The following is a 57,671-nucleotide window of genomic DNA, read 5'->3' on the forward strand; positions in this document are numbered from 1 at the left end:
TAAGGAAGTCCGGTATTGGTGGCGTTATTGGTCGGGTCAACGTTGACCCATTCGTCGCCGATCTTCACCTTGTTCCAGGCGTGATTCACGCCGCTCATGGTTCCTGTGACGACCATCGAAGGGACCTGGACGAGATCCGAGAGCAGCTGGAAGGTATGGGCATAGCTCATGCATACGCCGACTTTTTTAACCAGTATGCCATAGGTATTGAAAGAATCGTTATACTTCGCATCTACTGTCTTGAACTCCTGCTCCATGGCATTCTCCAGAGCAGCATCGTCATAGGCGGTATTATCATTCAGATAATCGTAGATTGCCATCTGTTTCTCATCCGCGCTCATGCCTTCCTTGATCACAGCAGCGATTACTTTATCTGCCTCGGCAAGGATCTCCTTCTGCTTGGAGCGGATGGTCTCGGCAGAATCATCGTACTTCACAATCAGCGTCAGCTTCTCATAATCGTAGCCATAGCCGCGGAAGCCGAGAATGAGCGGGTTCTGGTAGACTACCTTCTCAATTACATCGACCAGGGTACGGGCATTCTGCGCCTCCGGGAAGGCTTGCAGCGAGATTTCGGTGTCGCCGTTCATCAGGGTCAATGCGAGATATTCCTCCAGCGCAGAGTCGGCATGAATCAGGTCTGCCCGTATCGTGGTGCCCGGTACCGCCTGTTTGTTGCCTTCCTCTACCTTGCTCTTCGTATTCTCTTTTTGCTGGTCGATGACATTATCTCCAGGTTCACTGGCGTTCCCGTTATCGTTGTCGATGATGGTCGGTACGTCCGGTGCAGGCACATAATCCGTGTTATTCTGCGGCTCCACATACCCGGGATTCGCTTTGTTGCTCTGGGTGGCGGCAAGACTGGAAATATCCGCTTCGGTCAACTGCGTAACCTGGACATATCCCTTAAGTGCAGTGCCTTGAATTGTGTATGGGACATCGGTTGGGCCGGAAGCCTTAAGAGTCACAGCTCCGGTGTCGTACATCACTGTTACTGAGGCTTTGGAGCCGTCAATGAACTGGACCGGAACGGTCTTGGGCAGCTCTTTGGCATTCTTGTACAATTTCAGGTTGATGTTATCCTCAGGAGCCACAGTGCGCGGCAGACGTTTGGATAACGCTACGGTATCTGCCGAACGGCTGAACCGGGATTCTTTGTCCCCCTGAACGGCAGTGACGTAATATTCCCCTTGGACATTATTATTCTGTACGCTCGTAATCATCTCATCTACTACACCGAGCGCACCGCGTCCGTCCTTCATGAAATCGTTATACGAAGTGCCCTTCACGGTTGCAATCAGCAGCGGACGCTGATCCGCATAGCCCTGCTCGGCGCCGCTGAGCGGCTCATTGATGTTCTCCATTGTAATATGGGAGGCGCTGTAAATATTGTAGCTCTCCGCGCCCGGAACTTCATTCCACACCAGAGTCAGTCTTCCGTCAGGACTGATGTCGGCTTGCAGCGTCGGCGTGGGCAGATCCGATTTCACCGTAAACGGAATAATCACCGGCTGCTTCAGCAGAGTAGGCGACTTAGCATCCAGGTCATAGTTGAGCCGGATGTAGTAGACAGGCGCGTTCCCCCAGGAGCTGGCTCCGGTAGCGCGCAGGGAATCGGAGGGAAGGACGCCGAAGCCGAGCGGCTTGATGGAGTATACGCTTTTGCCGTCAACAAGCTGTGAATCCTCAAGGGTCCCGACCTTACTCTCCGGCAGTGCCTTGATATCGGTATGTACGGATAACGTCTTGCCAATGGCTTCGGAGCCAAGATCGGTATTGAATCTGAAGATGAATTCCATATCCTGCTCCACATTATACATAGGCATGATGCCCGGACTGTGATCTGCTTCATCTGAATCATACTTCTGCTTCAGATCGTACACGGTCTGTGAAGCGTCCGGCGGAGGGTTCCCCGAAGTGTTCTTCGTCTCGGCAGTTGCCGTGGCGGCCGGGCTGGATGAAGGCGCTGGACTTCCTTCTTTGCTGCCCCCCATGCAGCCTGTCAGAATCACACACATGATGAGCAGCAGTATTGCCATTTGTTTCACTTTCACTAACGTCCTCTCCCGTCTGGTTTCTGTATGAGAGTAATCATGGACCATCCAGAATTACCCATTATAAATCACAGGAGATATATAACCCATTGGGATACTATTAAAACAAAATTGGGATAATTTATATTTAAGTATTTTTTGCAGCAGGGGATATGGGGGATGGGGCGCTGAGTATTGGCGGTGATTCATGTTATAATTCACTTACACGTAATCCGCTAGGAAGCGAAGGAGGCAGATCCAAGTGTCGAATCCGGATGAGCAGAGGCAGCATTCGTATCAGGATTGGTTGTCATGGGACGGTGTATGGGAATTAATTAACGGCAAAGCCTATAATATGTCTCCAACGCCTACAGCCCTGCACCAGTATGTTATAGGAGAGCTATATTTTGCATTGCGTACGCACCTGGAAAATAAGAGCTGTCATGTGTTTGTCGCTCCGTTCGATGTGTTCTTCAGCGAGGATGATTCTGCTGCAATGCCCGATCATGTCGTCCAGCCCGATCTGTCGGTGGTCTGCTCTAAGGATCAGATTACGAAGAATGGCTGTCACGGCGCGCCCACAATGATTATCGAAGTGTTATCTCCGTCAACGGCACTCAAGGACTTCAATGAGAAGTTCAATCTGTACCAGAAGTATGGCGTCCAGGAATATTGGATCGTCGATCCCGGCAACCGCACGGTTCATGTATATGCGCTGCAGGATGGCGTGTATCAGGTGAGGGACTTATTTTCGGAGCAGGATAGTGTGCGGTCGAATGTGTTTAAGGATTTTCAGCTGCCGCTGGGCAAATTGTTTGACCTCCAAATCTAATACAACAAGTAGAAACGGCTTCGCCGTCCTCTTAAAGGACGGTACCGTTTCAGTGAGAAATAGAAGGATAAGTTATCATGTGCAACGTATAAATTCTTATATTTTCAAAAACAAGCCGCAGCGTAATTGCACATAGCAACTACACTGCGGCTTATTGTGCGAAACCATACGTTTCTTTACATAAACTTCCGCTGCACCTTCTTGCCGTCATAGGTGAACATGGCGTTTTTGTCTTCCACAACGGTCTGCAGATGCACGGTCCGGCCCCAGAGGGCGTAGATATGCGGGAGCGTGCGCTCCAGATATTTCAGATCCAGCTCGATACTCTCATAGCGGTGGGCAATCAAGAGTTCGCCGTTCCGCTCATAATCGGCATCCTGGATGACGAGGTACGGGGAGCCGCCGTTCACCCGGGCCAGCACCAGCTGGTCGCGCACATTCTCCCACGCTTTATCGGTAATTTTCCATTCCGGTCCCTTTTTCTCGAATACATAGAGGTCCAGGTCGTTCACCAGCTCCTTCGACAGATAGCTGCGGATGAAGGAAATGTCGGAATCGAGCTCGCGCACCTCGAACATTTTGTCCCGGTCCCAGCGATTTTCGATGTCCTCGAAGATCTTCAGCCCCAGGTAGTACGGATTCAGGCTCTGGCGGGAAGGCTGCACCACCGATGAATTTAGCTTGGCGTATTCGACAGTCTCTTCGGCAGTCAGGTCCAGCTCGCGCATAATCCGCTGATGCCAGTAGGAGGCCCAGCCTTCGTTCATGATCTTGGTCTCCATCTGCGGCCAGAAATAGAGCATCTCGTCATGCAGCATCGTCATGATGTCGCGCTGCCAGTCCTCCAGAGCAGTAGAGTATTGCTGGATGAACCAGACGATATCTTTTTCCGGCTCCGGGGGGAAGGTGCGTTTGCCGGCGGTTTCCGGCACTGGCGGGACGTCATCACTCTTTTCCAAATCCCACAGCTCACTGTAAGCATTAGCCGGTCCAGGCCCGCCGGGAGGGGAGTCCTTGCGCTCCTTCATCTTGGCTTCGAGCAGATGGGTCTTGCCCAGCTTGCGCGGCTGGATCAGGCTGGGATCGATATGCTCCTGGATCGCCAGCACGGAATCAATGAAGCTCTCTACGGTGTCTGTGCCATAGGTGACGGAGTAATCATTGATGCGGTCAGCGGTGGCGGACATGCTCTCGACCATATCCCGGTTAGACATGGAGAAGCGCATATTGTTCTTGAAGAAGTCGCAGTGCGCCAGCACATGCGCGACAATCAGCTTGTTCTGCACCAGGGAGTTGCCGTCCAGCAGGAAGGCGTAGCACGGGTTAGAGTTGATGACCAGCTCATAAATTTTGCTCAGGCCAAAATCGTATTGAGCCTTCATTTTATGAAAAGTCTTGCCAAAGCTCCAGTGCCCGAACCGGGTAGGCATCCCGTACGCACCGAAGGTATAAATAATATCCGCCGGACATATCTCATAACGCATCGGATAAAAATCGAGCCCAAACCCGGAAGCAATCTCCGTGATCTCGGCAATCGACCGCTCCAGCGCTTTAATCTCATCATCACCGGGCATGCATCCATCTCTCCTTCCAGCTTGTGAACCGTTCTTCCTATGTATATGGGGGGAGGGGTGGGAGTATGATGGGCATGCCCAGCCCAAATATCCCTTATTCCGCTTCCGTATAGAACAGCTTAAGCAGAATATTCTGCGGATAATTTCCAAAGTGCTCCCCGAAGATGGTAAGTCCGCCTTTGTTTGTAGAATTCCCATCAATCCCAATCCTCAGCTTGATGAAGGGAGAGTCTTCGATCTTTAGCTCAGCGAGGGTGACCGATGATATTTTTTGACCATCTATTCCAGTATCCTTCTTGGTGACTCTTAAATGCTTCAAAAGTCCATACTGGCTTAGTTCGTTATCCCACCAGTTTGGTGTTAATTTCCCGCGCACATCTGAAAAATTACCCGGAGCCGTCCAGGTGCCTAAAAAAACATCGTTGATATAAAAGGCGATATCACTTGGCCAATTATTGTTGGACCCAGGAAACTCTGAAGATAGCTCCAAGGATAGCTCTAATAATTCTGCAGTAAAATTTCGGTTAAAATCATTCGGAATCATATATTCAACGAAGCCCTCCGCAAACCAAACTAAAGAAGCATCGATCCGGTCATTGGAGACGAAGGTCCGTTGATCATCTAACTTTCCGATTACTTTAGTCTGGCTGGCTAATCCACAGGTAGGGGTGACTGAAAAGTTAGAATAGTATCCCAGCTTGATTTCATTCGTAATGACTTTAAAAGGAAGATGGAGCTTTTGGGGGAGGTTGAGGGCAATATGATCAACGGCAAGCACAAAACTCTTCTTTCTGTTATCGGTACCCTCCAGGTTGTCCTGGAGCTTAATGATCTTGGCGTCCTCCAGTAACCGGATATGGCGTGACACGATAGCTTTGCTTAAGTTTAGCTTTTTGGCGAGCTCACTGACAGTAAGCGGTGTATGTAACAGTAGTTTGAGAATCGAAGCTCTTGTGTCAGATGCCAGTGCCTTTAGAACAGAAATACCATGATCATCGAGTTCTAAGAACATATGGACCTCCAATTGTTAACTTTTTGGTTTACAATAAACGATCTGGTTAAGCGCTGGTTTTATTTAGTATACCACAAAGTTGAAAATCAGGAATAACGCTGATAGAGCCTTGAAAGAACGCTTTCATCATGATAGTATTTGCTTGCTTGCGGGGGAGATTTATTGCGATAACCACAAAGAAGTTAACTTTTATTGTTGTGGACTACTAAGATAGGAGCTGAAGCTAGATGACACACAGGATGGAATATCCGCGTCCGCAGTTCGTCAGAGACGCATGGCTTAACTTAAATGGAACCTGGCAATTTGAATTTGATGACAGCAATGAGGGAGCAACGCAGCGATGGTTTGATCCAGGTGAGAGCTTCAGTCAGACCATTCAAGTTCCCTTTGCGTTTCAGACCCCTGCCAGCGGAATACACGATACCACTTTTCATGACTATGTATGGTATAAGCGCAATTTCACACTCGAGCCAGACTGGTATCAGAAGCGTGTGATATTACATTTTGGAGCGGTAGATTATCGGGCTTGGGTGTATGTGAATGGTCATTATATCGGCGTGCATGAGGGCGGACACACTTCATTTTCTTTTGATATTACGCATGCCTTAACCGGTCAGGAGGAGCAGGTCACGGTTCATGTGGAGGACCCTTCAACGGATGAGACTATTCCCCGGGGCAAACAGTTCTGGTTAGAGCAGCCCGAAAGCATCTGGTATACGCGCACGAGCGGAATTTGGCAGACCGTGTGGCTGGAAGCAGTCAACCCTGTTCATATTCAGCAGGTGAAATTTACGCCCGATCTGGATCAAGGAAGTATTGGAATTGAAGTGAAGTCTGAGGGGCATGGATCAGAAGAATTAGATTTGGAACTTCGTATTTCTTTTGGCGGAGAACTGGTTATTCAGGACCGGGTACGATTGTTACAGCCTATAACACGAAGAATGGTAGATCTGTTTGGTCTGAAAATATTCCGCACAAACTTTCACCGCGCCGGCTGGACATGGAGCCCGGAAGCTCCTAATTTGTTCGATGTGGAAATGAAGCTGTACGATCACGGGGTTGAGGTGGACTCTATAGAGTCGTATTTCGGCATGCGGAAGGTTCATACAGAGGATGGTATGGTCTATCTGAATAACAAACCGTATTATCAAAAGCTTGTACTGGATCAGGGGTATTGGCAGGAAGGATTACTTACGGCGCCAACGGACGACCATCTGAAGAAGGATATTGAATTAGCCAAAGAATTAGGGTTCAACGGTTGCCGTAAGCATCAGAAGGTCGAGGACCCGCGCTTTTTATACTGGGCAGATCAGATAGGGTTCCTTGTATGGGGAGAATGTGCGGCGAACGCCTCTTACAATAATGATGCTGTAGCCCGGTTAACCAAAGAATGGATTGAGATTATTGACCGTGATTTCAATCATCCCTCGATTGTGGCCTGGGTTCCGCTTAACGAAAGCTGGGGCATTCCTATGGTGAAATCGAATAAGCAGCAGCAGTATCACAGCTTAGCTATGTATAGTCTGATTCATTCCTTGGATGATACCCGGTTAGTGATATCGAATGACGGATGGGAAATGACACGAACTGACATTTGTGCGATGCACAATTATCAGCATGGCAGAGCAGATGAGCCCGATAAGTATGAAGAGTTCAAGCGGATTCTTTCTACAAAAGATACCATGCTTGCATCCAATCCATCAGCCCGCAGTGTGTATGCAGACGGTTATGAGCATCGGGGAGAGCCCATCTTGTTAACTGAATTCGGCGGGATAAGCTATAAGGCTGGCGCTGACGACGGCTGGGGTTATACCAGTGCACAATCTGCAGAGGATCTTGTTCTGGAATACGGAAGAATTATGAAAGCGGTATACGCGTCGAAGATTATTTACGGATATTGTTATACACAGTTAACGGATGTAGAGCAGGAGATTAACGGCCTGGTAGCCTATGACCGGACACCCAAATGCAACCTGTCGTTAATTAAAGAAATTAACGATCAATGGCATCTGCGGACCATTTAACCGGGCTTATTTAATAATAAGGAGCTGATGGAATGATGACAAACGAACTATTGCTTCAAAAGATCGGTCTGGTCGTAGACAGGCTTATGAACCTGGGCGGCAGCGACTATGAAAAGGATAAAACCGTGGTTCAGGCCGATACCAGGGTAGGGATTGTGCAACGTGATTTCGGCATTGAAGAATGGGATTGGCCTCAGGGCGTAGGTCTTTATGGTCTTTATAAGCTGCAGAACTACTACGGCGATACGCGTTATATGGAATTTTTTCAGAATTGGGTTTCCCGTAATCTGGAGGCGGGACTGCCTTCTAAAAATATCAATACGACAGCTCCCTATTTGCCTTTGGTGCTGCTCCTGGATCAGCTTGAGCCTTCCAGCGAACTGGAAGAGCTATGCCGGGAGCATGCGGATTGGCTCATTCATGAGCTGCCCAAAACCAAAGAAGGCGGCTTCCAGCATACGGTCACTGCCATCGGCAACCGGGATGGCATTCACCTGCACAATGGACAGTTATGGATTGATACGCTCTTTATGGCGGTTCTGTTCCTGAACCAGGCCGGGCGCAAGTTCAACCGGCCAGAGTGGGGGCATGAGGCTGAACACCAGATTCTGCTCCATATCAAGTATTTGTTCGACAAGCATACCGGCTTGTTCTTCCACGGCTGGAGCTTCGAACGCAATGATAATTTCGGCAGTATCTTCTGGTGCCGCGGCAACTCCTGGTTCACGTATGGGATCGTCGATTACCTGGAAGCTTGCCAGGATTCGATTAGTCCGGGTTTCCGGCAGTTTCTGGTTGATACGTATACTGCTCAGGTCAATGCCCTGGTATCCCTCCAGGCCGCTTCCGGTCTGTGGCATACCGTCCTGCAGGACCCGTCCAGCTATGAAGAGGTATCGGGATCGGCCGCAATCGCCGCAGGGATTATCAAAGGGATTAAAGCCGGTATTCTGGATGCCTCCTATCAGGCTGCGGCAGACAAGGCCATTCAGTCGGTATGTCAAAATATTAGCGCAGACGGCACCGTGCTGAATGTGTCGGCCGGAACCGGCATGGGGATGGATAAGGAGCATTACAAGAACATTGCCCTCCGGCCTATGGCGTACGGACAGTCCTTGGCTCTTATCGCTTTATATGAAGCGTTAAATTAAACAGCAGAAAGCCTGATCCTTGAGCATTTACGCCAGAGGATTAGGCTTTTTTTCACAATAAATTATGTTAAGATTACGTTAATTAACACTTGGAAATCGACGAACGGGGAGAGAGAAGTAATGACTGACTTCACAGCGATTCGGGACCTGTTCCACATTACGGAACCGTGCGGATTCGATAATGAATCGTTAACACCGTGGCTGGAACGCTACGGGCATATTCCTCAGGTGTTGCGGGCGTATTATACTGAGCTTGGGGCCCACTCTGCATTGAACGCAACTCAGGATTTTCTGGTTCCGCCTCACAAATTTCCGCGTTATATGGAAGAAGACTACTGCATCTTTTATACCGAAAATCAGGAAGCCTGCGTCTGGGGAATCCGTGCAGCGGATATGAAGCTTGATAATCCTCCCGTCTATGTGCGCAGCGGAGCCGAATGGGAGCGCCTGCGTTCTTCTGTCGAGGAATTTTTGCTGGCCATGGCCCATTTGCAGGCAGTGCTGGCGATGGAGTATAGCAGCGAAGAATATTGGGAGATCGATGAGGATGTTGCGGAGCGGATTGAGCAGAATTTTCCATCCCGCCAAGCGGATTCAGATTTATACACGGGGGTTCGTTTTTTTGGCCGGCCGGGTGAATTGATTATGATTATGAACAACAACGGTGGCCATCTGCTAATGTTCGCGGCCGAAGACGAGGAACGCCTTGATGAATTGTACAACCTCTTTGAGCAGTGGACGGATCAATAGCTCTTTCCGCGTCAAAAGGCCTGACCGCAGTCAGGCCCCGCTCAACATACATCAAACAGCTTTCATTCCATTTGAACTGGAACCAAGTTAAATTTGCAACTGTGGAGGAATCTGACTTCACAAAAGTAACATATACCGTATGGGTTCCTACTGCTGTTCCGGCATTGATCGGGATACTCTTAACTGACCATGTCTGCCATCCATACTTGTTTTAGCTGTACTACTGAAGTCCACATTTTAAATGCTATAGCCTTCCGCTTCAAATTTCAATGTGTTAAATTTAGTCCGCTCCCTTAACCATATACCCGCACCTCAATAATCTCCGCATACTCACTGCCGTTGGTATTGAGCACCACCACACGCAGGCGGTCTGTTCTCACAGCTTCGTGCAGCGTGTGTACCCGCTTGCGCTTGTGGTTGTCATGTTCCCAGGCAACTGCGGTCCATTTGCCGCCCTTGTAAGCTTCAATACGATACTCCTTAACGAGCGTTGGCAGGATTTCGTAAGGCGTAATATGATGATGCAGGTTGATCAGATCATCGTTGACATCGTCATTGAAGGTGATGTGTACCTGACGGATGGTAACCGGCTCGTTCCAGGCCAGCTCCAGCCACTCCGGCTGACCGGAGGCCATCCGGTCAGAGGACCACATATGCGGACCGCCGTACGGGCGGAGGTAGCCGTCGATAACTTTATCCGCAGCGAAGGCACTCGTTATCCCGGACAGGCGTAGGCATGGGGCTTGGCGATCAAATTTCTTCTTGTCCCACTGCACTACGGGCTGTGCAGGCGGATTCTCACCGAAATCCCGCGAGGCTGCGGGGGTCTCATTATGCCCGTAGGCGAGCATACCCGAAGCTGGCTCATCCGCCATATGCAGCGACAGTGCAGGATGGGCCTTCAAGATCAGGAACGCGTTGCGCGGTGACTCCGGCTGCCACTGAACCGGGAGCTTCACCCACTGGGCGGCTCCGGCCTGAACGGGAGCTGACGCGGACTGAATCAGCGTATGGGGAACATAGTTCTCGGGACGTCCGGTCTCCCATAGCTCGACCGTCAGCTCTGTTGCCTCGGCCGCATCGATCAGCAGCTCAATTCCGTCCAGCCCCGGATCGGCCGCAACGGTGATACCGATGTTCGCTGTGAGCGGGACGCTGAACGCGGATTGCTCCACGCCGAACCGGGTCCGCTCGCTGGAAGCGCTGAGCCCAGCCTTCAGCGCCAGATCGGCATCATCCTCGTTGCGTAGCCCGAGGACGGAAGCATCCTGGCGCAGCATCGTCTGCTGCAGCTCGTTCAGGTGGCCCGCATGGAGTTCGCGCGGCGATATTCCCTTGGCGGCGCAGAGTGCCGCGCCGGTACCAGCCGCTTCGCCAATGACCGCGCAGGTGGCCATGACGCGGGTCGTGCCGAACGCTACATGTGAAGCGCTGATGTCGCGGCCGGCCATCAGCAGATTGCTGACGTTCACCGAATACAGCGAACGGAACGGGATGTGATAGCTGCCGTCCGAATACATATGCTTCGAGCCTGACTCTGTAGCGTACACTCCCTGCGGCGGATGCAGGTCAATGGACCAGCCGCCGAACGCTACGCGGTCCGGGAATTCGCGCTGGGCCAGGATATCGTTCTGATTCAGGACATAATCGCCAATGAACCGGCGGTACTCCCGCTTGCCCGGAGTGGAACCGACCCATTCCAGTGTCATGTTGTCAGCGTCGAATTTGCCGGAGTTCTTAATATAGTCCCAGATCCCGTAGATCACAGACCACAGCTCGTCGCGGATGGCCTCATTGTCGTGAACAGTGTCCTGCTCGCCGCCGAATTCGATCCACCAGTAGGCGCAGCCGTTGTCACCGCTGCGGATGATGCGGCGCTCGGCAATAGAGGTTTGTGTAATATCCTTTGCCATGGCTGGAGCGATATATTTGACCGGATGACCTGCGTCCTTGGTATAGAAGAGCAGTGTGCTGCCGAGCGTAATATCATCTGCGATTAGCGGTGCCCATTCCTCATTATATTCTTCGCGTGCTTCACGGCCCAGCCGGTACTCTGCCCCTGCCAGGAAGCCTACCAGGCCATCTCCCGTACAGTCCAGAAAGACCGCGCTTTCAAAAGTAATTCTCCGCTCCGACCCCATCATCCATCCGGTCACGGACCGGAGGCTCCGCTGGCCGCTGCCATCCTCGAAAGCATCGACCTCATGAACATCCGTGTTCAGAAACAGCTGAATGTTCGGTTCGGCCTTAACCGCTTCAAGCACCACCATATCCCACAGATACGGATTGCCGTCTTTGTTGCGGTACTGGTTCTCCACAAACAGCTCGCCCATAATCCCCGTCTCACGGGCATACCGGTGGATACCGTGCGAGGTTGCACCGCATACCCATACCCGCACCTCACTGCTGGAGTTACCGCCGAGCACCGGACGGTTATTAATCAGCGCCACACGCTGGCCCAGCCGGGCTGCTGCAATCGCCGCGCATACCCCTGCCAGTCCGCCGCCTACCACTGTTACATCCGTGTTGACCGTTTCACTACGCATTGTTGAACCTCTCCTTTGGTGTGTGTTAATATATCCGTAGTTTCATGATAGGATAATCTATAATCAAATGACATGCATATAATTTCTTGATTTATACACTTTATTTCATTGAATAATGCATCTAAGGAGCGTCAGACATGCGCATGAATTGGTCGGTTCGTCCGGCAGTCTATCTGTATTGGGAGCAGAAAAATCAGTTCCTGCTGGAGCACGACACCTACCCCGTGTGGACCTTATTTGCGGTGGAGCAGGGACAATTCGCTTACCGCTTCGGAGACCACGAAGGGGAAGGAGGGTCCGGGGATATCATTGTATGTCCGCCGGGGACAACCTTTTACCGGAGAACAATTAGTCCGTTGACCTTTCATTTCATACAATTCGAATGGGAGGAAGAGGAGGGACCGGAGGACGCCGCAACGCTTGGAGGCAGATGGACTGTCCGGGATGTGGAGCGCCTGATGTCTACCTGCCGCTATATGCGGAGTATCGGAAGAGGGATTCAGGAGGAGCCGGGCTATAGCCGGATGAAGCATATGCTGGAGGATTTGTGGAGGCTGCTTGAAATTGAGCGCAGCAGTGCATCCGAGGAGCTGCGCTCTGGAGAGACAAGCCCGGGCCCGCTGATGCAGCAGGCTAAGCAATGGCTGCTGGAGCATGCCTGTACACCTATGACCCTGCAGGAGCTGGCGGCTACCCTTGCTATTACACCGGTACAATTAACGCGGCGTTTCCGTGCAGCCTATGGGAAGGCCCCTTCAGACTTCGTAACCGGACTCCGGCTCAGACGGGCCTGCCAGCTCTTGGAGGATTCAAGGTTGCCCATTGAGCTGATCGCCCAGCAGTGCGGTTACGAGAACGGCTTCTATCTGAGCCGGGTGTTCACGGCGAAGCTGGGATTAACACCATCCCGGTACCGTAAGCTGCACCGCGTATAATAATAACAATTGTATGGATCAACGAATTATATTATCATGTAATTAGCTGTTTATCTAATTTGTTGTAAACCATACTGTTTTCTCTAGAAAGGAACGTTTTGAAATGATCGAGAACGAAGCTTCTGCCATCGCCGCAAGAAATATAATGGATGCTGATCAAGATAACACTTTTCCCACATTTGCGTATTCGGTATTAGACCGTTACATTGACGGGGACATCATCATCGATAAGTCTTCGGCGCTGATCGGTACTTCTTCAGGCATTTATGCAGTGATGGGGGATGAGACTAATGATGATTTTGCACTCATGCTTATGCACGAATTCAAGCGCAGAGAGAAGCTTAATCAGAGGTTTACGTTATTTTCATCCTCTGAACGATGGGATCGAAGAATTAATGAGCTTTTAGGGGCGAAGCTGCAGCGGATGCAGAGGTATTCTTTTACATTCAATGAGCATCGTTTCATGCAATCGGGAAGAGCGGGTATACCGGATGGCTTCCGGCTGAACAGGACAAATGAGGAATCGCTTGAAGGACATAGAGAGTTCGATGCAGCGTACATCCGGAAATACTGGGGATCGGTGGAGCGGTTTGCGGACAAGGGCTTCGGTTTCTTTGTTACGGAACATGAAGTAATTGCAGGAGAGTGTGTCTCTATATTCTCGTCCGATCAGTATGCGGAGATTGATATTGTGACGAATCCTTTGTATAGGGGAAGGGGCGTGGCGGGGTGTGTTGCCGAAGCTTTTATCCTGGAGAGCTTAGAACGTCAGATCACGCCAAGATGGGACTGTGACCTTCACAATACGGCCTCCATCCGATTGGCGCAGAAACTACATTTTGCCGCTCCAGAGACCTATTCGCTCTATGCGAGGAAGTAAGGCTGAATTATTGTTGTAATATATTCATACAGCGACAGCCAGAGACGTTATCCGTCCTCTGCTGTCGCTGTTTCTGTTTGCAGGACAAGAAAGTATAAAAAACAAGAAAAAGAACATAGAAAGCGCAAGAAATTTAAACTTATACGAACTATAATGGGTTATGCTTACCTATCGTTGATTGAGTATTTGTACATAATGCCCGTGTGAAGGAGGACTTCCGAATTTGAGAACATTCCGTAATCCGGTGCTGCCGGGCTTCTATCCAGATCCTTCGGCCATCCGTGTAGGAGAGGACTATTATTTGGTCACTTCAAGCTTTGAATTCTACCCCGGGGTTCCGATTTTCCACAGCAGGGATCTTGTCCACTGGCGCCAGCTGGGCCATGTGCTGGACCGTCCGTCCCAGCTCAATCTGGACGGGATTCTCCCGTCGAGGGGGATTTGGGCGCCGACCCTCCGGTATCATCAAGGTCTCTTTTATATGATCACAACGTTCGTAGATAATCACAAGGACCCGCATAATTTTTATGTCACATCCGCCGATCCGGCGGGAGACTGGTCAGATCCGGTCTGGCTGGAGGATGCGCCCGGCATTGATCCTTCCCTGTTCTTCGATGAGGACGGCAAGGTCTACTACACCGGTAACCGGGTGCCTCCCGGAGGCCAGGATTATCCGAAGCATATGGACATCTGGCTGCAGGAGATTGATCTGGCGCAGGGCAGGCTTACCGGTCCGAAGCACAGTCTCTGGCAAGGTGCGCTGAAGACTGCCCATGCCCAGGAAGGGCCGCATCTGTATTCCATAGGAGGATGGTATTATCTGCTGATCGCCGAGGGCGGCACCGGCCATACCCATGCGGTAACGGTTGCCAGAAGCCGGAACGTGACAGGGCCTTATGAGGGGCACCGGGCCAATCCGATCCTGACCCACCGCCATCTCGGCAGGGAGTACCCCATCGTGAATACGGGTCACGGGGAGCTTGTGGAGACGCAGCACGGGGATTGGTGGATGCTCTGCCTGGCCTCCCGGACCTGCGGGGGATATTACCGCAACCTGGGCCGGGAGACCTTCCTGAGTCCAGTCAAATGGGAGGACGAATGGCCGGTAGTCAATCCCGGCAAGGGCGTACTTGAGCTGGAGGGGCCAGCGCCGGATCTGCCGGTGACGCAGTGGCCGCTGCTGCCGGTGCGGGATGATTTTGCTGCCGGGGAGCTTAGCCCGATCTGGAACTTCCTGCGCACGCCGCGCGGTGAATTCTGGAGCCTCACCGAGCATCCGGGACATCTGCGGCTGCGGCTGAAGCCGGAGGTGCTGGCGGATATAGAAAATCCGGCTTATATCGGAAGACGGCAGCAGCATCTCAGCTTCAGAGCCGCAGCGGAGATGCGCTTCCAGCCGGAAGCCGCAGGCGAGAGCGCCGGACTGGCCCTGATCCAGAATGCGGACAACCACTTCCGTTATGAACGGACGCTGGAGGATGGCAGGCAGCTGCTGAAGCTGACCGTGCGCAGCAGAGGAGCTGAGCAATTGCTGGCCTCTGTGCCTTATCCGCTGGATACCGTACAGCTTAAGGTAGAAGCCAGGGGGCAGGATTACAGTTTTTATTATAGAGCTTCAGTATCAGATACCTGGACCGCACTGCATGAACAGGCTGACGGCCGGGTGCTGAGCACGGATTGGGCCGGTGGTTTTACAGGGGCCTATATCGGAATGTATGCCAGTGCGGGCGGAGCACAGAGCAGCAATGTTGCGGATTACGGCTGGTTCAGCTATGAAGAGCTTGAATAGATCTTGATTAGACAGAGATGGAGGAATACGATGAATAATAAATATGATTCCGAAGCTTATCCAATCCCGGAGCTGCCGCAGATTCCGCAGCGGACCTTCTGTATTACAGACTATGGGGCAGAAGCTGAAGGGCTGCTCTGTACATCTGCTATACAGGATACCCTGGATGCCTGCGCAGCTGCGGGAGGAGGAACGGTGATCATCCCGCCGGGAATCTGGCGTACCGGGCCGCTGACGCTGCACAGCCGGATCAATCTGTGTGCCGAGCGGGGGGCACTGGTACGCTTTGAACCCGAGTATAATCTGTATCCGCTGCTGTTCTCCCATTACGAAGGGACTGCCGGCTGGCGGTGCCAGGCTCCGCTGGACGGTGAGGATCTGAGCGATGTAGCCATTACCGGTGAAGGCATCTTCGATGGCAGCGGTGAGGCCTGGCGTCCGGTGAAGCGCTTCAAGCGGACGGAACTGGAGTGGAATAGCCTGCTTGCTTCCGGGGGAGCCTTGGATGAACAGGGTGAGATCTGGTGGCCTTCCAAGGAAGCGCTTACGGGAGAAGCTTATGTTCTGAAGCTGAAGGAAGGCGGCGAGACAGCAATGGAAGCCTACCTTCCTGCCCGTGCGTATCTGCGTCCAGCGCTGCTGAGCCTGCGGAATTGCCGCAGAGTGCTGCTGGAGGGCCCGACCTTTCAGAATTCTCCTGCCTGGTGTCTGCACCCCATGGGCTGTGAGCAGGTTACAATCAGACATATTCAAGTGCGCAATCCATGGTACTCCCAGAACGGGGACGGGCTGGATCTGGAGTCCTGTACACATGCGCTGGTCGAGCACTGCGGGTTCGATGTAGGCGACGATGCCATCTGTCTGAAATCGGGCAAGGATGAGGAGGGCCGCCGGGCAGGAAGAGCTTGCCGGTACATTACGATCCGTCATTGTACGGTCTATCACGGGCATGGCGGGGTAGTGATCGGCAGTGAAATGTCGGGCGGTGTACATGCGGTCCGGGTGAACGACTGCGTGTTCATGGGTACGGACATCGGGCTGCGCTTCAAGAGTACCCGGGGAAGAGGCGGCGTAGTAGAGGATATCCTGGTGGAAAATATACAGATGTCAGGCATCGTCCATGAAGCGGTATCCTTCCACCTGTTCTATGCCGGGGTTGAGGGGTCTGAGGGCTATGACGAGCAGGAGGTTCCGGTCACGGAGGAGACTCCGCAGTTCCGTAACATTACGCTGCGGAATATGGCCTGCCACGGGGCGGCAACCGCGCTGCTGGTGAACGGGCTGCCGGAAATGCCGCTTGCTGCGCTTACGGTGGAGAACTTCACCGCCATAAGCAGGCGGGGCATCATCCTGCGCCATGCAGCAGGTCTGAAGCTGGACCGGATCAGGCTGCAGACGCAGGAGGAGCCGCAGGTACAGATGCATAAGTGCAGTGATGTTGAGCTTGTCCGTTCAGGAGAGCTGGCCATCACGGAGCTTTAAGCAGAGGTGCGGGACGGACCGGATACTAGCCTCGGGACTCCGGTGCAGGCTGCGCTCCCGCTTCCTTACGGTACTGGAGCGGGGTCAGGCCGGTTGATTTTTTGAAAGTTTTATTGAAATGGGACAGATGCTCGAAGCCGACTGCCCCGGCAATCTCCTGGATTCTGGCGGGGGTCCCGGCCAGCAGACGCTGGGCCTCTCGGACCCGGATATGGACGATATATTCCCGGAAATGAAAGCCGGTCAGACGATGAAATACCCGGCTCAAATAAGAGGGACTGATGAAAAAGTCCTTGGCGGTCTCTTCCAGCGTAAGCGCTTCCCGGTAATGGGTGCGTATATAGGTGGCGACATCTGTTACCAGATGGTGCAGCGGATGGCGGGTGCCGCCAGCCTGGGCCGTACTCTCCGAACGCTGGAGCAGAATCATCAGCTCGGTCAATAGCGCGGTGACACAGGCTTCGTACAAGGGCCGCCGGATGCGGGATTCCTCCAGCATGCGGTTCAGCAGGGACTCCGCTTCATTCTGCTCGCGCAGGGTCAGCCTGAACAAGCGGTAGCGGCGGCTCTGGAACCACTGCTGCTCGTCCCTCAGCACCGGAGGCAGCAGCAGCGGGTCATAGTTGATCAGAATCCGCTCGAACTCGGCCTTCTCGGAGCTTGCCGTGGAATGGAGCTCGCGGCCGGGAATCAGAATCAGCTCGCCTTTGTGAACCGTAACCACCCGGTCGTCCACAAAATATACACGCTCCCCGTCCGTCAGATAATACAGCTCCGTCCATTCATGGCTGTGGGGGCGCGGCATCGCAGTGATGCCTTTGCGCTTCATATGCTGGATGCTGAAGCGTCCGTCTTCAAGATAATATTTGGGATTAGGGCCAGATACGCTGTTCATACATCTCCTCTTCTCCTGGAAGCTGTTACAGTTATTATAGAATACATTCAGGTTGCTGTGAAAGGAGCCGTCCATGTTAATTATAGTCTCGAAGAATGCCGGAGAAGGATTCAGCAGTCTGCAGGAGGCGCTGGATTCCATTCCGCCGGGGGAGTTGCAAGCCGTAACCATACGGATTAAGCCAGGGATCTATGAGGAAAAGGTTACGATCGCCCGCGAAGCCCCGCCCATCCTGCTGCTGGGAGAGGATCAGCATTCCACCATTATCTCGTGGAATGATAATGCCCATACGCTCGGCGCGGACGGTGAACCGCTGCGTACCTTCCGCACCGGGACGCTGAATGTGTTCGCAGAAGGCTTCACTGCCGAGAATCTGACGATCCGCAACACTTCCGGCCCGGGAACAGGACAGGCGGTCGCGGCGTTCGTGGATGCCGGGCAGGCTGTGTTCCGGCGTGTACGTCTGTTAGGGGACCAGGATACTCTGTATACCGGGCCGGGGCGGCAATATTATGATGATTGCTACATTGAGGGGGATGTGGATTATATTTTTGGTCCGGCTACCGCGTTGTTTGACCGCTGCCATCTCCATAACAAGCGCTCGAGAGGGTATATCACAGCGGCTTCAACGCCGGAGGGAGCCGCCTTCGGTTATGTGTTCCTGGATTGCCGGATTACCGGCGGCGAAGGGGTAAGTGAGTGCTATCTCGGACGCCCTTGGCGCCCTTACGCGCATGTTGCCTTCATCCGCACGGTGATGGACGGCTCGGTGACCGGCGAAGGCTGGCATAACTGGGGGCAGCCGGACCGGGAGCAGACCAGCCGCTATGAAGAGTATGGCAGCAGCGGCCCGGGCGCTTGCCCCGAAGGCCGGGTGGCGTGGTCACGCCAATTAACTGCGGAGGAAGCCGCACAGTACCGGATTCTGTCTGTGCTGGACGGCTGGCATCCCGAGGGCTATTAATCGCTTGGGCCGTGGTTCACCCGAACCCAGTAACAGGATTGGAGGATATCCCTGATGGAATCACTTGAACAATATATCAATCAACTGACGGCTTCTGCACCGCGCAGCTCTGCCTTCAGGGCAGACCTTCCATTCGGACAATGGCGGGCATCCCTTGCCGCAGGATTCATAGAGCGGCTGGGCGGATTCCCTGCTCAGAGGGCAGCGCTTGAACCGGTACAGCTGGAGCGGACAGTCTGTCCCGGCTATATCCGCGAACGGGTCGGGATTACCACCTATGAAGGACTGCGAATGGCTATGTATCTTCTGCTCCCGGAGCAGCCGCTGTCTTCGCCCTGCCCGGCTGTGCTGGCTATTCACGGGCATGGCTACGGCAGCCGCGAGATCACCGGCTTGAGCCCGGACGGGTCGGAGCGGACGGGGGACCCGGGTCTGCATAAGGATTTTGCCGTCTCCCTGGTGAAGCAAGGCTTCGTCGTTGCGGCTCCCGAGGTACTCGGATTCGGAGACAGGCGTCTGGCTGAGGATCTTGCCAGCGGCGAGCCCGGACGTAATTCCTGCTTCCGCCTGTCCGCGGCGCTGTTGATGACAGGGCAGACGATGGCAGGCTTCCGCATCTATGAGACGATGCGGGCGCTGGATTATCTGCAGCAGCGGGATGAGGTTGACGGTGAGCGGATCGGCATTATGGGCATCTCCGGCGGCGGGCTGGTGGCAGGCTTCACGGCTGCACTGGATGAACGGATCAGCAGTGCGGTGGTCAGCGGCTACGCCAATACGTTCCAAGACAGCATTCTCACACGGAATCATTGTCTGGACAATTACATTCCGGGCATTCTGCTGGAAGCGGAGATGCCGGACCTGCTGGGCCTGATTGCACCGCGCGGGCTGTTCCTGGAGGCGGGGGATGCGGACCATTTGTTTGGTCCCGCCGCCGCGAGGCAAGCCTTGGACCGGCTGGAGCTGATTTTTGCGGCAGAGGGCCATGACGGGCGGCTTGCGGCGGATTTTTTCACAGGGGGTCATGAGATTCATGGGGAACCGGCGTATGCCTGGCTGCTTAAGCAGCTTGCCGGTCCGCAGGAGTAGGGTAACAGGTAGCGCAAATGACAGGAGGAATAGAGATGTCTATATCAGAAGCAGTAAGCACAGGCTTATCCCGCAGAATTGCGGATACATTCATCGGTCAATGCAATGAACAAGGGGAGCATGAGTATGTGATGGAGCGCTGGGCGTATGTTCCCGGCATGCTGCTGATGTCAGTGGCCCGGGCCGGGGTGCAGCATAGCGAGCCTGAGTACCTCTCCTTCATGCAGCGGCATATGGACAGCTTCATCGGGGAGGACGGAAGCATCCGCTCCTATTCGCTGGAGGAATATAACCTGGATCAGATCAATCAGGGTAAGAATCTGTTCTGGCTGTACCATCAGACGGGCGAGCAGCGCTACGCGGAAGCCGCCCATCTGCTGGCAGCGCAGCTCATCGGACAGCCCCGGACCTCCGAAGGCGGCTTCTGGCATAAGAAAATATATCCCTTCCAGATGTGGCTGGACGGATTATACATGGCTTCGCCGTTCCTGGCCGAATACGGGGCGGTCTTCGGGCGTCCGGAGTTGATCGATGAAGCCGCCCGTCAGCTGCTGCTGATTGAGCGCAGAACCCGTGATCCGCGGACCGGCCTGTTCTATCACGGCTGGGATGAATCCAGGGAGCAAGAGTGGGCGGATTCCTCCACCGGATTGTCCGCCCACTTCTGGAGCCGGGCGATGGGCTGGTACGCGATGGCCGCCGTGGACTGCCTGGAGCACTTCCCGCTGACCCATCCGCAGCGGGGTACGGTGATGGGGATTTTTCAGCGGATGTGCGGTGCGCTGGTTGAGGTGCAGGATCAGGAGAGCGGACTCTGGTATCAGGTGCTGGATCAGGCGGGACGCAAAGGTAACTACCTCGAAGCGACAGGCTCCTGCATGTTCGTCTATGCGATGGCCAAAGCCCTGCGGCTGCGTTATCTGGAGCCTTCCTTCAAGGCAGCGATGCTTCGGGGCTACGAGGGAATCCTTAAGCATCTGGTTACCGAAGACGAACAAGGTGTTCATCTGCACCAGATCTGCCACGGGGCAGGCCTCAGCAAGGACCGCAACGGCTCCTACGATTACTACATTTCCGAAGCGGTTGTATCAGATGTACCAATGGGTGTAGCGCCGCTGCTGCTGGCATCTCTTGAAGTGGAGAGGTACGTTGCCGGGCAATAGACAGACGGCGGAATAAGCTTCACCGTTGCCGGGATTTTGCTGGAAGGGCATCAGCTTCCCAGGCCGCATTGTATGATAGTATAAGATGTTATTACATCTATCAAGGATATGCGGAGGACACAGGCCAATGGAACAGGAATTACAGAGAATCGTCAAGTGGATCAGCGGTCAGACCGGGAGGGTTATCATAGGGATTTCGGGTCACGGAGCATCAGGCAAAACCACATTTGCCAGTCGTCTGATCAGCCTGCTCGGGCAGGAGAATGTGAATCTATTAAATACGGACCCTTATATTATCGGTTCTAGTCTCAGGAAGTACGCGATGATTGACTATGAATATAACAATGAACATCACCGTGATAAAATGACGGCGTGCCACCCGCTGGCCCATAACGTTGCCGCGCTGGAGCGGGATATCCGTATGCTGAGGGACGGCCTCGGCCTGTATACTATGGATACCCACTACACCAAGAGTATGCTGTTATCTTCACGCAACAAGATTAATATTGTTGAAGGCATGAGTGTGGCTTTTACCGATCCGGGGCTGTATGACCTCAAAGTATACCTGCACACGGATGGGGAGACCGAGCTGAGGCGCAGGGGAATCCGGGATGTGGCCGAGCGGGGCACGGATATCGGATACTTAATGAAGTCCCATGAACAGCGTAGAATTCAGTATGAATTATTCATGCATCCGTATCATGAGAAGTTCGAGATTGTGATTAGGAATCAGGAAGCTTAGTTTCTGACCACAAGTAGGTTAAAAAGCTGCGGCTCCATCTATCCAGATTTCAGTGGACAGACGGGGGCGCAGTTTTATGATTTAGGGACCGCAACTGATGCTGCATATTTCTCTATCTGCTTCTTATGATGCTTGTCGTGGGAGATGAAATCTCTCAGATACCTGCGATGTTGAATTTCTTGCCGTCCCCATCGGGATGATTCTGTTCCAGCGCCGCATTGGCATTGAATGCATTGAAGTCCAGATGCGCAGCTGTCAGCGGCAGGCCTTCTTGGATTTTGACCAGGGCCTCTTCATAAAAGTATTTGTCCCACAGCATGATGTGGCAGAGGACATCCTGCAGGGACCATTTTCCGGCCTCCAGCGGAGCCTCCCAGTCTGCATCTTCCAAGCGGTCCAGCGATTGAATATAGGTGATGAACGATTCAAATTCAAGTATGAGCTGCTTATTGGTTTTGGCTGCCATGATCATTCCGCCTTTTCTGTCAGATTGAATAAGAGATTATATCACTCATTATAATATGAGAAACTGGACGACAGCCTGTCAGGTTCACAGAATTCATAGACCGGATGATAAATCAGTCATTAGGAGGTTTTTTTCACTTTCCCGGTTAGAAAATAAAATCCGGAAATATACCAATTTTTTACCGGAATCATGCTATAATTTTAACGGATTCATAGGGCTTAAGGATTAGATAGAGCAAGGGGATTTATAATTTGTATGCTTTTATAACTACATAGTCGGGGGAATCAGTTTGTTTATCACGAGAAGTGTAAGAAAAAAAGTAATAGCTGGAGCACTCGCCATATGTCTTGCGATATTGCCGGCTGTCTCAGCTTTTGCGGGCAATGTATCCGATCTCGGTGGTAACTGGGCGAAGAATCAAATCAGTAAATGGATGGATCAAGGTCTGATCGCCGGCTACCCTGATGGTGAATTCAAGCCGAATAATCCGGTGACTCGGGCGGAATTAACGGTTTTGATTAATAGGGCTTTTGGATTCACTGAAACGAAAAAAGCTAATTTTAGCGATATCTCCAACAGTAAATGGTATTATACAAGTATTTTGCAGGCTAATGCTGCGGGCTATGTTCAGGGCTACGAGGATGGGACCTTTAAGCCTGATCAGAAGATCAACCGTCAGGAGCTGGCTGTGATCATTAGCAAGCTGCTCAAGCTGACAGCACCGGCTGCGGCTCCGGAGTTCAGAGATATTACTAAGAGTGCAGCTTGGAGCAAAGGTGCTATCGGGGCTGTAAGCGAACAAGGTATCATGACGGGTTCCGGTGATGGGAACTTTCGGCCCCTCGCTTATGCAACCCGGGCAGAGACCGTAGTCATTTTGGACAGGGCTCTATCCTTGCTAAATGCAGATTCCGATGAATATGTAATCATCTATGAAACACCAGGTATATATGGTCCGTTGTCAGGAATGTCGGAAGTAGACAGTGATGTAGTGGTCAGCGTGCCAGGTATCACACTCCGTAATATGAATATCACTGGAGATCTGCTGCTGGGAGAAGGCATAGCTGAAGGCGATGTGCGGCTCCAGAATGTAACAGTAAGAGGAAATACCGCAATTGAGGGCGGCGGGGCTAACAGTATTCATCTTGCGGATTCCACACTGGGTTCTGTGCGTGTTGACAAGGAAGAGGGCAGTGTAAGAGTGGTTGCTGAAGGAAAGACCCAAATCCATAACCTTCAGATTCAGTCCGCTGCTGCCGTTGAATCCCTCACCGGTGCTGAGATCAGTACCCTTACGTTATCACCTGAAATTCCAGCCGATGCCCGCATTCTGTTGACCGGCAGCTTCAAGGCTGTAAATATTCTTGCATCACGCCTTAACATTGAACTCAGCGGGGGCACTGTCGAGACAGTCAATGTTGATAAGACAGCGGGCAGTAATAAATTGGCCAATAGCAGCAATATCAAATCTATGACAATGAACGCCGGTATACAAGTATCGGGTAAAGGCAACATCGGGAATGCGGTAGTCAACGCTTCGGGCATTACAATAGAGAATGCTCCAGGTAATCTTGCGATCGGCACTGATGTTCCGGCAGATGTGAAAGTGAATATAGCTGGTTCTGATAAAACAGTAGCTGCGTCTTCTGCAGTTCCTACAGCGGCTGTGTTAGTTGGCGGCGGAGGCGGAGGAACTGGTGGAGGCGGCAGTACGGCTGAAACACCGGCGCCAGCAGCGACACCAACAGCAGCACCAACGGAGGAGCCAACAGCAAAGCCAATACCAACAGCGGAACCAACGGCAACGCCGACACCAGTAGCAACGCCAGAACCTACGGCAACGCCGACACCAATAGCAACGCCAGAACCGACAGCAACGCCGACACCAATAGCAACGCCAGCACCAACGGCAACGCCGACACCAATAGCAACGCCAGAACCGACGGCAACGCCGACACCAGCGGCGACAGCGAAGCCAACGGCGGTAACTTCACCGTCACCATCGCCGTTAGCGACACCAACGGCGGTGAATTCACCGTCGCCATCCCCATCCTCGTGGCCGGTAGTAACACCCATAGTAACACCTGGGTCAACGGTGGCCCCCACACCGCCCATTGTAAATCATGGTGTTGTAAAAGGTTTCATTGAGCGTGCAGACGGGAAGGTTGTAGATTCAGGTACTATATACTTAGTACGGGATAGCGATCATATGACTTACACCTCTGCTTTGACAAAAGGGGAATTCTCTATAGATTTGCCGGATGGGACGTACAGAATTTACTCCATGCGTTCTACAACTACACAAGAGAATATTTCACTCTACTATATGTTTTACGTTATGAATGGCAAGGCTGACCGGGAAGTGCATATTCTCATTCCTGAGCAGCAGGCAGGTATGATACAGTATTCGGACGGGACAATAGTTGAGGATGGAGAAATTTTTGTACAGCGCCTGGACAGCGGGCCGATTGGCTGGTATAGTGCCAAAATCCAAGCAGGCAGGTTCAACTTTAATTTACCCGACGGTCATTATAACGTAGAAATGTTAATCTATGGCGAAACTAACAATCAATTAAGAATTAATTATTTATTTGAGGTCATTGACGGGAAGAGTAATCTGAATATAAAATTGCCTCCAAAAATTGAAGGAAGCATTACCTTCGCGGACGGCTCCCCGATTGATGACGGATGGCTGGAAATTAGAGAAATGAATGCTCAGAATTTCGGGGTTTATACGGTCAATGTGGTTGCAGGTAAGTTTGATCTTTATCTGCCGGATGGCGACTATAGTATCCTGACCTTAAATACTGAAGATGGAAGAGCTATAGATTTACGTACGCAGATAAAGATTGTTAACGGTGAACCTGCCGCCGGGCCGATAGAAATCAAAGTACCTTTAGCAATATCAGGCAGGATATATAATGAGGACGGAACTCCATATGCTGATGGAGTATTGATGATCGAAGAGGTGGGTCCTGCTTCTCCGCTTCTATATGCTGCAACTGTTAAGAAGGGTCTGTTTGATTTCTATCTGCCGGACGGCTCATACCGGGTACATCTTTTAGCGGAAAATATGTCCTCCAGCTACAATGTCAAATTCCCGTATTACAGGTTCTCGGTGCTGGATGGGCAGTCTGATCCGCGTGAGCTTGTAATCCATTTGCCAGCGAATAATGTGACCGGTACTTTGAAATATGAAGACGGGACAATTGATCCCCTGGATATTACTTTGGCTAAGGAATAATAACCAAATACAGCAGATTATCAGAAATAACAGAGCAGCGCTTCTCCCGTTACTTGGAGAGCCGCTGCTTTGTTGCATATTGTACTGGCGGTATCAGCGGGTAATATGCAGTCAACCCAGAGTTAAGCTGCTGAGCAGTGATGCTGTATTTGAATAATGTTGCAGATATTACAACTTGGTTCTGTAAATAGCTTTTGTTCGGAGGGGGTTGTTGCACGAAATGCAAGAATTTTTCTATTAATCCGCCTGTAGGTGGAGAAATGCTGCAATTCCTACAACAATTCTAATTTATGGACGCTTTTATGAGCAGAATGTTGTATTATGGGCATGATTTTAAAAAAAGAAGCGGCGTACCCTCTACCCCATACTGTAAGCTAATTGAGAGCTTGTTGCGGCAACGGCAGTTGGAAGTTCTATCAGTAATTATGGTGAAATCCGGAAGTATGTTACTAACTTAAGTTCTGAGTGTAGAGATAGCTCTTTTTAGTAGAATCGCGTCCGCAGCATTGGTATACTTTAACAAAAGATCCATCCGATCATGGTATTGTCATTGAAATCAGTGATTTTTGCTTGTCGCAGATCTATATACTCGGGCTTGTAGAAGCCGGCGTTAGTTTGTTATAGCTGCCTGTTACTACATGCGATGTTAAATAGAAGTACAGGAGGTTCATTATGCAACAGAGGGTGCTGCTGATCGAGGATGATGAAGCGATCAGCGAAATGGTCCATTCTTATCTGACCAAAGAGGGCTATGAGGTGGAGATCGCATATGACGGGGACATGGCAGTGAGCAAGTTCCTGGGCGGCCTTACTTACGATCTGGTATTGCTGGATTTGATGCTGCCGAAGCGCAGCGGCACGGATGTGCTGCAGATCATCCGCAGCGGCAGCCTTGTGCCGGTGCTGATTATGTCGGCGAAGGACAGCGATGTGGACAAGGCGCTGGGGCTGGGCTTCGGCGCGGATGATTATATTACGAAGCCGTTCTCGATGATTGAGCTGGCGGCCCGGGTGAAGGCGGCGATCCGCCGGGCGGGGTATGCTGCATCTGGAAGCCAGGCTGCTGCCGGGAGCGGATCGCAGGGCAGCGGGGAGTCTCAGCCAGAGAAGCCGAAGGGCATCGAGCTGCGCGGACTGAGCGTGGACCTGGATAACTTCTCCGTGCGGAAGAACGGGCAAGACCTGAAGCTGACCGCCAAGGAGTTCCACATCCTGAAGCTGTTCGTGAGCAGTCCAGGCCGGGTATTCACCAAGGCACAGATCTACAGCCAAGTCTGGGAAGAGGATTATTTTGGCGATGAGAACGTAATTAATGTACATATGCGCAGATTGCGTGAGAAAATTGAGGATGATCCCTCCCGTCCAGAGTATATCAAGACGCTGTGGGGGATCGGCTACAAGCTGGGGGATGTCCTATTATGATCATCCTGTTGCTGGTTCTGCTTGTGCTGCTGCTTGTGATCACTACGCTGCAGTTCCTGAATTCACGGCAGCATGCCCGCCAATTGGACTACATTCACTATAAACTGGAGAGCATCATAGAAGGCGGATCGCATGAGCGGCTGCTGCTGATGAGCAGCAGTCCGCAGGTGCAGCAGCTGCTGACCGATCTGAACCGGCTGCTCGATGTCAATCATCAGGGAGCGGCCAAGCGGAGTAAGCTGGAGCAATCCATGCGCGGAATGCTGGCGAATGTGTCGCATGATCTGAAGACGCCCCTGACGGTGGTGCTGGGCTATATTGAGACGCTGCTGCATGATGAGGCGATATCCAAGGAAGAGCAGGAACGGATGCTGCGGACGATTCACAACAAGGCTGGTGAGGTCATTGTGCTGATGAACCGGTTCTTTGATCTGGCGAAGCTGGAGTCCGGGGACCGGGATATCCCGCTCTCGCGGGTAGAACTGGGCGAGGTCTGCCGCCGGAATATTCTGGCCTTCTATGATCTGCTTAGTGAGAGCGGCACGGATGTGCAGATCGAGATCCCGGAAGAGCCGCTTCATATCATGGGCAACGATGAGGCGCTGGACCGGATTCTGACGAACCTGCTCTCTAACGCGATTACCTACGGTAATGCAGGGGGAGTGCTGGGGCTGAAGCTGTACCCGGACGCCGGACGGGTCTGCATAGAAGTGTGGGACCGGGGCAAGGGCATTGCCGAAGGCCACGAGGATAAAGTATTCGAGCGGCTGTACACCCTGGAGGATTCGCGCAACCGCGACTACCAGGGCAGCGGCCTGGGGCTGACGATTACGAAGCGGCTGACCGAGCAGATGAACGGCACCATTTCCCTGAGCAGCCAGCCACACGTGCGTACGGCGTTTACGCTTTCTTTTCCCAGACAGTCCTTCTGAAGCTTCTTAAGAATTAAGTAAGATTTCAGTAAGAAAAAAGCAAATTCCGCCCTGTAGAATAAATACCAGGAAGAACAAGACGAGGCTAAAGGGGATAACGGAAAATGACAACGATACTCCGGACATGGGATCTGACCAAGGTCTATGAGGATAAGGAAATTGTAAGCAGTGTGAATATGGAGATTAAGCAGGGTGAAATTTACGGTTTCCTGGGGCCGAACGGCGCGGGCAAAACAACGGTGATGAAAATGATCACAAATCTGGTGAAGCCGACGGCGGGCGAGATTGAATTTGCCGGGGAGAAGATGACCCATCGCTCTTACGACATGCTGAAGCGCATGGGCAGCATTATTGAATACCCGGTGTTCTACGACAAGCTGAGTGCCCGCGAGAATCTGGCGCTGCATGGGGAGTATATGGGCTTTTATGATGCCAATGCGATAGAGGAAGCGCTCGAATTGGTGAAGCTGAGAGCGGTGGACAACAAGCCGGTGAAGAATTTCTCCCTGGGGATGAAGCAGCGGCTGGGCATTGCCAGAGCGGTCATGACCAAGCCGGAGCTGCTGATTCTTGACGAACCGATTAACGGGCTGGACCCGCTTGGAATCAAGGAGCTGCGCGAGGTGTTCCGTATGCTGAGCCGTGATTATGGCATGACCCTGCTGATCTCCAGCCACATTCTGGGCGAAATCGAGCAGATTGCCGACACGATCGGCGTAATCCGTGAAGGGGTGCTGGTAGAGCAGGTGGCTATGGATACGATCCGAAATCAGCAAACTCAGTATATCGAACTGGTGACTAGCGAGTGCACGAAGGCCGTCTTCATCCTGGAGGGGAAGCTGGGCATCCGCAATTACAAGGTGCTTGACCCGCGGACCATTCGTGTCTATGAAGATATCCCGCAGCTTGAGCTGAGCCGGGCCCTGTCCGCAGCAGAGGTGGAGCTGGAGAGTATGAGCAAGAAGCATCATTCGCTGGAGGATCATTTTGTGGAACTGATGGGGGGCGTTAACCATGCTTAAGTTAATCCGGCTGGAGCTGCGCAAGAGTAAATTCACTTTTCTTAAGGGCGTGCTGATTGCGGATCTGGCCATTTTGGTCCTTATGCTTCTTCTAGCCTTTACCGGGATGGATGATGGGGAATTCGGAACGTATGGCGATTTATTTCAAGGGGTGTCTGTTTTTGTAAAAGCGACCTATATCATCTTCGCCTCCGTTCTGATCAGCAAGCTGGTCATCGACGAGTATAAGAATAATACAATCACAGTGCTGTTCATGTACCCTGTACCGCGTAAAATGCTCATGGCGGCCAAGCTAATCATTGTCTTCCTGTTCACCTTCTTAAGTATTTGGCTGTCTAATATTGTGATTAGCGGTATTCTTGCAGGTGTCGGTTATTTCCTGCCTAATGTTATTCAAGGCGCGCTGACACAGAAGCTGCTGCTTACCCACCTGATAACAGCCGGAACAGATGCGCTCTACGCGGCAGGCATCGGACTGATTCCGTTATACTTCGGGATGCGCCGCAAATCCGTATCGGCCACGATTGTCTCCGCCGTGCTGATCGTCATGCTGATCTCCTCAGGCTTCGGGAACTTCCGCATGGGTAACCTGCTCGGGATCTCGGTTAGCCTGGCCCTGGCCGGGGTGGCGATTGCCTACCTCTCCATCCGCAAGATCGAGCATCAGGATATAAGCTGACATCGCCGGAATTCAAGCCTGTCCTCTCATAGAAATGCAGTGAACAGTGCGGTCCTTCTACAGGACTTGCACTGTTTCTGTCGTTTTACAGTCTGCCCCGGTGCCATGTTTTTCTGGCGACCGTTAACGTTTTTTTTGCTATAATAGGAACTAATTCAGAGAGTTCTACATAATCAGAGCGTTTATACAGTCTTCGGACGCTAACTATAGCAGGGTTGAAGGAGCAGCGGAGGAGGTGGGCTATGCTTAAAGACTGGGCTTCTATTCTGGACAACGCGCTGTCTGGTGAAAGTGCTTATAGGGCGTTGTTCGATCATCATCCGGACCTCATCATTGTGCTGGACAGGCAGGGAAGGTACAGGGACAGTAACCGGATGTTAAGTGCCGAGGAGGCAGGCATATTGAACGATTGCCGGATGCATCCGCCCGGTGAGGCTCATTTCGCAGCGGCCCTGGCCGGGATTACATCGGGCTTCGAGCTGGCCATGGAAGCCTCGGAAGGACATGAAGAGACGGGGAGAGGGGCCGGCGGTGCTGAGTCTGGGGGTAATTATGGTGCTGGAAGTGCGGGAAATACTAGTGCTGTAAATGTGGTAAGTACTGGTGTTGGAAGTACTGAGAGTGCTGGGAATTCTGGAAGTGCCAAGAGTACGGGAAGTGCTTGCGGTGCAGGGGTTACGGTACGCTATGTGCCGCTTCACACAGACGAAGGCATTGCCGGTGTATTCGCTATCCTCCATGATTCGGGGAACCAGCCCCTGTCCAGTCTGCTGCATAGCTGGGTGAGCATGAGCAGCAGCCATGCGGCAGGTGCTGAGCGGAATGTGCAGGCAGGAGACGGGTATTCTGCGTATGCGGATGAAGTGGCCGCCGCGAAGGATGACGAGGAGCTGCCGCAGGCCGAATTCGTGTTCGAGATGGCCGAGGACAAGCGGCTTAGCCTCATTCTGAACTCTGTCTCTGCCGGAATCTTCGGCCTGGACAACCTCGGCCGGACCATCTTCATTAACCGTGAAGGGGCAGAGATGCTGGGCTACGAGCCGTCAGAGCTGACCGGGCTGCCGATGATGGAGATGATCCATTACATGCATGGAGGCGCGCCCCGCCATTCTCCGCTGGAGTGCCCCATCGTGCTTACCCTGCAAGACGGAGTTACCCGCAGCAAGGCGGATGATGTCTTCTGGCGCAAGGATGGAACCAGCTTCTTCGTGAATTACCGGATCGCTCCGCTGCTGGACAGAGGCGTGATCTGCGGTGTGGTTATTTCCTTCAGCGATATTACGAACGAGCGGGAGATCCTCCGCGCCAAGGAATCAGCAGAGCAGGCTGCACAGGCCAAGTCGGATTTCCTGGCAATGATGAGCCATGAGATTCGCACGCCGATGAACGGAATGATCGGCATGGCCGACCTGCTGCTGGAGACCGAGCTTGGGGAGGAGCAGCGCAGCTACGCCGAGATTCTGCGCAGCAGCAGCTACAGCCTGCTGCAGATTCTTAATGACATCCTCGATTTCAGCAAGATGGAGGCCGGCAAGATGCCGCTGCAATCCGAACGCTTCGATCTGCGGGAGATGCTGGAGGGCATTATTGATCTGTTCACTCCAAAGGCGGAGGAGAAGAAGCTTTCCCTGCGCTGGTGGGCAGATACCAGTGTGCCGGACATTGTCACGACCGATCCTAGCCGGCTGCGCCAGATTATCGTTAATCTGGTCGGCAACGCGCTGAAATTCACCGATCGGGGCAGTGTCACCTTGTCAGTCAAGAACATCCCGCTGCCCGCTTCAACGGAATATCTGCTGGAGTTCTCGGTCCGCGATACCGGTGTAGGCATTGCCGACAGCAAGTTGAATCTGCTCTTCCAGTCCTTCTCCCAGCTGCATCCGTCCATTAACCGCAAATACGGCGGAACCGGGCTGGGACTTGCCATCTGCAAGCAGCTCGTGGAGCTGATGGGCGGAACGATCTTCGTGGAGAGCGAGGAGGACCGGGGATCGATCTTCCGGTTTATGCTGCCTTTTATGAAGGAAGAGGCGGAGCCCGAGCCTGAGTTACTCTCCTGAGGGGTAACCCGAGCCGAGTGCTGACGTTCATTTGTGTTCTCGTATATCGAGGACAATCACCTGTTCTCAACTATCAAGCCAGACAACCTGTTCCCAAGATACAGTGGGAGCGGGTTGTTTCTGTCTGTTATATCCACTCTAACGCTTGGGCAGCGTAAACAATTGTATGTTCTCCACTTGCTCACCTTCGATTGGCTCTTAACGGGACACAGTAAAAATGCTTGTTGCATTGTAAGCGGATTATAGTAGAATCAGAAAGTGCCATTTCCAAATTCTTCTTACAAGGGGGAGTAACATGCAGGAGCAGATGTCGCGTGCGAATAAGGCGGCTTGGGAGACGAAAGCGTATCAGGCTTGGACACAGTACCATGGTTCACCTGAGGAGCTTGCAGTGCGGCTGCAGCAGGACCCCGCACATACGCTGCGGTATTGGCTCAAGTACACGGGCGATCCGTCAGGCTTGAAGGTGCTGAATCTGCTCGGCTCTCACGGCAGGAAGGCCATTTGCTTCGCTGTGCTGGGAGCAGAGGTCACCGTTGTGGATATTTCTGAAGAGAACCGTTTATATGCCTGCGAGGTAGCGGAAGCAGCGGGAGTGAAGCTGGATTACATCTGTGCAGACGTCATGAATATCCCCGATGAAGAAGCTTTGGGAACGTTCGACGTAGTGCTGATGGAGTTTGGTATTTTACATTATTTCACTGATTTGAATGCGGTGTTTGCCTTGGTCCGCAGACGGCTGAAGGCAGACGGACGACTCCTGCTAACCGACTTCCACCCGTTCGCCAGGGCATGGCTGACCACGAAGACGCTTCAGCATCCCACCGGTAATTATTTTGACGATACGCTTAGAGAAGGTGAAGTTGCATTCGCCAAGCTGCTTCCTGAAGAGGAGCGCTCCGGCCTAGGACAAGTGGTGGTGCGGAGCTGGACGCTGGGGGATATCCTGACCTCTGTCGCTTCGCAAGGGTTATATATCCGTACCTTCGAAGAAATCAAGAGTGCCGAGCACCCGGGATTCCCCGAGTTCTACACGCTGGTTGCCGATGCTGTTGAGGGTCCGCTGAGCCCGTTATATCCCGATACGACAACTTAATTCAATCCCATACACAAGAAAAACAGCAGGTCCCCTCGGAGGGCCTGCTGTTTCTTGTTGGCAGAATGTAATCGAAAAACCGATCACATTGCGCTACCGCGAGGCAAGTGAGCCCAATGTAATCGAAAAACCGATCACATTACGCTACCGCGAGACAAGTGAGTCAAATGTAATCGAAAAACCGATCACATTGCGCTACCGCGAGGCAATTGAGCTAAATGTAATCGAAAAACCGATCACATTGTGCTACCGCGAGGCAAGTGAGCCAAATGTAATCGAAAAACCGATCACATTACGCTACCGCGAGGCGCGTAGTCCAAATGTAATCGAAAAACACTGCCTGACCTGATGCCTGCTGCGGGGCTCACCCGCTCTAGCGCATATACATCAGACCCACCGTTGCAGGTCCGCAGTGACTACCGATGACACAGCCGGCATGAATGACGGCGATCTCCTCAACACTGGTCTGCGCGCGCAGCGCGCTCTCCAGAATCTTGGCATCCTCTTCAGCCAGCGTATGGGCAATAATGAGCAGCTCCTTGTCCATATTGGCGGCATTCGCCAGCGCATGGTGGAGCATCTGCTCCACGGCCTTCTCCTTCTTGCCGCGGATGCGGGCAACGGGGACAATGGCTCCGTCCACCAGCCGGAGGACCGGACGGATCTTCAGCAGGCTGCCGATAAAGTTCTGCATCCCAGAACAACGGCCGCCCATGTATAAGTAGTCCAGCGTATCGACCACGAATTCCGATTCTACCCGGTTACGGGCTTCGGTAATCATTGCTGCGATGTTGGCAGCGCTCTCGCCTTTGGCTGCGGCACGTGCAGCCTTCATGACCAGCAACGCGATTCCGCCGCATAAGGTCTCAGAATCTACGACATGCACCCGGCCTTCGGGGAATTCACCCGCTGCCAGGAGTGCATTCTGATATGTAGAAGATAAAGAAGAGGACAGACTGATATAGACAATATCATGGCCGCTGCTGATCACCGGCTGGAACGCGGCGATGAAATCAGCAGGGGAAGGCGCAGCAGTCTTAGGCAGGGCGCCGCCTGCAGCAACGCGGCGGTAGACCTCTTCAGGGGTGATTTCGACCCCGTCCTTGAAGGTACCATCTCCAAAAACAACATATAACGGCACAATACCGATATCATATGTGTCCTTCCAGCCTTGCGGCAAATCGGAAGTGCTGTCTGAAAAGATTTTTACGATAGACATGAATATCTCCTTCACCGTTCTTGGATGAGAATACACTAGATTAAGAAAACTATAATCTGTTTATTATACCAAGCTTGGGAAGAATCTCAAAACAAAAAAAACAGCTCCACCGTCCATACAGACAGGCGAAGCCGTTCCCGCATTGCATGTAACCCTTGATTCTTATTTCTTCATCACCGGAATCCAGACTTCACACACATAATCCTCAGCTGACGTATCGCCGGGCGGGTATAGCTCAATCTCAGGTCCGCCGGTATGCTCATAGCCGGTTCCCGGGAACCATTCCTGATAGATCCGCTGCCAAACCCCTTGAATCGCATGCGGCAAAGCACCCTCGGACCGGAATACGGCCCAGCTGGCAGCCGGAATGACAGTGGTCTCATAACCTTGAGCATCTGTCTGCGGAGTACCTTCGACACCGATCCAATAGGTAAGCTGTTCCTTTTTCATATCCATATCCGTGCAGATGCCAAGCCATTCGCGGGAGGCACTAAGCTCAATCAGCTTGTCGGAAGTGCCGTCCTCATTGCATTCGTCCCAGAACTGCGGGATTCTGCGGAAATTCTCCCCGTCACGGGTAGTTACCTCCATTGATTTGCCGATAACGGTAAAAGCTGGTTTATCCACGATTTTGTAGTCCATATCCTGATCTCCCTTCAATGATAGGTGGAATGAGATGCGGGGGAAAGCTTTGAGCTGGACGCCAGACTTACGCGCTGCTGAAGGGGTAATCCCATGGGCTTTGCGGAACGCCTTGGCGAAGGACTCCGGCGAGTCATATCCGTATTTCAGCGCCACATCCAGTACACGGATATTGGATACCGCCAGCTCCTGGGCGGCCAGCGTCAATCTGCGTTTGCGGATATAGTCGGCTACCGTGAAGCCAGTCAGCATACTGAACATGCGCTGGAAGTGGAACGGTGAGACATAAGCTACCTCAGCCACATCCTCGATACGCAGAGTTTCAGTCATTTTCAGCTCCATATAGTCCAGTGCATGCTTCATTCGAATCAGCCATTCCAAAGCTCCCCATCTCCTTCTGAGTTCATCCTAACATGCCACCGCACAGATGTTCCTGTTATTCTCTGCTCATTAATGACAGGTCATGCGTTCTATCCACCTATGATGTCATATTCGAAGGGATTTGTCAGCTTTCGTTACGCTACCCGATCCGGCAGACTCTGGCCTCGTAAGGGCGGAGGGTGCTGCGGTCCATGGCTGCGGGCTCCTCCGGATAATTGCTGATGATCGTTCCGGTGACGGCGTTCAGTTCATCTGTAAGCTCTACAGTCTGCGGGGTATCACCGAAATTGAGCAGGATGAGCCACTTTTCATCGTCCAAGGTGCGGGTATAGGCATAGATATATTCATGCTCCGGCAGCAGCAGCTCATACTCGCCATAGACCATAATGGGATGCTGCTTACGCAGACGAATCAATTCCTGATAATAGTAAAATACAGAGTCCGGATCAGCCAGCGCCTGCTCCACATTAATCTCGGTGTAGCGCGGATTGAGCTTCAGCCACGGGGTTCCGGTGGTGAAGCCGGCGTTGCTTGAGGCATTCCACTGCATCGGGGTGCGGGCATTGTCGCGGCCTTTGGAATGAATCGCCTGGAGAATGGTGTCGTGGTCTGTGCCGCCTTCGGTCACCTTTTCCCGGTACATATTGAGAATCTCGATATCCTTATAATCCTCCAGCGCGGGGAACTTCACATTGGTCATGCCAATTTCCTCACCCTGATAGATGTAAGGCGTGCCTTTGAGCGTGTGCAGCAGGGTAGCCAGCATTTTGGCCGATTGTACGCGGTACTTGCCGTCATCTCCGAACCGTGAGACCATCCGCGGCTGATCGTGGTTGTTGAGATATAGACTGTTCCAGCCCTTGTCTGCAAGCCCCACCTGCCATTTATGCAAAATATCCCGCAGCCCCTTCAGCGTCCACGACACCACATTCCATTTGCCGCCCGGGCCGGAATCTACGTCCATATGCTCGAACTGGAACACCATTTGCAGCTCATGGCGGTCTTCGTCTGTATAGAGAATGGCATCCTCTACGGTGGCTCCCGGCGTCTCCCCGACAGTCATTACGTCGTATTTGGAGAGAACTTCACGGTTCATCTCCTGCAGATACTCATGAACCCTGGGTCCATTCATATAGTATTCGCCGCCGCCAGCAAGCTCGCCCGGGGCCAGGTCCTCATGCTGGACGGAAGGCAGGCCTTCCACCTTGGAAATCAGGTTAATGACATCCATCCGCAGCCCGTCCACACCCTTGTCGAGCCAGAAGGCCATCATCTTGTAGAGCGCCTCCCGCAGCCGGGGGTTCTCCCAGTTCAGATCCGGCTGCTTGCGCGAGAACAGGTGGAGATAATATTCACCGGTAGTCTCATCCTGCTCCCAGGCCGGGCCGCTGAAGATGGAGCTCCAGTTGTTCGGCAGCGCGCCATCTGGTCCGCCCGGACGCCAGATGTAATAATCGCGGTAGGGATTATCCTTGGAGGAACGGGATTCTACGAACCAGACATGCTCGTCCGAGGAATGGTTAATGACGAGGTCCATCATCAGCTTGATGCCGCGTTCATGCAGTCCGGCGAGCAACTCCTCCCAGTCCCGCAATGTGCCGAACTCATCCATAATATCCTCGTAGTCGCTGATGTCATAACCGTTGTCATCGTTCGGTGATTTGTAGACCGGTGACAGCCAGACGACAGTAACGCCCAGCTTCTGCAGATAATCCAGCCGGGCGAGGATGCCCTGCAGGTCGCCGATACCGTCTCCGTTGCTGTCCTGGAAGCTGCGCGGGTAGATCTGGTAGACTACGGCTTCTTTCCAAAAGGTTCTTTTCATTAATGTAGCTCCTTTACCATGGTATATTAGGTTTATAGGTTACAAGGGAATGGAGGGATTGGATTGTCAATCCAAGCGGTTCTTTTTGATTTGGATGGAACATTGCTGGACCGGGATACATCTCTGTTAAAGTTCGTACAAGATCAATACAGGCGTTACCCGGAGCTTCAGATTGTTGATCATGATTTGTTTGTTCAGCGCTTTATCGAACTTGATAATCACGGTTACCTATGGAAGGACAAAGTGTATCAACAGATCCTACAAGAGTTCTCTATTTCGAAGCTGGACTGGAGCTTGCTATTGGATGATTACTTATACAACTTCCAGCAACACTGCACAGGTTTCCCGAATTTATTAAGTATGCTTACTGAACTGAAGAATCATGATCTGAAGATTGCGTTAATCTCGAACGGTTATGGTCAATTTCAATACGATAATTTCAAGGCCTTGAACATCGGGCATTTATTCGACGAGGTGCTTATCTCCGAATGGGAGGGACTGCGCAAGCCAGATCCGGCTATTTTCCATCGTGCATTAACAAGATTAGGTGTAGATGCGGGCAATGCTCTTTTTGTTGGCGATCATCCGGATAACGATATTCGGGCAAGCCGCGAAGCGGGAATGAAGGCTGTCTGGAAACGGAATGATCCGTTTGTCACAGTGGCTGAAGCAGATGCTGTTATTGATGATTTGGGAGAATTAGTAGATCTCTTATTGAAAAAAGCCCCGAAGAAGCTAAATATCTTCGGGGCTGATAAGCTTACACCGTAACAGAAGTGCCCCCGGCGCTGACAGTGCCCAGTCCGTTCACCGTATACTCCTTGCCGTGAATGGTGAGGGAGGCTGGAACCTCGGTTTCGTTGCTGACGGTAACCTGTGCATCGGTCACGGTCACTTTTAGCCGGGAGCCGCGGAACATGATTTTGAACGAATAGGAGGTCCAGTGTCCCGGGTTAGACGGGTTCAGAACCAGCCGGTCGTTCAGCACGCGAAGTCCGCCGAAGCCATGAACAACGGACATCCATGTACCCGCCATGCTGGTGGTATGGCAGCCGTCCTCCGTATCGTTATTGTAATTGTCGAGATCTAGGCGTGAGGTCCGCAGGTACATCTCATACGCCTTCTCCTTGTAGCCCAGCTCACTGGCCAGAATGGAATGGATGCAAGGGGAGAGGGAGGACTCATGCACGGTGATCGGCTCGTAAAAGTCGAAGTTGCGCTTCTTGGTCTCCAGATCATAGCGGTCGCCGAGGAAGTAGAGTCCCTGAAGCACATCTGCCTGTTTGATGAAGCATGAGCGCAGAATCCGGTCCCATGACCATTTCTGGTTCAGCGGCAGGTTCTCCGGCAGCACATCCTTGACCTGAATGATCTCCTTGTCAAGAAAGCCGTCCTGCTGGAGGAAGATACCGCGTTCCTCGTCAGCCGGATAGTACATTTTGGCGATAATCTCACTCCACTTGGCCGTTTCGCTCTCCAGCAGCTCCAGCTTGTCGGCCAGCTCAGCGTAACGCGAAGCCTCATTCTCCTGCACATAGGCCAGAGCCTCAAGCGTGTATTCCATCGTCCAGGCGGCCATCCGGTTCGTGTACCAGTTGTTATTGACGTTATTCTCGTATTCATTCGGGCCGGTGACGCCCAGCATCACGTATTTGTCCTTATGCGCCACATAGTTCACACGCTCCTCCCAAAAGCGCGCAATCTCCACCAGCACCTCCAGGCCGTATTGGCCCAGATAAGCCTTGTCGCCGGTATAATTCACATAGTTATAAATAGCATAGGCAATCGCGCCGTTGCGGTGAATCTCCTCGAAAGTAATCTCCCACTCGTTGTGGCATTCCTCGCCGTTCATTGTGACCATCGGGTAGAGCGCGCCTTTGCCGTAGCCGAGCTTGCGGGCGTTCTCCTTGGCCTTCTCCAGATGCTTGTAGCGGTAGATCAGCAGATTGCGGGCAATCGCGGAGTCGGCGGTACTGAGATAGAACGGCACACAATAAGCTTCCGTATCCCAGTAGGTGCTGCCGCCGTATTTTTCCCCGGTGAAGCCCTTCGGTCCGATGTTGAGCCGGTCATCCTCGCCCGTATACGTCTGATTCAGCTGGAAAATATTGAACCGGATCGCCTGCTGCGCCGACACATCGCCTTCAATAATAATGTCGCTCTCTTTCCACTTGTCGCCCCAAGCCGCAGCCTGTTCCGCCAAAAGCGCCACAAAACCCGCCTCCCGCGCACTCTGAAGTGCAGCCGATGCGGCATCCACCAGTTGGCCCAGCCCGTAATTGCGGGAGGTGACATTCGCAGCATACTTATAAATAACCAGCTGATCGCCGGATTGTACCGGAACGTTCACTGTACTGCCCACATATTTGTCCTGCTCCAGCACCTCTGCTTCGGCCGCAACCGGCTCCCCATTCAGCAGAATGTCGAAGACGAAGGCGGAGGTGACATGGAAATCAAGCTTTTTGGTCTTCAGGGTCAAATGTCCGCCTTCCGGTCCTGCCTTCTTCTCCACTTCGTTCCAGAACTTCTCGTCATAGTTGGCATCCTTGTTCTTGATATCGCCATCCAGGTAGGGGGTTACGGTAATATTCCCTGCAAAATTGAGCGGAGTGAGCGAATAGCGGATTGCCCCGATCTCCTGACGGACCATACTGACGATGCGGATGCTCTCTACCTTGACTTCTTTGCCGTCCTGGGTGGTTGCGGTGAAGCTGCGGGAGAGCGTGCCTTCCTTCATATTAAGTACCCGGCGGAACTCACTGACTGTACAATTGGCCAGGTCGAGCGGTGTCCCGTCCAGCTCAATGTTAATTCCGATCCAGTTGGTGCTGTTCAGCACTTTGGCAAAATACTCCGGGTACCCGTTCTTCCACCAGCCGACCCGTGTCTTGTCAGGATAATAGACCCCGGCCATGTAGCTGCCTTGCAGGCTGTGCCCGCTGTACTGCTCCTCGAAGTTGGCTCTCCCGCCCATGTATCCGTTCCCGATACTAAATACGCTTTCGGATATTTCCTGGGTCTGCGGATCAAAGGACTCTTCGATGATGGACCATTCGTTGATTGTTAAGTATTGTTTCATGATTTTGGCTCCTTTAAGGGGGGATGTGGATATAAAATGAACCGTATGCCTCAGTCTTGCCGGTACGTGCAGGCCGCTCCGAATGCGAAAGGATGTTACGATCGCTGTTGTCCCCGGATGCCTTTATTCAAGCTATAAGGTAAACTTCCGGGGACAAAGGCGAACGCTGGCGCTTCTACACATTCCTTTCGCTTTCTCCGCTGATCACGTACCTGTTGGATAACGCACACAGTTCTTTACTGAGGGTAGGGTAGAAGATGCAAGTGCAGCATTCGCTCTGACTGATGAACTTGAACTGATGAACTGAACTAATAAGTGCATAGAGTAATTGACGCTTTCTGCACCCGGAGTAAAGCGCAGAGGTTAAGACTTAGAGTTAGTTGTATTCTGTGCATTTAAAAGGTGCGATTAGAGGGACTTGAGCCGTATAACTGTAGTCTGTACAACTAAATCTGCCCTAACGGGTCATAGCAGCCTAAAAGTGATTGCATAATTGTACAAAGTACAACTAAGCGGATGAACGGGGGGCTAATGGCTGAATAGTTGTACAAAGTGCAGTAAGGCTGTCCGGCCGACTAGAGATTCCGTTCAACGAAAGGTCTCGCGTTCCGGCTCCTGTACTGTTACTATTCGTCATACAGTGGCAAAAGATTCCTTCAGCGTGGCAACACTAAGCTGCCGCAGTGAAGGGACAACTAGCGTCGCTTCGCCTAGCGTCTCGGGTGAGCCGATGCCCACGCTGCGCATACCGGCACGGGAAGCGGCCAGGATACCGGCAGCGGCATCCTCGAAGACGACGCATTGTGCGGGAGCGGTGTCCAGAGCCTTCGCACCCAGCAGGAAGACCTCCGGGTCAGGCTTGGCCGCGCTGGTATGCGTGCCGTCGATGATGGCATCGAAGTATGGGGTCAGGCCGGTATTGTTCAGGATGGTCATCGCGTTCTTGCTGGCGGAGCCGAGGGCTACCTTGATGCCGACTGTCCGGCATTCCTGCAGAAAGTCCAGGGCGCCGGGCAGAATCTCCGAGCTGTCCATCTTGGCGATATACTCGACATAGCGGTTATTCTTCTGCTCGGCCAGCCGGGCTTTCTCGTCTTCGTCAAGTGTGATGCCGCCGATCTCCAGCAGAATATTCAGCGAAGCGGCCCGGCTGACCCCCTTGAGCCGCTCGTTATCCTGCTCTGTGAAGACAAATCCAAGCTCCTCGGCCAGCTCCCTCCAAGCAATATAGTGGTACCGGGCAGTGTCTACGAGAACGCCGTCCAGATCGAACAGGCAGGCTTTGATATCTGACATGTTGAACCTCCTAAAATGATTAGTGAACAAATAGATATGGGCAACCCGCCAAATGGGCGGAATTCCTGCAAAAGGTGCAACATTCCTGTGCGGAACAAGTCCCGCTGGCGGAAATCCTGCATAAAGTACAACAATCGGTGAGAGTTGCGCGCCAAATGGGCGAGAATCCTGCAAAACATGCAACATTTGTCTGCGAATCGTACCTTGGTGGCTGAAATCCTGCAAAAGGTGCAACATTTCTCTGCACAGGAGGGAAGGCTTTAGAGTAGCATCGAACATCCCAAAGTGCGCAGCCCCGGAGCTCCAGCCTCCGTATCAGTCCCGGCCCCAGCCCGATCACCAGCCCTCGTTATGAGTGCCGCCATCAGTTCCGGTCTCGATCACCAGCATCAGTATCAGTCCCGCCGCCAGCACTTGTACCAGCACTAACGTCAGCCCCAGCTCGATCACCAGCCCTCGTTATGAGCGCCGCCACAAGTTCCGGGCTCCCACCAGTCTCCGTATGAGCGCCGCCATCAGCCTCAGCGCCACATTAGCACAGGGGAAACGCCGCTGCCGGCAACATTCTTTTATATTAGCGCAAACGTTTGAACAATGCTCCAAAAAATAAATGAAGCGAAGGTCTGCTTCATTCATTTTCTTGTACATGCCTTACTGTTGCTTCTACATGTCTTGATGTCCCGGAGCATGCATAGAGGACTCCCGTACGATTAGACGGTGGGGAATGACAAAACGATTCGTATATCCGTCCTGATTATCCGGCTTCTGGATGTTCTGAATCAGCACCTGAGAGGCCGTATAGCCAAGATGATAGATTCCGATATCAATACTGCTGATCGGAGGACTAGACAGCTCGGACAGCGGGATGTTGTTGAAGCTGACTATCGCCAGATCCTCGGGGACCTTGTACTTCAGCTCGTTCAATCCGCGGAGTACCCCGAAGGAGACCATATCATCCACCGCGACAAGTGCTGTCGGACGGTTCGGAAGATTCATGAAGAAGGACATCGCCCTATAGCCGCTGTCCTGCAGGAATTCGCCTTCAACGATCCATTCTTCCTTCATCGTAAGCCCCTTACCTTGCATGGCCTTGCGGTAACCCTCCAGACGGTCGCTTGAGACGATGAGGTTCGGCGGGCCGCTGACGAAGCCGATGCGTTCATGTCCCATGGAGATGAGATGATTCGTCGCATCATAGGCGGCCATGATATTATCATTGTCCACTGACAGAATATCCTCGTAGCGGTCGCTTCGTCCTACCAGGACAAAGGGATAACCGCCCGACTGCAGGAAATCGATCACCGCATCGTCTTTACGGGAATACAGCAGAATAACGCCGTCCACACGGCGTCCCTTGAGCAGACGGGAGACAGCTTCAAGCTCCTCCTTCTCGTTCGCTCCAGAGCTGATCAGCACATCATAGCCCGAACGGCTGGACTGAGTGACGATCCCGCGGATTAATTCCATAAAAAACAAATTGGAGAACAGCTCTTCGGCCGGTTTCGGAAGAATGATGCAGATACTGTTAGTGGTCTTGGATACCAGACTTTTGGCCATCATGTTCGGGGTGTAGCCCATTTCTTCCATAATCACTTTGACCTTACGGGAAGTTTCTAAGCTGATTCTGGGATGGCCTGACAACACCCGGGACACCGTGGAGGGAGAGACTCCCGCTTTCTTGGCAACGTCCTTAATGGTAACTGTCATAGAAACCTCCTAATGGAACCGTTTGCTTTACACAGTAATATTAATCGAAGTGGGGATGATTGTAAATAGTGAAACCTCGTGTAGGGCGCAATCCCGGCAGCTTGTACGTTCTGAGCAGCATGCAGCGCAGATGCTTTAGCCATTCCGAGTCTGGAAATAGTATCGGAATTTGCGCAAATCTGTGCAATTCGAGGGAGGAATTTGTGCAAAAAATGTGCAAATAAAATTTGTGATTGCGAATCAATTTTCAAAAAATAAGTAGTTGACAATTAGTTTGCCGGGAGATTAGTATGTTAACGAATTGCAGCAAGCGTTTACAAATGCTGGTTTTACCGAAGATTTAAGAGCCGTTCTCCGGTTGATTACAGCAATCAGTTCACTATACTTCTTTTTGCAAACGTTTGCGCATATTTTGTACTGAATTAGATTGGTTTGTAATGCTTTTACCTTAAGGGGAAGGAGGTTCGAAGTTATTTTGTTGGCCTTAGGCGGCCGTACTTACAGTGTTTGTCCGTAAGGAGGGAAGGGGGTTATTCCTGCCCTGCGGGTTCAGTACCATCACATTATTGGGGGGATTAACGGATATGAGTTTTGCTGTGCGGGTTAAGAAAATATTTACTGTCCTGATGGTTCTTGCTCTCATCGGCTCCGGCCTCAGCATCGGCCCGGCCAGAGTAAGCGCTGCGGCGGTGAAGGCGGTACTTGTAGGCGATCTGCAGACGAAGTTCGCCGGGCTGGACCCGGCGGAGACGAAGAACTGGAACGAGACCTCGACGGTCACGGAGATGACCTATAAGGGAGCAGGCTTGTACATATTCTCAGGCACGCTGCCCAAGGGAACCTATGAATACAAGGTAGCGCTCAACGACAGCTGGTCGGAGAGCTACGGCTCCGGCAGCTATACGAATCCTGCGGGAGAAGATGCCGGGGGCAATATCCGGATTTCTCTAGCTGAAGAGACCCGTGTGACTTTTTATTATAATGACCTGACCAAAGCTATCGCGGATTCGACGTATTATTCCCCAGTTGCGCCGGAGCGCCTGCCGCGGGTGATCGGTACCTTGCAGACGGCGCTGGGTGATCCGGCTGACAACTCCCCGGCAGATGCGGGGACGCTGCTTCATGATGCGGATCTGGACGGAGTGTACGAGCAGACTGCGCTGCTGCCTGAGGGTGACTATACCTATCAGATTTATCTTCCGGGCGCAGAATCTTCCGAAGGAGCAGCTTATCCGGAAACTGCCCGGGAGCTCAAGCTGCCTACGATGCTTCCGGTGACGTTCCAATATAACGCGGCGGACCATAGTGTCTCCGCACTGTATACCGCTCCAGGCGGTCCGGGTGAGGTGCAGCCGGTTCCGGCGGGACACCTGCGGGTTCATTACCAGCGTGCGGACGGCAATTACGCCGATCTGGGCTTGTGGACCTGGGGCGATGCCGCTTCCCCATCTGCGAATTGGCCGAAAGGTGCGGTTCCCTTCCCGGCGGGACAGACCGATGCCTACGGCGCATATGTCGACCTGCCGGTCAAGGATGGGGCGAAATCGGTCTCCTTCCTCGTGGTTAACCGCGTCAGCGGAGTCAAGGAGATGGAGAACGGGGACAAGACGTTCCTGATCGGCACTCCAGAGACCAATGAGGCCTGGATCAAGGAAGGCTCCAATCTGGCGACGCCATATGAGCCGGTGTCTCTCCCGGAGAATACGGTGCGGATTTACTATTCGCGTGCCGATAACAATCAGAGCCAGTACGGCCTGTGGCTGTGGGACGATGTAGCCTCTCCTTCCGAAGGCTGGCCGAAGGGTGCAACACCATTCACGCCGGAGCACAGGGATGCCTATGGAGCATATGTTGACATCCAGCTTAAGGAGAACGCCAAGACAATCAGCTTCATCGTCATGAAGCCTGCCACCGGTGACAAGGACGGACCGGCGGGCAATGAGAACAAAAGCTTTGCTTTTCTGGACCGCTACAATCAGCTATGGGTGAAGGAGAATGATCCGAACGTCTACACCTCTCCATTCGGCGAGACGCCGGTTGGCCTCTTGTCTGCGGAGGTACTGTCTGCCGGCAAGCTGGTGCTGGGCTTCACCATGACGGACGGGCTGGACCCTGCTGCGCTGAAGAGCGCCATATCCGTGAAGGACGCGGAAGGGACAGCCATTCCGGTCACTGCGGTGACGATTACGGGCAGAAGCTCCATGGAGGTGGTTACCGGTGCTTTTGACCTGAAGAAAACGCCGCTCAGTGTAACATACGCCGGCAAAACGGTATCCGCTTCCACCGGCTGGAGAATGCTCGATGAGCTGTACAATTACACCGGGGATGATCTGGGTGCTACGTACCATCAGGACGATCATTCAGCAACGTTGAAGCTGTGGGCGCCGAAGGCAAGCTCTGTGACCGCCGTGGTATACGATGCAGGGGATGCTGACCGTACGGTTGGCCGCGTGGAGCTGGCTCTTGGTGAGAAAGGCGTCTGGTCAACCCGGCTGACGGCTGCCGATCTCACAGGCGCACCCGGCGCCGAGGATGTCAGGGGCTTCTACTACCAGTATGAGGTCACGAATGATGCGGTTACCCGGCAGGTGCTTGATCCCTATGCCAAGTCGATGGCCGTGTTCACGGTGAATACGGCGGGGGAAGCAGGCACAGGCGGTGATACGGTTGGCAAGGCAGCGATTGTTGATCTCAGCACCACGAATCCGCCAGACTTCAAGGCAGCCCATATTCCTGGCTATGAGGAGCGCGAGGATGCGGTCATCTATGAGGCCCATATCCGGGACTTCACCTCTGACCCTGCGATCCAGTCCAGTCTGGGCGGGGAACGGTGGGGGTCTTATGCCGCTTTTGCCAAAAAGCTGGATTACATCAAGTCCCTTGGGGTGACTCACATTCAGCTGCTGCCGGTCATGGCCTGGTATTACGGGGACGAGACCCGGATGGATGAGCGGGAGCTGGATTACTCGGCCCAGGGCAATGAATACAACTGGGGGTATGATCCGCACAGCTATTTCTCCCCGGATGGGGCTTATTCTCAGCGTCCGGCTGACCCCGAGGCGCGGATCAGAGAGCTGAAGGCCCTGATTGATGCGGTGCATGAGGCCGGAATGGGCGTTATTCTTGACGTAGTCTACACCCATATGGCCAAGAAGGAATTGCTGAACGATATTGTGCCCGGATATTATGCCTTCCAGGATGCTCACGGCAACTTCATCGGCGGCTTCGGCAACAACCTGGCGACCAGCCACAAGATGGCGGAGAAGCTGATGGTGGATTCGGTAAAATACTGGTTCGAGGAGTATAAAATCGACGGGATGCGCTGGGACATGATGGGCGACGCCACAGCAGACGCCGTCCAGGCGGCTTATGACGCTGCGGCCGCCATCAATCCGCAGGCGCTGTTCATCGGCGAAGGCTGGATTACCTTCGGGGGAGATGCGGGTGAGCCTGAGCTCACAGGAAAAGGTGCCGACCAGAAGTGGATGGACAAGACGGACAGCGTCGGCGTGTTCTCCGACGAATTCCGCAACGAGCTGAAATCGGGCTTCGGCTCGGAGGGAGAACCGCGCTTCATTACCGGCGGTGCGCGAGAGCTGAACACGATCCTGAACAATATCAAGGCCCAGCCCTCCAATGTTCCGGCGGATGATCCGGGTGATATGGTGCCTTACATCGAGGCGCATGACAATCTGACACTTCACGATGTGATTGCCTTAACGCTCCGCAAGAATCCGCAGATTGCGGAGAATGAGCTTGAGATCCAGAAGCGGATCAGGCTTGGCAATCTGCTGCTGCTGACCTCGCAGGGCACGGCATTCCTCCATGCCGGACAGGAATACGGCCGCACGAAGCAGTGGATGGCGGCAGGCATTCCTGAGCAGAAATATACCGAGGTGCAGGATGCCGGGGACCAGTCGGTCAGTTATTTCATCCATGATTCCTACGATTCGTCTGATAGCGTCAATAAGTTCGACTGGGCCGCAGCAACGGATGCGGTGAAGCATCCGCTACAGAATGAGACCAGGGCCTATACGGCCGGGCTGATCCAGCTCAGGAAATCGACCAATGCCTTCCGGCTGGGCGATACGGGCCTTGTGAATGCCAATGTCAAGCTGATCCAGGCTCCGGAAATGAAGGCGCAGGATCTGGTGATCGGCTACTCCAGCAAGGCTACAGATGGAACGGGCATTTATTATGTCTTCATGAACGGCGACAGCAAGGCAAGAACGCTGACCTTACCGGAGGACCTGTCCGGGGCGGAGGTTGTAGCTGACAGTGACCAGGCTGGTACGGCGGCGATTGCCCCGGCTGAGCAGAGCGGCTTCAGCCTGAGCGCTGAAGGCATCACGGTAGACCCGCTGACCTCGGTGATCCTGCGCAAGGAGGCTCCGGCAGCGGTGTTGACCAAGCTGGCAGCCGACAAGTCTGCCTATACTCTGCAGGCGGGTGGCACGCAGCAGGCCAAGGTGACTGCCACCTACGATGACGGGGCCTCAAGCAACGTTACCGCCAAGGCGCAGTATGTATCGGATAAGCCGGAGGTAGCCACCGTTACCGCCAAAGGGCTGATCAAGGGACTGAAGGCGGGCACGGCTACCATAACGATTACGTATGGGGACTTGTCCGCTCAAGTCACAGTTGAAGTCACCGCTCCGCCAGTGGACAGCAAGCGGGTTGTGCAGTTCACCTATACCCGTCCGGACAAGAATTACAAGGACTGGAGCGTATGGCTCTGGTATACCGGAGCTACTGACGGTGAGATCAAGCTGCCGGAGCCTGAAGGGGATTCCACAAGCTCAACTGTGCAGTTTGAAGTGGGCAAGGAAGCCACCCGTGTAGGCTTCGTACTGATTAAGGGCCTGGACTGGTCGGTGAACAAACAGGATATTGCGGAGGACCGCTATATTGAGCTGACACCGGGCGAGCTTTTCACCAAAGTCTATGTTACCAGCATGGTTCAGAAGCTTGACGTTATGCCGGCGGTCCGTGGTCCGCTCCTGCAAGGAGAGGCTGTAACGTTTCTCTACCGGGATGACGAGCTGTTCCGCAGCGGGGACATGTCTGCCATTACGGAAATGAAGGTGAAGGTGAACGGAACCGAGTATCCGATGACGTATGATCCAGCCAAGGAGTGGTTCAGCTATCGCCTGGAAGGACTTCAGGAGGGCACTTATAAATACAGCTTCCTGGTTACCAAGGATGGCGTAACCCGCGAGCTGACGGACCCGTACAATACGGTGGACGGCGAATCGGTGATCCGCTACCACAAGCCGGAGGTGCAGATTACAGCAGAAGTCAGCCCGCCTGCGGTGAACTTCAATGAGAACGCTGTGATTACGGTAAAAGCAGCCTCTGCGGAGGAAGTGTCCTACACGGATGCTTATCTCGATCTTACTGAACTGGGCGGGCCTGCCAAGGTCAAGCTCGATACCGGGCTGATGCAGCAGACCGTGTCGGTGAAGCAGGATGTAACAGCCGGACACAAGAATATTCCGGTGGTCCTGGTGGACCAGTACGGCAATGCACACCGGCAGACGGCTGAGCTAGAAGTTAAGGCCAGAACATATAGCGGCGCGAAGGCGGATTTTGACTGGGATGAGGCACGGATCTACTTCGCACTGACTGACCGCTTCAAGGACGGCGACCCTGATAACAATGAGAATGTGGACACAACCCATCCTGAAGCGTATCACGGCGGCGATTTCAGAGGGATGATTGATAATCTCGATTACCTGAAGGAGCTGGGCATCAATACACTGTGGATTACACCAGTTGTCGATAATATCGATTTCAACCAAGGGGTAAGCTTCGGCGGCAAGCAGTATGCCTACCACGGGTATTGGGCGAAGGATTTCACCAAGCTTGATGAGCATCTGGGTGATATGGATACCTTCAAGGAGCTGATTGACAAGGCCCATGACCGGGGTATCAAAATCATGGTCGATGTCGTGCTCAATCATGCCGGCTACGGGCTGAAGGAGAGTGACGAGCAGCCCGGAGTGACGGCAGAGGATAAGGCGCGCTTCGCAGGCATGCTACGCACAGACGGCGTACAGGCAGACAAGGATGTGATCCGAGGCGAGCTGAGCGGGCTGCCGGACTTCCGCACCGAAGATCCGGCGGTCCGCGAGAAGCTGATCGCCTGGCAGACCGGCTGGCTGAATAACGCCCGCACTGCACGCGGGGATACGATTGACTATTTCCGTGTGGACACCGTGAAGCACGTGGAGGATACGACCTGGAAAGCGTTCAAGAACGCGCTGACCACGATCGACCCAGGCTTCAAGCTGGTGGGTGAATACTTCGGCGGAACCACCGATAATGAGGGCGGAACGCTGGAGAGCGGCCAGATGGACGGCTTGCTGGACTTCGGCTTCAAGGAGCAGGCGAAGCGGTTCGCCGGCGGGTCCATTACGGCTGTCGATGCCTATCTCCAGGAGCGTGAAGCGAAAATCGGCAATACCCGCATGATGGCCCAGTTCCTGAGCAGCCATGATGAGGACGGCTTCCTGTCCGAATACGTGGACGGGGACAAAGGCAAGCTCAAGGTTGCCGCTGCTCTGCAGATTACAGCCAAGGGCCAGCCCGTCATTTACTACGGCGAAGAGCTGGGCCGCTCAGGCAAAAATGCGGGCAATATGGCCGAGGGCGAGTTCAGCGGGAACCGCGGCGATATGCCATGGGATCAGCTGGATGCGGAGCAGGAGCTTCACGATCATTACATGAAGCTGCTGAACATCCGGGCAGAGTATTCCGAGGTCTATGCCAGAGGAACCCGCAGCTGGCTTGCCGGCTCCGATGAGTCCGGGTATCTGGCCTTCAACAAGCAATATGGCAAAACGAATATTGTGACGGTTATCAACAGCAAGGCAGAAGGGCAGAAGGTGGAGATTCCTGTTCCGTATGCCCCACTGTCAACCGTGAAGGATGAATACAGCGGCAAGGAATATACGGTGAATGCTACCGGGAAGGTTAGCGTTGAGCTGCCGGGCAGAGATGCTGGCGGGACTGTCATTCTGGCAGAGAAGCCTGAGGTAGTGGTTCCGACGCCGACGCCGACACTAACACCGACACCAGTGCCGACTGAGGTGCCGGCAGTAACGCCGGCACCGGTGGCAGACTCCGGTGAGACTCCGGTGGCTACACCTTCGCCTAGCGCTGCGGCGGTTCCGGGAGATACCCAGGAAGTCAGTGAGGTACAGCTCCGTGCTGCCACGGATGGCAGGGTTGAGCTTCGTCTGGAAGCGGGCAAGACAGCGGTGCTCCTGCCGCTCCAGGCAGCCAGCTTACTGGGCAAGAATGAGCTGGTTATTCATTCGCAGGGGCTGTCCGTTAGGCTCCCGGGTGTGGTGCTGGCTGATGCCGAAGCCCTGGCAACGGGGGCGGACACCGGAAGTGCGCGGCTTTTGCTGGAGCTTCATCCGCTTGGCCCGGATGCAGTGCGCGGTCTGAGTAAGGAGAATAGGACAGTAGCTGCGGCGTCAGGAATCTACGAGCTTAAGCTGCAACTGGTCAAGCAGGACGGCACACGTCTACCGGTTGGTTCATTCAAGCAGCCGGTAACCTTAACGCTAAAGCTTACAGGCCAGCCCGTGAAGGATTGGACTGGTGTGTTCGGTCTGGAGGACGGCGGTATGCTGCGGTACATGGGCGGAGCAGTCCAGGCGGACGGTTCCTATACGGCGGCAGTTACACAATCCGGCAGGTATGCCGTGCTTGAGGTGCATACTGTATTCAAGGATGTGCCGGCTACCCACTGGGCTTCTGCCGCAGTTACCTCGCTGGCTGCGAAGCAAGTCGTTACCGGAGTAAGTGCTGCCGCCTTTGAACCGGCGCGGATGGTGACGCGTGCAGAATTCACGGCACTGCTGATGCGGGCGCTCGGGCAGTCTGGTGAAGGGCAAATACCGTTCACTGATGTACTGCCTGGTGCGTGGTATGCCTCTTACGTGGAGGCAGCCGCAAACCTGGGCATTGTCCAGGGGCGCAGCGGCAGCAGCTTTGCACCGGATGCGGCGATCAGCCGGGAGGAGATGGCTGTGATGGCTGTCCGTGCCCTGGAATTCAAGCAGGGCAGGAAGCTGGCCTCTGCCGGATACCCGGCAGTGTTCGCAGATGCTTCCGGCATGGGAGAATGGGCGAAGCCTTATGTTGCTGCCGCCGCTGCATTGAAGCTTGTAGCAGGCAGAGAACAGGGCCGGTTCGTTCCGCAGGGACAGCTGACCCGTGCAGAGAGCGCGCAGGTGATCTATAACCTGCTCAGCCAGTAAATCTGCCTATGTAATCCGGCTTCATAACGAAACAGGGTATTCCGCCAGCCTGACGGCTGCTGCGGGATACCCTGTTTGTGTTGCCGGTAATAGCCGGTATATACGGTAGAAATAAACCGCCAGTTGGCTAGCTCCGCCAAACTCATTTTATCGGCCTGCGGTGTGTTTGGAGCAAACGTTGACTAACCAATTGTATTTCATACACTAGAAACCTCTGATTTGGCCGTCAAATCAGATTCTATTGTAGTTCGTACAGCTGAATGTTGCGTTTGGGCGGAAAAGAGGCCGTTTCTTGAGATTCAAGTGTACAGAATACAATAGAGTTTATAGGTTAGCCGTTTTTGCAGCATTCTATTGTACAAAGTACAGTTGTCCTCGTTCAAGCGCATACAGCAGATCCAATCCATAAATTTATACCTGACGATATATTAGGACATCTGGGCCTGAAGCACGGCGAAGCCGTATGCAGGCAGTCTCAGTGACAGCTTGCCGCGTTCGGCATGGATCGCTTCGCCAGTCCACAGATTCTCCCAATTGCGTTCCTGGACGTCCAGCCGGAAGGTCTGCACCGTCTCCTCCGTATTAATCAGCACGATGATCAGATCATCGCCCAAACTACGCTCATAGGCCAGCTTGCTGCCCCCGGCTCCGGCTTCAAGGAAGGTGAAGCGTCCGGTGCGCAGCGCCGGATGGCTGCCGCGGATCTCAATCAGCTTACGGTAAAAGTTGAATAAATCGCGATCCTGCCGCTCCGGGTCCCACTCCATGCATTTACGGCAGTCCGGGTCGCCTGCGCCATCCATTCCGATCTCGTCCCCGTAGTAAATGCAGGGCGTGCCCATGAAGGTGAACTGGAACAGTGCAGCCAGCTTCATGACGTTCTTATCGCCCTCGGCTACAGTCAGCAGACGCGCAGTATCATGGCTGTCGAGGAGATTGAAGGCGACCTCACTGGCCTGGAGCGGATACCGGGACAGCTGTCTGCCGATCGAATGGGCGAAGCCTTCCGCATCCAGCGTTCCGTAGACGAAGAAGTCAAGCACCGCGTCTGTGAACGGGTAGTTCATGACGGCATCGAATTTGTCGCCTTCCAGCCAAGGGGCTGATTCATGCCAGATCTCGCCCAGAATATAAGCCTCGGGATTGGCACGCTTCACGACTTTGCGGAAATCACGCCAGAATTCGTGATCCACCTCGTTGGCCACATCCAGACGCCAGCCGTCGATGCCGACCTCCTTGATCCAATACTCGGCGACCTTCAGCAGATACTCCTTCACCTCAGGATGCTCCGTGTTCAGCTTCGGCATCAGCGGCTCGAAGGCGAAGGCATCGTAAGTCGGGATATTGTTCACTACCTGGAGCGGATATTCCCGGATATGGAACCAGTTCTTATACTCCGAATCCTCGCCCTTCTCCAGTACATCCACGAACGGGGCGAAGGTACGGCCCGCATGGTTGAAGACCGCGTCCAGCAGCACACGGATGCCGCGCTCATGACAAGCATCGACCAATCTTTTCAGCGTGTCCACATCACCGAAATGCGGATCGACCTGCATATAGTCCTCCGTGTCATATTTGTGATTGGTGGTGGCAGTGAAGACCGGTGTGAAATAAATGCCCGTAATGCCCAGCTCCGTCAGATGGTCGAGATGATCTATGACACCCTGCAGATCTCCGCCGAAGAAATTATCCGGCCGGGGGGTTCCGCCCCAAGGCTCCACATTAGCAGGGCTTATGCCGGGATTGCCGTTAGCGAACCGCTCCGGGAAAATCTGATAAAACACCGCATCCTTGACCCAGGCCGGAGGCGTGAAGACATCACCGCGGCTTATGTAGGGGAATTCAAACAGCCGGTTGGGGTTCGCGGGACGCTCCTTCTGGAAATCACTCTCTGTCATCCAGATGCGCTCTTTGCCCTGCTGCAGCAGGAAGCCGTATTTCAGCCTGCGGTAGAGCGGAACCGATTCGCATTCCCAGTAATCGAACATCGCATCGGAAGTGAACAGGGTCATCGGGATCAATTCCTTGGTGGTGTCCCAGGCATATTTATCGCCCGCCCAGGCGAAGACCTCAGTCAGATCCCCCTTCTTGGCCCGCAGCCGCAGGTGGATGGTATTGTGGTCATAGGCATACGACCAGTTCAGACGGGGACGGTGGTACACGGCTTCTAGTAACATATTTATTCCTCCTAAATTTAGTTTGGCTATATAGATTGAACTTAGAAATTTAAGTTAAGGGAAAAGTGGCGGAGGGGAATTTTGGAACTGGAGGAGCGGTAGCGTCCGCCTTTGTATTTTGATTTCTACCGCGTAGAGCGGTTCTAATCAGGAAATCCAAATACAACAGCGGCCGGAAGTCCAAAACTTCTCTGGAGTCACGGCTAATCCCAAAACATAAGACCAGTAATTCAATTTATATAGATTACGCACCCGATTCTGCACATGGCAAATAGGCACAACCGCCGGGTAGATTACGCCGAGGTTGTACCTGATAAGGGACAGTGCCTTTAGATTAGTGAAGAATGGGTGTTTCATAATGGTTTGGATTATAGCATGGAATAAAATGAGGTTCAAGAGGTTTGTACAAACAGTTGCACAAAGTTTTAGGAAGGGGAAACCGATTTCCAAAGTCTGTAAATTGATAATATTTAGCAATTATACAACAATATTCGCCTAAATACGACAAAAAATGCAGAAATGAATTTTGAATCTGAAGTAAATTCAAGTTATTTAAAGAAATCATGTGATAAATAGAGTAAATGAAACATTATCCATTATAAACGGCTGAATTTTATTGATTTTAGCATGTGCAAACGTTTTTACATCTGCGAGCCTGCTGATGTATTATGGATTCAGGAATGAAGCGCTTTCTAAACAGGGTATAACGTATTCGGAAGAGGCAATTGGAGAAAGCAGAATTTTTTTTGAATCCTCTGAAATCGTTTGCGCAAAGTGGGAAGCACGATCGTCAAATGAACACCATCGTCAAATGAAGTACCATCGTCAAATCAAGTGATATACACACAGGAGGGGTTAAAAGGAATGGATCTCAAAAAACTTATGGTTCTCACCGCAGCGTGCTCGATGGCAATGTCAATTACGGCGTGCGGCTCAAACAACAATGCCGGGGGAAATGCAGCGGCGACGAATGCTCCTGCAGATAGTGCAGCAGCCACGGATAATGCGGGGGCAGGCAGCGACAACGCACCGGCAGCGGGTGAGATCGTCCCGGAAGAGGGCGCTTCCCTTGTGATCTGGGAGAGTAAGGAAGAAAGACAGTTCGCCGAAGAGGTCGCCAAGCAGTTCACTGCCAAGTATAATGTTCCAGTCAAAATCGAAGAGGTAGCCCCGCCGGATCAAGTCGGCAAGCTTACCCAGGATGGACCTTCCGGCCTGGCTGCGGACGTCATCGTCATTCCTCATGATAATCTCGGCAAGGCGGCCAGCGCGAGTCTGCTGCTCCCTAATGATATCTTCGGAGAAGAGACAAAGGCGGAGAACACCGAGGCTTCCATCGTGGGTTCATCCTATGACGGCGAGCTGTACGGCTATCCGAGAGCGGCAGAGACCTATGCGCTGTTCTACAACAAGTCTCTGGTCAAAGAAGCCCCGAAATCCTTCGATGACGTCATTGCCTTCAGCAAAACGTTCACGGATAAAGCTAAGAACCGTTACGGCATTATGTGGGAAGTCGGCAATATGTACTTCAACTATCCGTTCATCGCAACTACCGGAGGTTACCTGTTCGGCAAAGACGGTACCGACAAAGACGATATCGGCCTGAACAATGAAGGTGCGATCAAAGGCCTGACTGAATTTGCGAAGCTGAAGGAAGTCTTGCCGATCAAGAGCGGTGACATTAACCCGGACATCAAGCGCAGTCTGTTCAACAGCGGGGATGTAGCCATGGATATTACAGGACCTTGGGAGCTTGCCGGATATAAAGAAGCGCTGGGCGACAACCTGGGAATCGCTCCGGTTCCTACCATTGACGGCAAGACTGCCATTACCTTCTCCGGGATCAAAATCTTTACCGTCAACGCCTATACGCAATATCCGAATGCTGCTAAGCTCTATGCCCACTTTGCTTCCGGCAAAGATTCGCAGCTGACACTCAACAAGCTGATCGGTTCCGTACCGACGAACAATGAAGCCCTGCAGGACCCGCAGATTACGGGTGATCCGTTCGTATCCGCATTTGCAGAACAAGCGAAGAACTCCCAGCCGATGCCTTCGATTCCTGAGATGGGGAACGTATGGAGCCCGGTGAATGCGGCACTTCCGGCCATCTGGGATAACAACACTGATCCGAAGGCAGCCATGGACAAAGCCGTAGAGCAGATTAAAGACCTGAACAACGGGGCTTCTGCCCAGTAACTACACAATCATCAGCTTACCGTGGAATTAGAGTTGCCCGCCGCATAGCCTGCGGCGGGCAGTTTACTTGAATTCCGCACGGAGAGGAGAACGGAAGGGAAATGCAGCGACACAAAGCGAGAGCTGGAATACTGTCGGCCATTTTTATGGGACTCGGGCAAATATATAACCGCCAATTCATCAAAGGGCTTATTTTCATAGCTGTAGAGGCTGTGGCACTTATCTATTTCATTAGCAATCTGGGAAGAGCCTTCTGGGGGATCACCACACTCGGGGAATCGCCAAGCCGGCTGGAGAAGGTTAAAGGCATTGCCAAAATGGTTCCCGGAGACCATTCCATCGTCATTCTGATTGAAAGCCTGATCACCCTGCTATTCTTTGTGTTATTCCTGATTCTCTGGTACATGAATATTAGGGATGCCTATAAAATCGGAGCAGAACGCGAAAACGGCCGTCCATCGCATACATTTACACAATCTGTACGTTATATTCTGGATTATAAATTTGCCCAGAGCTTCCTGCTGCTCCCGGGGCTTGGAATACTGTTCTTTACCATTATGCCGATCATCTTTATGATCATGCTGGCTTTTACCAACTATGCTGCACCGAACCACATTCCTCCGGCCAAGCTTGTAGACTGGGTTGGATTCGAGACCTTCCGCAATCTGCTGGTGCTGAAATCCTGGAGCCATACCTTTTACGGTGTACTTACCTGGACGATTATCTGGGCGGTTCTTTCGACTGTAACTACTTATTTCGGCGGGATGCTGGTTGCCCTGCTGATTAACCAAAAAGGTATCCGCTTCAAGGGCATGTGGAGAATGCTCCTGATCATCCCTTATGCCATTCCGCAGATGATCTCGCTCCTCTTGATGCGCAATCTGTTCAACGGGCAGTTCGGCCCGATCAACCAGTACCTCGGCTATTTCGGACTAGGCGGCCTGCCTTGGCTGACAGATCCGTTCTGGGCCAAAGTTACGGTCATTGTCGTGAACATGTGGGTCGGTATTCCGGTATCCATGCTGCTGATCATGGGGGTATTGACTACGATTCCGCGTGATATGTATGAGGCGGCTGAGGTGGACGGTGCAACCAACTATCAGAAATTCCGCATCGTCACCCTGCCGATGATTCTGTTCTCTACCGCACCTACGCTGATTATGCAGTTCGCCGGTAACATCAACAACTTCAATGCGATCTTCCTGCTGACGGGAGGGAACCCGGTGAACGGGAACTACCAGTATGCGGGTTCAACGGATCTGCTCGTTACCTGGCTGTATAAGCTGACGCTGGATCAGAACAAGAATAATATGGCGTCGGCAATAGGCATCATCCTGTTCATCATTGTTGCCGGGTTCTCCCTGTACAATTACCGCCGGACCAAATCGTTCCAAGAGGAGGATATGATTCAATGATTATCGGACGCAAAGCTGCGAACTTTATTCGCCTCTGCTTAAGCTATATTGTTCTCGTTGCCCTGGCGGTCGCTGCAATCTATCCTGCACTCTGGATCCTGCTTGCATCCTTCCGTCCGGGTAAATCCCTGTACAGCAAGACGCTGATTCCCGAGACATTCACCCTCGCCCACTATAAGGAGCTGTTCACCTCACCGGTATATATGTTTGGAACATGGTATGGGAATACGCTTAAGATTGCGGTGTTCTCGATGCTGATCGGGGTGGTGCTGACGCTGTTGACCAGCTATGCCTTATCCCGGTTCCGGTTCAAAAGCCGCAAGACCACCATGTCCACGCTGCTGATTCTCGGGATGTTCCCGGGCTTCATGAGCATGATTGCCATCTATCTGCTGCTGAAGGAGTTCAATTTGCTGGATACTCATCTGGCGCTTATTATCGTCTATGCAGCCGGAGCACCGCTCGGAGGGACGCTGATCGCCAAGGGCTTCCTGGACACGATTCCGCGTTCGCTGGATGAAGCCGCGCGGATTGACGGAGCGAGCAACTTCGGGATTTTTACCCGGATTATTCTGCCTTTATCCCGTCCGATGATCACTTATATCGCGCTGACCCTGTTTGTCGGCCCGTGGGTCGATTTCATCTTCGCCAAGCTGATTCTGCGGACCAAGGAGAA

At 53.0% G+C, this 57,671-nt stretch carries 37 protein-coding genes (2 of these 37 cut by a window edge); 24 read left to right on the top strand and 13 right to left on the bottom strand.

The genetic code is table 11. The annotated features are described in order from the left end of the window. A protein-coding gene (locus tag MKX51_RS07825) for a transglutaminase domain-containing protein (RefSeq protein WP_340991952.1) crosses the window boundary here: on the bottom strand, positions 1–2,054 show its 5' portion. 361 nt of this gene lie to the left of the window's left edge; the window shows 2,054 of its 2,415 coding nt (coding positions 1–2,054); it begins with the start codon at positions 2,052–2,054; its stop codon lies beyond the left edge, outside the window. A 241-nt stretch (positions 2,055–2,295) separates the two neighbouring features. On the opposite strand from MKX51_RS07825, the gene MKX51_RS07830 reads away from it, so the two are divergent. Next, positions 2,296–2,865: a Uma2 family endonuclease gene (locus MKX51_RS07830; RefSeq protein WP_340991953.1), complete on the top strand. Its 570-nt coding sequence runs from the start codon at positions 2,296–2,298 to the stop codon at positions 2,863–2,865. Positions 2,866–3,041: 176 nt separating this feature from the next. Here MKX51_RS07830 and MKX51_RS07835 read toward each other — a convergent pair whose 3' ends face one another. Both MKX51_RS07835 and MKX51_RS07840 read right to left on the bottom strand, forming a co-directional pair. After that, positions 3,042–4,439, bottom strand: coding sequence for a SpoVR family protein (locus MKX51_RS07835; protein ID WP_340991954.1), 1,398 nt, complete (start codon positions 4,437–4,439; stop codon positions 3,042–3,044). A gap of 94 nt (positions 4,440–4,533) precedes the next feature. After that, positions 4,534–5,451 (bottom strand): ArsR/SmtB family transcription factor, encoded by a 918-nt coding sequence (locus MKX51_RS07840; protein WP_340991955.1) that lies wholly within the window; start codon positions 5,449–5,451, stop codon positions 4,534–4,536. A 227-nt stretch (positions 5,452–5,678) separates the two neighbouring features. Between MKX51_RS07840 and MKX51_RS07845 the strand changes: the two genes are divergently transcribed. From MKX51_RS07845 to MKX51_RS07855, 3 genes are all read left to right on the top strand, one after another. Then, positions 5,679–7,475 (top strand): glycoside hydrolase family 2 protein, encoded by a 1,797-nt coding sequence (locus tag MKX51_RS07845; protein ID WP_340991956.1) that lies wholly within the window; start codon positions 5,679–5,681, stop codon positions 7,473–7,475. Between the two features lie 32 nt (positions 7,476–7,507). Then, entirely contained in the window at positions 7,508–8,626 is a 1,119-nt protein-coding gene (locus MKX51_RS07850; protein ID WP_340991957.1) for a glycoside hydrolase family 88/105 protein, read from the top strand. Between the two features lie 120 nt (positions 8,627–8,746). After that, a complete protein-coding gene (locus tag MKX51_RS07855) occupies positions 8,747–9,376 on the top strand; it encodes a hypothetical protein (RefSeq protein ID WP_340991958.1) in 630 nt (209 codons plus the stop codon). A gap of 293 nt (positions 9,377–9,669) precedes the next feature. On the opposite strand, the gene MKX51_RS07860 is transcribed toward MKX51_RS07855, so the two are convergent. Then, a complete protein-coding gene (locus MKX51_RS07860) occupies positions 9,670–11,922 on the bottom strand; it encodes an FAD-dependent oxidoreductase (protein ID WP_340991959.1) in 2,253 nt (750 codons plus the stop codon). A gap of 137 nt (positions 11,923–12,059) precedes the next feature. Between MKX51_RS07860 and MKX51_RS07865 the strand changes: the two genes are divergently transcribed. The 4 genes from MKX51_RS07865 to MKX51_RS07880 all read left to right on the top strand — a co-directional run bounded on the left by MKX51_RS07865 (position 12,060) and on the right by MKX51_RS07880 (position 17,008). Beyond that, positions 12,060–12,857 carry an AraC family transcriptional regulator gene (locus tag MKX51_RS07865; protein ID WP_340991960.1) on the top strand — a complete coding sequence of 266 codons (798 nt, stop codon included), beginning with the start codon at positions 12,060–12,062 and terminating at the stop codon, positions 12,855–12,857. A gap of 103 nt (positions 12,858–12,960) precedes the next feature. Next, the gene (locus MKX51_RS07870) at positions 12,961–13,737 is read left to right on the top strand and encodes a GNAT family N-acetyltransferase (RefSeq protein WP_340991961.1); all 777 of its coding nucleotides are present in this window, start codon (positions 12,961–12,963) and stop codon (positions 13,735–13,737) included. 223 nt (positions 13,738–13,960) lie between these two features. Then, positions 13,961–15,526: a glycoside hydrolase family 43 protein gene (locus MKX51_RS07875; protein ID WP_340991962.1), complete on the top strand. Its 1,566-nt coding sequence runs from the start codon at positions 13,961–13,963 to the stop codon at positions 15,524–15,526. Between the two features lie 30 nt (positions 15,527–15,556). Then, positions 15,557–17,008, top strand: coding sequence for a glycoside hydrolase family 28 protein (locus MKX51_RS07880; protein WP_340991963.1), 1,452 nt, complete (start codon positions 15,557–15,559; stop codon positions 17,006–17,008). Between the two features lie 25 nt (positions 17,009–17,033). On the opposite strand, the gene MKX51_RS07885 is transcribed toward MKX51_RS07880, so the two are convergent. After that, positions 17,034–17,903 (bottom strand): helix-turn-helix domain-containing protein, encoded by an 870-nt coding sequence (locus MKX51_RS07885; protein ID WP_340942479.1) that lies wholly within the window; start codon positions 17,901–17,903, stop codon positions 17,034–17,036. Between the two features lie 73 nt (positions 17,904–17,976). On the opposite strand from MKX51_RS07885, the gene MKX51_RS07890 reads away from it, so the two are divergent. From MKX51_RS07890 to MKX51_RS07905, 4 genes are all read left to right on the top strand, one after another. After that, the gene (locus MKX51_RS07890) at positions 17,977–18,867 is read left to right on the top strand and encodes a pectinesterase family protein (RefSeq protein WP_340991964.1); all 891 of its coding nucleotides are present in this window, start codon (positions 17,977–17,979) and stop codon (positions 18,865–18,867) included. A 54-nt stretch (positions 18,868–18,921) separates the two neighbouring features. Next, entirely contained in the window at positions 18,922–19,956 is a 1,035-nt protein-coding gene (locus MKX51_RS07895) for a dienelactone hydrolase family protein (protein WP_340991965.1), read from the top strand. A 35-nt stretch (positions 19,957–19,991) separates the two neighbouring features. Further along, positions 19,992–21,119, top strand: a complete 1,128-nt coding sequence (locus MKX51_RS07900; protein WP_340991966.1) for a glycoside hydrolase family 88/105 protein — start codon at positions 19,992–19,994, stop codon at positions 21,117–21,119. 127 nt (positions 21,120–21,246) lie between these two features. Further along, the gene (locus MKX51_RS07905) at positions 21,247–21,861 is read left to right on the top strand and encodes a uridine kinase family protein (protein WP_340991967.1); all 615 of its coding nucleotides are present in this window, start codon (positions 21,247–21,249) and stop codon (positions 21,859–21,861) included. Positions 21,862–22,015: 154 nt separating this feature from the next. On the opposite strand, the gene MKX51_RS07910 is transcribed toward MKX51_RS07905, so the two are convergent. Beyond that, positions 22,016–22,327 carry a DinB family protein gene (locus MKX51_RS07910; RefSeq protein WP_340991968.1) on the bottom strand — a complete coding sequence of 104 codons (312 nt, stop codon included), beginning with the start codon at positions 22,325–22,327 and terminating at the stop codon, positions 22,016–22,018. Between the two features lie 289 nt (positions 22,328–22,616). Between MKX51_RS07910 and MKX51_RS07915 the strand changes: the two genes are divergently transcribed. The 7 genes from MKX51_RS07915 to MKX51_RS07945 all read left to right on the top strand — a co-directional run bounded on the left by MKX51_RS07915 (position 22,617) and on the right by MKX51_RS07945 (position 32,782). After that, positions 22,617–25,571, top strand: coding sequence for an S-layer homology domain-containing protein (locus MKX51_RS07915; RefSeq protein ID WP_340991969.1), 2,955 nt, complete (start codon positions 22,617–22,619; stop codon positions 25,569–25,571). 672 nt (positions 25,572–26,243) lie between these two features. Continuing rightward, positions 26,244–26,993, top strand: coding sequence for a response regulator transcription factor (locus MKX51_RS07920; protein ID WP_340991970.1), 750 nt, complete (start codon positions 26,244–26,246; stop codon positions 26,991–26,993). Beyond that, positions 26,990–27,925 (top strand): sensor histidine kinase, encoded by a 936-nt coding sequence (locus tag MKX51_RS07925; RefSeq protein WP_340991971.1) that lies wholly within the window; start codon positions 26,990–26,992, stop codon positions 27,923–27,925. The genes MKX51_RS07920 and MKX51_RS07925 overlap by 4 nt, the downstream gene beginning before the upstream one ends. Positions 27,926–28,029: 104 nt before the next feature. Next, positions 28,030–28,947: an ABC transporter ATP-binding protein gene (locus tag MKX51_RS07930; protein ID WP_340991972.1), complete on the top strand. Its 918-nt coding sequence runs from the start codon at positions 28,030–28,032 to the stop codon at positions 28,945–28,947. After that, a complete protein-coding gene (locus MKX51_RS07935; RefSeq protein WP_340991973.1) occupies positions 28,940–29,626 on the top strand; it encodes an ABC transporter permease in 687 nt (228 codons plus the stop codon). Before MKX51_RS07930 ends, MKX51_RS07935 begins: the two co-directional genes overlap by 8 nt. A 242-nt stretch (positions 29,627–29,868) precedes the next feature. Next, the gene (locus MKX51_RS07940) at positions 29,869–31,686 is read left to right on the top strand and encodes a PAS domain-containing sensor histidine kinase (protein ID WP_340991974.1); all 1,818 of its coding nucleotides are present in this window, start codon (positions 29,869–29,871) and stop codon (positions 31,684–31,686) included. 295 nt (positions 31,687–31,981) lie between these two features. Beyond that, positions 31,982–32,782, top strand: a complete 801-nt coding sequence (locus MKX51_RS07945) for a class I SAM-dependent methyltransferase (protein WP_340991975.1) — start codon at positions 31,982–31,984, stop codon at positions 32,780–32,782. Positions 32,783–33,155: 373 nt separating this feature from the next. Here MKX51_RS07945 and MKX51_RS07950 read toward each other — a convergent pair whose 3' ends face one another. The 3 genes from MKX51_RS07950 to MKX51_RS07960 all read right to left on the bottom strand — a co-directional run bounded on the left by MKX51_RS07950 (position 33,156) and on the right by MKX51_RS07960 (position 36,849). After that, positions 33,156–34,001: a DegV family protein gene (locus tag MKX51_RS07950; RefSeq protein WP_340942453.1), complete on the bottom strand. Its 846-nt coding sequence runs from the start codon at positions 33,999–34,001 to the stop codon at positions 33,156–33,158. 162 nt (positions 34,002–34,163) lie between these two features. Continuing rightward, on the bottom strand, positions 34,164–35,024 hold the full coding sequence (locus MKX51_RS07955) for an AraC family transcriptional regulator (protein ID WP_340755323.1): 861 nt from the start codon (positions 35,022–35,024) through the stop codon (positions 34,164–34,166). A 139-nt stretch (positions 35,025–35,163) separates the two neighbouring features. Further along, entirely contained in the window at positions 35,164–36,849 is a 1,686-nt protein-coding gene (locus MKX51_RS07960) for a glycoside hydrolase family 13 protein (protein WP_340991976.1), read from the bottom strand. Positions 36,850–36,912: 63 nt separating this feature from the next. Here MKX51_RS07960 and MKX51_RS07965 point away from each other — a divergent pair, with 63 nt between their 5' ends. Then, positions 36,913–37,620 (top strand): HAD family hydrolase, encoded by a 708-nt coding sequence (locus MKX51_RS07965; protein WP_340991977.1) that lies wholly within the window; start codon positions 36,913–36,915, stop codon positions 37,618–37,620. On the opposite strand, the gene MKX51_RS07970 is transcribed toward MKX51_RS07965, so the two are convergent. From MKX51_RS07970 to MKX51_RS07980, 3 genes are all read right to left on the bottom strand, one after another. After that, the gene (locus MKX51_RS07970; protein ID WP_340991978.1) at positions 37,610–39,928 is read right to left on the bottom strand and encodes a glycoside hydrolase family 65 protein; all 2,319 of its coding nucleotides are present in this window, start codon (positions 39,926–39,928) and stop codon (positions 37,610–37,612) included. The two genes, MKX51_RS07965 and MKX51_RS07970, sit on opposite strands and share 11 nt — an antisense overlap. A 633-nt stretch (positions 39,929–40,561) precedes the next feature. Then, positions 40,562–41,224: a beta-phosphoglucomutase gene (gene pgmB / locus MKX51_RS07975; RefSeq protein WP_340991979.1), complete on the bottom strand. Its 663-nt coding sequence runs from the start codon at positions 41,222–41,224 to the stop codon at positions 40,562–40,564. A 663-nt stretch (positions 41,225–41,887) separates the two neighbouring features. Next, positions 41,888–42,931, bottom strand: a complete 1,044-nt coding sequence (locus MKX51_RS07980) for a LacI family DNA-binding transcriptional regulator (RefSeq protein WP_340942443.1) — start codon at positions 42,929–42,931, stop codon at positions 41,888–41,890. Between the two features lie 584 nt (positions 42,932–43,515). Between MKX51_RS07980 and MKX51_RS07985 the strand changes: the two genes are divergently transcribed. Further along, positions 43,516–51,204 carry a pullulanase gene (locus tag MKX51_RS07985; protein WP_340991980.1) on the top strand — a complete coding sequence of 2,563 codons (7,689 nt, stop codon included), beginning with the start codon at positions 43,516–43,518 and terminating at the stop codon, positions 51,202–51,204. A gap of 428 nt (positions 51,205–51,632) precedes the next feature. Here MKX51_RS07985 and MKX51_RS07990 read toward each other — a convergent pair whose 3' ends face one another. Continuing rightward, positions 51,633–53,381, bottom strand: coding sequence for an alpha-glycosidase (locus MKX51_RS07990; protein ID WP_340991981.1), 1,749 nt, complete (start codon positions 53,379–53,381; stop codon positions 51,633–51,635). An 864-nt stretch (positions 53,382–54,245) separates the two neighbouring features. Between MKX51_RS07990 and MKX51_RS07995 the strand changes: the two genes are divergently transcribed. The 3 genes from MKX51_RS07995 to MKX51_RS08005 form a co-directional block, all read left to right on the top strand. Continuing rightward, complete coding sequence (locus MKX51_RS07995) at positions 54,246–55,580, top strand: sugar ABC transporter substrate-binding protein (RefSeq protein WP_340991982.1); 1,335 nt, start codon at positions 54,246–54,248, stop codon at positions 55,578–55,580. A 101-nt stretch (positions 55,581–55,681) separates the two neighbouring features. Then, positions 55,682–56,995: a sugar ABC transporter permease gene (locus MKX51_RS08000; protein ID WP_340991983.1), complete on the top strand. Its 1,314-nt coding sequence runs from the start codon at positions 55,682–55,684 to the stop codon at positions 56,993–56,995. Then, positions 56,992–57,671: the 5' portion of a sugar ABC transporter permease gene (locus MKX51_RS08005; RefSeq protein ID WP_340942434.1), read on the top strand. 169 nt of this gene lie beyond the right edge of the window; 680 of the gene's 849 nt are visible here — the first part of the coding sequence; it begins with the start codon at positions 56,992–56,994; the stop codon falls past the right edge of the window. Before MKX51_RS08000 ends, MKX51_RS08005 begins: the two co-directional genes overlap by 4 nt.

Source organism: Paenibacillus sp. FSL M7-0420 (assembly GCF_038002345.1).
Classification (GTDB): domain Bacteria; phylum Bacillota; class Bacilli; order Paenibacillales; family Paenibacillaceae; genus Paenibacillus_AQ.

Bases quoted from the DNA above. Each gene is read 5' to 3' on its own strand.
- MKX51_RS07900 (WP_340991966.1), top strand. From the start codon at position 19,992: ATGTCTATATCAGAAGCAGTAAGCACAGGCTTATCCCGCAGAATTGCG.
- MKX51_RS07990 (WP_340991981.1), bottom strand. From the start codon at position 53,381: ATGTTACTAGAAGCCGTGTACCACCGTCCCCGTCTGAACTGGTCGTAT.
- MKX51_RS07930 (WP_340991972.1), top strand. From the start codon at position 28,030: ATGACAACGATACTCCGGACATGGGATCTGACCAAGGTCTATGAGGAT.
- MKX51_RS07945 (WP_340991975.1), top strand. From the start codon at position 31,982: ATGCAGGAGCAGATGTCGCGTGCGAATAAGGCGGCTTGGGAGACGAAA.
- MKX51_RS07960 (WP_340991976.1), bottom strand. From the start codon at position 36,849: ATGAAAAGAACCTTTTGGAAAGAAGCCGTAGTCTACCAGATCTACCCG.
- MKX51_RS07845 (WP_340991956.1), top strand. From the start codon at position 5,679: ATGACACACAGGATGGAATATCCGCGTCCGCAGTTCGTCAGAGACGCA.
- MKX51_RS07910 (WP_340991968.1), bottom strand. From the start codon at position 22,327: ATGGCAGCCAAAACCAATAAGCAGCTCATACTTGAATTTGAATCGTTC.
- MKX51_RS07935 (WP_340991973.1), top strand. From the start codon at position 28,940: ATGCTTAAGTTAATCCGGCTGGAGCTGCGCAAGAGTAAATTCACTTTT.
- MKX51_RS07835 (WP_340991954.1), bottom strand. From the start codon at position 4,439: ATGCCCGGTGATGATGAGATTAAAGCGCTGGAGCGGTCGATTGCCGAG.
- MKX51_RS07860 (WP_340991959.1), bottom strand. From the start codon at position 11,922: ATGCGTAGTGAAACGGTCAACACGGATGTAACAGTGGTAGGCGGCGGA.
- MKX51_RS07840 (WP_340991955.1), bottom strand. From the start codon at position 5,451: ATGTTCTTAGAACTCGATGATCATGGTATTTCTGTTCTAAAGGCACTG.
- MKX51_RS07855 (WP_340991958.1), top strand. From the start codon at position 8,747: ATGACTGACTTCACAGCGATTCGGGACCTGTTCCACATTACGGAACCG.
- MKX51_RS07895 (WP_340991965.1), top strand. From the start codon at position 18,922: ATGGAATCACTTGAACAATATATCAATCAACTGACGGCTTCTGCACCG.
- MKX51_RS07980 (WP_340942443.1), bottom strand. From the start codon at position 42,931: ATGACAGTTACCATTAAGGACGTTGCCAAGAAAGCGGGAGTCTCTCCC.
- MKX51_RS07905 (WP_340991967.1), top strand. From the start codon at position 21,247: ATGGAACAGGAATTACAGAGAATCGTCAAGTGGATCAGCGGTCAGACC.
- MKX51_RS07920 (WP_340991970.1), top strand. From the start codon at position 26,244: ATGCAACAGAGGGTGCTGCTGATCGAGGATGATGAAGCGATCAGCGAA.
- MKX51_RS08000 (WP_340991983.1), top strand. From the start codon at position 55,682: ATGCAGCGACACAAAGCGAGAGCTGGAATACTGTCGGCCATTTTTATG.
- MKX51_RS07985 (WP_340991980.1), top strand. From the start codon at position 43,516: ATGAGTTTTGCTGTGCGGGTTAAGAAAATATTTACTGTCCTGATGGTT.
- MKX51_RS07925 (WP_340991971.1), top strand. From the start codon at position 26,990: ATGATCATCCTGTTGCTGGTTCTGCTTGTGCTGCTGCTTGTGATCACT.
- MKX51_RS07880 (WP_340991963.1), top strand. From the start codon at position 15,557: ATGAATAATAAATATGATTCCGAAGCTTATCCAATCCCGGAGCTGCCG.
- MKX51_RS07850 (WP_340991957.1), top strand. From the start codon at position 7,508: ATGATGACAAACGAACTATTGCTTCAAAAGATCGGTCTGGTCGTAGAC.
- MKX51_RS07950 (WP_340942453.1), bottom strand. From the start codon at position 34,001: ATGTCTATCGTAAAAATCTTTTCAGACAGCACTTCCGATTTGCCGCAA.
- MKX51_RS07970 (WP_340991978.1), bottom strand. From the start codon at position 39,928: ATGAAACAATACTTAACAATCAACGAATGGTCCATCATCGAAGAGTCC.
- MKX51_RS07870 (WP_340991961.1), top strand. From the start codon at position 12,961: ATGATCGAGAACGAAGCTTCTGCCATCGCCGCAAGAAATATAATGGAT.
- MKX51_RS07865 (WP_340991960.1), top strand. From the start codon at position 12,060: ATGCGCATGAATTGGTCGGTTCGTCCGGCAGTCTATCTGTATTGGGAG.
- MKX51_RS07890 (WP_340991964.1), top strand. From the start codon at position 17,977: ATGTTAATTATAGTCTCGAAGAATGCCGGAGAAGGATTCAGCAGTCTG.
- MKX51_RS07885 (WP_340942479.1), bottom strand. From the start codon at position 17,903: ATGAACAGCGTATCTGGCCCTAATCCCAAATATTATCTTGAAGACGGA.
- pgmB (WP_340991979.1), bottom strand. From the start codon at position 41,224: ATGTCAGATATCAAAGCCTGCCTGTTCGATCTGGACGGCGTTCTCGTA.
- MKX51_RS07995 (WP_340991982.1), top strand. From the start codon at position 54,246: ATGGATCTCAAAAAACTTATGGTTCTCACCGCAGCGTGCTCGATGGCA.
- MKX51_RS07940 (WP_340991974.1), top strand. From the start codon at position 29,869: ATGCTTAAAGACTGGGCTTCTATTCTGGACAACGCGCTGTCTGGTGAA.